The sequence below is a fragment of the Candidatus Taylorbacteria bacterium genome, from assembly GCA_039934295.1.
Taxonomy (GTDB): domain Bacteria; phylum Patescibacteriota; class Minisyncoccia; order Phycocordibacterales; family HO2-43-120; genus HO2-43-120.
The window spans coordinates 56,530-104,818 of the sequence record JBDTMN010000001.1 but is presented as its reverse complement, the minus strand read 5'-3'; the positions used below and the strand labels follow the sequence as shown (position 1 = coordinate 104,818).

General features: G+C 44.2%; 40 protein-coding genes, 1 tRNA gene and 1 other RNA gene (1 of these 42 cut by a window edge). 23 read left to right on the top strand and 19 right to left on the bottom strand.

Annotated features, from left to right (window positions below; all coding sequences use genetic code 11):
* Positions 1–1,010, top strand: a 1,010-nt coding sequence (locus tag ABI430_00540) for a hypothetical protein (GenBank protein MEO8637373.1), incomplete at its 5' end; no start/stop codon positions are given.
* A 134-nt stretch (positions 1,011–1,144) separates the two neighbouring features.
* On the opposite strand, the gene ABI430_00535 is transcribed toward ABI430_00540, so the two are convergent.
* Positions 1,145–2,158 (bottom strand): rod shape-determining protein, encoded by a 1,014-nt coding sequence (locus ABI430_00535; protein ID MEO8637372.1) that lies wholly within the window; start codon positions 2,156–2,158, stop codon positions 1,145–1,147.
* A 604-nt stretch (positions 2,159–2,762) separates the two neighbouring features.
* Between ABI430_00535 and ABI430_00530 the strand changes: the two genes are divergently transcribed.
* The 6 genes from ABI430_00530 to ABI430_00505 all read left to right on the top strand — a co-directional run bounded on the left by ABI430_00530 (position 2,763) and on the right by ABI430_00505 (position 8,730).
* Positions 2,763–2,960 (top strand): hypothetical protein, encoded by a 198-nt coding sequence (locus tag ABI430_00530; protein MEO8637371.1) that lies wholly within the window; start codon positions 2,763–2,765, stop codon positions 2,958–2,960.
* A 162-nt stretch (positions 2,961–3,122) separates the two neighbouring features.
* Entirely contained in the window at positions 3,123–3,320 is a 198-nt protein-coding gene (locus ABI430_00525) for a hypothetical protein (GenBank protein ID MEO8637370.1), read from the top strand.
* A 466-nt stretch (positions 3,321–3,786) separates the two neighbouring features.
* Complete coding sequence (locus ABI430_00520) at positions 3,787–5,301, top strand: UDP-N-acetylglucosamine 1-carboxyvinyltransferase (protein MEO8637369.1); 1,515 nt, start codon at positions 3,787–3,789, stop codon at positions 5,299–5,301.
* Between the two features lie 4 nt (positions 5,302–5,305).
* Positions 5,306–7,192 (top strand): hypothetical protein, encoded by a 1,887-nt coding sequence (locus ABI430_00515; GenBank protein ID MEO8637368.1) that lies wholly within the window; start codon positions 5,306–5,308, stop codon positions 7,190–7,192.
* Positions 7,193–7,306: 114 nt separating this feature from the next.
* Positions 7,307–7,867, top strand: a complete 561-nt coding sequence (gene def, locus ABI430_00510) for a peptide deformylase (GenBank protein ID MEO8637367.1) — start codon at positions 7,307–7,309, stop codon at positions 7,865–7,867.
* Complete coding sequence (locus tag ABI430_00505; protein MEO8637366.1) at positions 7,864–8,730, top strand: methionyl-tRNA formyltransferase; 867 nt, start codon at positions 7,864–7,866, stop codon at positions 8,728–8,730. The genes def and ABI430_00505 overlap by 4 nt, the downstream gene beginning before the upstream one ends.
* Here ABI430_00505 and ABI430_00500 read toward each other — a convergent pair.
* The 3 genes from ABI430_00500 to ABI430_00490 all read right to left on the bottom strand — a co-directional run bounded on the left by ABI430_00500 (position 8,727) and on the right by ABI430_00490 (position 9,593).
* Positions 8,727–8,912: a hypothetical protein gene (locus ABI430_00500; GenBank protein MEO8637365.1), complete on the bottom strand. Its 186-nt coding sequence runs from the start codon at positions 8,910–8,912 to the stop codon at positions 8,727–8,729. The two genes, ABI430_00505 and ABI430_00500, sit on opposite strands and share 4 nt — an antisense overlap.
* Before the next feature lies 1 nt (position 8,913).
* On the bottom strand, positions 8,914–9,297 hold the full coding sequence (raiA, locus tag ABI430_00495; GenBank protein MEO8637364.1) for a ribosome-associated translation inhibitor RaiA: 384 nt from the start codon (positions 9,295–9,297) through the stop codon (positions 8,914–8,916).
* Positions 9,298–9,362: 65 nt separating this feature from the next.
* Positions 9,363–9,593: a DUF167 domain-containing protein gene (locus ABI430_00490; protein ID MEO8637363.1), complete on the bottom strand. Its 231-nt coding sequence runs from the start codon at positions 9,591–9,593 to the stop codon at positions 9,363–9,365.
* Between the two features lie 59 nt (positions 9,594–9,652).
* Between ABI430_00490 and ABI430_00485 the strand changes: the two genes are divergently transcribed.
* Together ABI430_00485 and ABI430_00480 are read left to right on the top strand one after the other, a co-directional pair.
* Complete coding sequence (locus tag ABI430_00485) at positions 9,653–10,027, top strand: YggT family protein (protein MEO8637362.1); 375 nt, start codon at positions 9,653–9,655, stop codon at positions 10,025–10,027.
* A 34-nt stretch (positions 10,028–10,061) separates the two neighbouring features.
* Positions 10,062–11,426, top strand: coding sequence for a phosphomannomutase/phosphoglucomutase (locus ABI430_00480; protein MEO8637361.1), 1,365 nt, complete (start codon positions 10,062–10,064; stop codon positions 11,424–11,426).
* Positions 11,427–11,520: 94 nt separating this feature from the next.
* Here ABI430_00480 and ddlA read toward each other — a convergent pair whose 3' ends face one another.
* From ddlA to ABI430_00465, 3 genes are all read right to left on the bottom strand, one after another.
* The gene (gene ddlA / locus ABI430_00475; protein ID MEO8637360.1) at positions 11,521–12,603 is read right to left on the bottom strand and encodes a D-alanine--D-alanine ligase; all 1,083 of its coding nucleotides are present in this window, start codon (positions 12,601–12,603) and stop codon (positions 11,521–11,523) included.
* Between the two features lie 79 nt (positions 12,604–12,682).
* Positions 12,683–13,161, bottom strand: an RNA gene (gene rnpB, locus ABI430_00470) — RNase P RNA component class A.
* Between the two features lie 101 nt (positions 13,162–13,262).
* Entirely contained in the window at positions 13,263–13,808 is a 546-nt protein-coding gene (locus ABI430_00465; protein MEO8637359.1) for an NYN domain-containing protein, read from the bottom strand.
* A gap of 188 nt (positions 13,809–13,996) precedes the next feature.
* Here ABI430_00465 and ABI430_00460 point away from each other — a divergent pair, with 188 nt between their 5' ends.
* On the top strand, positions 13,997–14,752 hold the full coding sequence (locus ABI430_00460; protein MEO8637358.1) for an IMP cyclohydrolase: 756 nt from the start codon (positions 13,997–13,999) through the stop codon (positions 14,750–14,752).
* 95 nt (positions 14,753–14,847) lie between these two features.
* Here the strand turns inward: ABI430_00460 and ABI430_00455 are convergent, their stop codons facing one another.
* The 7 genes from ABI430_00455 to ABI430_00425 form a co-directional block, all read right to left on the bottom strand.
* Positions 14,848–15,459 (bottom strand): non-canonical purine NTP pyrophosphatase, encoded by a 612-nt coding sequence (locus ABI430_00455; GenBank protein ID MEO8637357.1) that lies wholly within the window; start codon positions 15,457–15,459, stop codon positions 14,848–14,850.
* A gap of 73 nt (positions 15,460–15,532) precedes the next feature.
* Positions 15,533–16,570, bottom strand: a complete 1,038-nt coding sequence (locus tag ABI430_00450; protein MEO8637356.1) for a ribonucleotide-diphosphate reductase subunit beta — start codon at positions 16,568–16,570, stop codon at positions 15,533–15,535.
* Positions 16,571–16,646: 76 nt separating this feature from the next.
* Positions 16,647–17,024: a hypothetical protein gene (locus tag ABI430_00445; GenBank protein MEO8637355.1), complete on the bottom strand. Its 378-nt coding sequence runs from the start codon at positions 17,022–17,024 to the stop codon at positions 16,647–16,649.
* A 291-nt stretch (positions 17,025–17,315) separates the two neighbouring features.
* Complete coding sequence (locus ABI430_00440; protein MEO8637354.1) at positions 17,316–20,120, bottom strand: ribonucleoside-diphosphate reductase subunit alpha; 2,805 nt, start codon at positions 20,118–20,120, stop codon at positions 17,316–17,318.
* 420 nt (positions 20,121–20,540) lie between these two features.
* Complete coding sequence (locus ABI430_00435; GenBank protein MEO8637353.1) at positions 20,541–21,035, bottom strand: DUF192 domain-containing protein; 495 nt, start codon at positions 21,033–21,035, stop codon at positions 20,541–20,543.
* Positions 21,036–21,429: 394 nt separating this feature from the next.
* Positions 21,430–22,047, bottom strand: coding sequence for a hypothetical protein (locus ABI430_00430; protein MEO8637352.1), 618 nt, complete (start codon positions 22,045–22,047; stop codon positions 21,430–21,432).
* Between the two features lie 248 nt (positions 22,048–22,295).
* Positions 22,296–22,856 carry an L-threonylcarbamoyladenylate synthase gene (locus ABI430_00425; protein MEO8637351.1) on the bottom strand — a complete coding sequence of 187 codons (561 nt, stop codon included), beginning with the start codon at positions 22,854–22,856 and terminating at the stop codon, positions 22,296–22,298.
* 296 nt (positions 22,857–23,152) lie between these two features.
* Between ABI430_00425 and ABI430_00420 the strand changes: the two genes are divergently transcribed.
* Positions 23,153–23,239 (top strand) — tRNA-Ser (locus ABI430_00420).
* Between the two features lie 71 nt (positions 23,240–23,310).
* Here ABI430_00420 and ABI430_00415 read toward each other — a convergent pair.
* The gene (locus ABI430_00415) at positions 23,311–24,279 is read right to left on the bottom strand and encodes a phosphotransferase (protein MEO8637350.1); all 969 of its coding nucleotides are present in this window, start codon (positions 24,277–24,279) and stop codon (positions 23,311–23,313) included.
* A gap of 130 nt (positions 24,280–24,409) precedes the next feature.
* Here ABI430_00415 and ABI430_00410 point away from each other — a divergent pair, with 130 nt between their 5' ends.
* Both ABI430_00410 and ABI430_00405 read left to right on the top strand, forming a co-directional pair.
* Positions 24,410–24,907, top strand: coding sequence for a hypothetical protein (locus tag ABI430_00410; protein ID MEO8637349.1), 498 nt, complete (start codon positions 24,410–24,412; stop codon positions 24,905–24,907).
* Between the two features lie 195 nt (positions 24,908–25,102).
* On the top strand, positions 25,103–26,965 hold the full coding sequence (locus tag ABI430_00405; protein ID MEO8637348.1) for a transglycosylase domain-containing protein: 1,863 nt from the start codon (positions 25,103–25,105) through the stop codon (positions 26,963–26,965).
* Here ABI430_00405 and ABI430_00400 read toward each other — a convergent pair.
* The 4 genes from ABI430_00400 to ABI430_00385 all read right to left on the bottom strand — a co-directional run bounded on the left by ABI430_00400 (position 26,948) and on the right by ABI430_00385 (position 36,344).
* Positions 26,948–33,220, bottom strand: a complete 6,273-nt coding sequence (locus ABI430_00400) for an alpha-2-macroglobulin family protein (GenBank protein ID MEO8637347.1) — start codon at positions 33,218–33,220, stop codon at positions 26,948–26,950. The two genes, ABI430_00405 and ABI430_00400, sit on opposite strands and share 18 nt — an antisense overlap.
* 5 nt (positions 33,221–33,225) lie before the next feature.
* Positions 33,226–34,164, bottom strand: coding sequence for an endolytic transglycosylase MltG (gene mltG, locus ABI430_00395; protein ID MEO8637346.1), 939 nt, complete (start codon positions 34,162–34,164; stop codon positions 33,226–33,228).
* A 241-nt stretch (positions 34,165–34,405) separates the two neighbouring features.
* Positions 34,406–35,167: a hypothetical protein gene (locus tag ABI430_00390; GenBank protein MEO8637345.1), complete on the bottom strand. Its 762-nt coding sequence runs from the start codon at positions 35,165–35,167 to the stop codon at positions 34,406–34,408.
* Positions 35,168–35,384: 217 nt separating this feature from the next.
* The gene (locus ABI430_00385; GenBank protein ID MEO8637344.1) at positions 35,385–36,344 is read right to left on the bottom strand and encodes a hypothetical protein; all 960 of its coding nucleotides are present in this window, start codon (positions 36,342–36,344) and stop codon (positions 35,385–35,387) included.
* A gap of 240 nt (positions 36,345–36,584) precedes the next feature.
* On the opposite strand from ABI430_00385, the gene ABI430_00380 reads away from it, so the two are divergent.
* The 10 genes from ABI430_00380 to ABI430_00335 all read left to right on the top strand — a co-directional run.
* Positions 36,585–37,502, top strand: coding sequence for a hypothetical protein (locus ABI430_00380; GenBank protein ID MEO8637343.1), 918 nt, complete (start codon positions 36,585–36,587; stop codon positions 37,500–37,502).
* A gap of 57 nt (positions 37,503–37,559) precedes the next feature.
* Positions 37,560–38,123 (top strand): hypothetical protein, encoded by a 564-nt coding sequence (locus tag ABI430_00375; protein ID MEO8637342.1) that lies wholly within the window; start codon positions 37,560–37,562, stop codon positions 38,121–38,123.
* A 55-nt stretch (positions 38,124–38,178) separates the two neighbouring features.
* A complete protein-coding gene (locus ABI430_00370; protein MEO8637341.1) occupies positions 38,179–39,042 on the top strand; it encodes a hypothetical protein in 864 nt (287 codons plus the stop codon).
* A gap of 845 nt (positions 39,043–39,887) precedes the next feature.
* Positions 39,888–40,850 carry a hypothetical protein gene (locus ABI430_00365; GenBank protein ID MEO8637340.1) on the top strand — a complete coding sequence of 321 codons (963 nt, stop codon included), beginning with the start codon at positions 39,888–39,890 and terminating at the stop codon, positions 40,848–40,850.
* Positions 40,851–40,929: 79 nt separating this feature from the next.
* The gene (locus tag ABI430_00360; GenBank protein MEO8637339.1) at positions 40,930–41,796 is read left to right on the top strand and encodes a hypothetical protein; all 867 of its coding nucleotides are present in this window, start codon (positions 40,930–40,932) and stop codon (positions 41,794–41,796) included.
* Positions 41,797–41,899: 103 nt separating this feature from the next.
* Positions 41,900–43,267, top strand: a complete 1,368-nt coding sequence (locus ABI430_00355; GenBank protein MEO8637338.1) for a peptidoglycan DD-metalloendopeptidase family protein — start codon at positions 41,900–41,902, stop codon at positions 43,265–43,267.
* A gap of 95 nt (positions 43,268–43,362) precedes the next feature.
* The gene (locus ABI430_00350) at positions 43,363–43,764 is read left to right on the top strand and encodes a response regulator (protein MEO8637337.1); all 402 of its coding nucleotides are present in this window, start codon (positions 43,363–43,365) and stop codon (positions 43,762–43,764) included.
* A 552-nt stretch (positions 43,765–44,316) separates the two neighbouring features.
* Positions 44,317–45,660, top strand: coding sequence for a hypothetical protein (locus ABI430_00345; GenBank protein ID MEO8637336.1), 1,344 nt, complete (start codon positions 44,317–44,319; stop codon positions 45,658–45,660).
* A gap of 56 nt (positions 45,661–45,716) precedes the next feature.
* A complete protein-coding gene (locus ABI430_00340; GenBank protein ID MEO8637335.1) occupies positions 45,717–46,310 on the top strand; it encodes a PAS domain-containing protein in 594 nt (197 codons plus the stop codon).
* A gap of 20 nt (positions 46,311–46,330) precedes the next feature.
* Positions 46,331–48,289, top strand: partial view of an ATP-binding protein gene (locus ABI430_00335; protein ID MEO8637334.1) — the 5' portion only. It continues 264 nt past the right edge of the window; the window shows 1,959 of its 2,223 coding nt (coding positions 1–1,959); the start codon lies at positions 46,331–46,333; the stop codon falls past the right edge of the window.

Sequence of the window (48,289 nt, the reverse complement as noted above, 5' to 3'; positions counted from 1 at the left end):
TAAAGTTGGTTGAGAAGTTTCCATCCATCCTCAGCTTTTCAATGGAGGAAAACATCAAACCTAAACTCGTTGATCTCGAGAATGCAGGATTTTCAAATCCCGTCACTTTAATTGAGAAGAATCCGAATATCCTCGGCTATTCATTTGATGAAAGCATCAAACCTAAACTCGCTGACCTCAAGAATGCTGGGTTTGAAAATCCTGTAAAGTTGGTTGAGAAGTTTCCATCCATCCTCAGCTTTTCAATGGAGGAAAACATAAAACCTAAACTCGTTGACCTCAAGAATGCGGGGTTTGTTGATCCCATCGCTCTAATTGAGAAGAATCCGCAAATCCTCGGCAATTCATTTGATGAAAGCATCAAACCTAAACTCGCTGACCTCAAGATTGCGGGATTTGAAAATCCTGTAAAGTTGGTTGAGAAGTTTCCGCAAATCCTCAGCTTGTCAATGGAGGAAAACACCATACCTAAACTCTCTGACCTCAAGAATGCGGGGTTTGTTGATCCCGTCGCTCTAATTGAGAAGTCTCCATCCATCCTCGGCTTATCAATGGAGGAAAACATCAAGCCAAAGCTTGAACTCGCGCAAATAGTAATTGATACTTATGGAATTACGACATATAAAGCACCTGAGATATTTGAGACATTCCCTCAGCTATTTGGATTGAAAAGAGTAAAGATGGAGATTGTTGCAAGAGTGTTGAGAGATAAAGTTGAAGCACCAAAAGACTTGACACCGAAGCAATTGGCTAGAATATTTATCCGTCCAATCGAAGATATTGTTCTTTCATATCCTACAAGCGGAGACAAAAAGATGTTCTTGAATGAGTTAGTAAAAAAAGTAAAGGAAAGTAGTAAAAATAAGGATAAAAATGCAAAAAGACAAAAGATTGAAGCTTTGCTAGAGAGAGATGCGAATGGCAAAGTAATCCTCGGCGACCCGCTTACCAATATCGTGCTTAAATACTTGAGAGATTATCCGGAAAAGAAAGGAGGAAAAAAGATTTAAAAAAATAAATGTAATCTCTTCTCTTACCACTTGCGATAATACTTTTCTATTTGCTCTTTAAAACACTCGGAGTCGATATGTTTAACTTCGATGTTAACCCACTTCTTACGTTACAAGTTACACGTTACACTTCTTTATCTCTTGGCGATTATGCTCTTCTTATACGTCTCAAGATGTTCGAGCGCGATGCCCGTACCCTTGGCGACACAGTAGAGGGCATCTTTGGCGAGCGTCGCTTTGACACCTGTCCTTCGGAAGACCAACTCGGGCATATTGCGAAGCTGGGAGGACCCGCCTGTCATGATGATTCCAAAATCAATAATGTCCGCGGAAAGCTCGGGCGGAGTTTCCTGAAGAACGTCCTTGATGGCTTTTATCATGTCGCGAAGCTCCTTCGCAATCGCTTTTACAATTTCATTCGTTTTGACCTCCGCGGTTCGAGGTAGCCCTGTGACAAAATCGCGACCCTTTATTACCATGGAGAGCTCTTCTTCGAGAGGCACCGCCGAGCCAATCTGAATTTTAATGTCTTCAGCCATTTTATCTCCAATCGCGAGATTGAATGTTTTTTTTACGTAGTCCGCGATGGCGGAGTCAATCCTGTTTCCCGCGCACTTAACCGACATGGAAGCAACTATCCCACCCAAAGATATAACCGCGACGTCAGTCGTTCCTCCGCCGATATCCACAATCATGTTGCCCTTCGCTTCGTGAATCGGAATCCCGGCGCCGATTGCCGCCAAAATCGGCTCCTTGACCACATACGCATTTTTCGCCCCGGCTTTAATTGCCGCTTCTACTACCGCCCTTCTTTCAGTTGAAGTGACCCCCGCAGGAACCGAAACCATCACTTCGGGCTTCCAAATGTTCCAGGGACCGAGCGCCTTTTTAATGTAGTAGCGGAGCATTGCCTCTGTCACGCGATAATCGGCAATCACTCCATCTTTCATGGGCCGATAGGCGGTAATGTTGTCAGGAGTCTTGCCTATCATTTGTTTTGCCTCGAGCCCCACGGCAAGAATCCTGTTGTCTAGCTCCGAAACAGCTACAACAGAAGGTTCATTCAAGACAATGCCCTTCCCAGGCAAAAAAACGAGCGTGTTCGCCGTTCCAAGATCAATCCCGAGTTTTTTTGAAAAAAAGCGCATAAATAAGAAGCGTTTAGTTACGGAAGCGTTTAGCGTTTAGGTAAAATAGCTGATTAAAACTAAGTATAGCTAGATTTGATTTTTTTACCACCAACCATTGACATTACTCCCTCATATGCTATAGTATAGCCTGTCTCATCAACCAAAACACGGTCGACCAAAAAAAATGAACATAGCGCATATTAAGGCCCACGAAGGAAAAAACTACAACGTAACGATTTTTCTTCGGTCTGGGCACAAATTCTACGGAGAAGTAACCAAAGTGGACAATTCTACTATCACCATCTGCAGCGGGCCAAGTCTGGGTGGAATCCTCAACACAGTTGATGCAGAGGAGGTCGTAGCCATTTCTGAGCCCCGGAGGTCGTAGCTATTTCTGTGCCCCGGTAGCAGTTCAACAGCCACCATGCAGCCGCTATCTCGACAGATGAGCGGTTTTTTTATGAGTAATTTTTGACTTTTATTTTTGACTTTCCACTCCCGCCCGTACCGAAACGGCACGTTCGGGCGGGTTACACCTTTTCTTTCAGAGTATTGACCATATAAAACTCTTATGCTATACTATAGCCCGTCTCATCAACCAAAACACGGTCGACTCAAAAAAATGCAAACAACTGAAATAAAGAAGCACGAAGGACAAACGTACAACGTTACCCTTCTACTTCGGTCCGGAGTCAAACTCGTCGGAAGGGTGGAGAAAGTAGACAACGGTCTTGTCACTATCGACGAGGGATTGAGTAATGCTCGAATCGTCACCATAATTGAAGCGGGAGAAGTCGCAGCCATTTCTTACCCAAGATAATCCAGCTTCTCTACCACCATGAAGCCGCTCTTTCAACAGATGAGCGGTTTTTTTATGAGTAAATTTTGACTTTCACTTTTGATTTTCCTCCGCGTATTGACTCCAGTAATATATGGTGCTATTGTCGAATCGGTTAGTTACGAACCTCAAACCAAAAACACTATGCAATCAGCACTGAAAACCTTCGTGGGAAAGACCGAAAAAAAAATAACGATTCATTTCTACGGCGGACACCATTTCACCGGATACGTTACGCAATATGACAGCAACGGAATAGTGACGTTCAAACATGAACCTGGACCGAATGGAGAAACTACGGCACATTTCGAGGCAAAGGGTGTGGTCTTGATCGACTCATAAAGCCATTCTCAATCAAATGAAGCCGCTCTCCCGACAGATGAGCGGTTTTTTTATGAATAAATTTTGACTATCACTTTTGACTTTCACCTCCCGCCCGTACCGAAGCACCCGCACTCGATTCCCGCATCAAGTGTTTTTTTATTATCAATATTACTCCCAAACCTCCATCATCTTATTTACGCCTTGGAAATTATCACTTAATTTTTTACTGTATTCCCGCTTTCGCGGGTGAGGAACGAACACTTGGAGTTCCGCCCTCGGCCGACCGGCACGGGCTAGGCAAGACCTTGAACATTCAGTTTCTGAATTTGAAAGGTGTACAATCCCCGTAGGGGATGACAGAAAATATAATCCTGGATCCCCGCCTCCGCGGGGATGACACAAAACATAGTCGCTTTGCTCTTTGTTTTGTGTCACTTTTCACTTTTTACTTGGCTTCGTATCTCATATATGCTATACTCTATAAATGAAGAAAACACCGCTAGCGCCGATTGCAAAACTCATTCGCGAGTCAAGGGTTGCGAAGAGCATTACCCAAAAAGAGTTCGCCAAAAAACTCCGCACGACGCAAAGCGCCGTGGCGCGCATTGAGCGCGGTGAGCAGAATCTTTCAACTGAAATGCTCATTAAAATTAGCGATACGTTGGGCCGTGATATTATCCGCATTGCGGACAGCAATTTATCTATCGAAATTGAAGGAGGAAGGAAACTCAAGGGCGAAGTAACTATCAAGAACTCGAAAAACGGAGCGGTAGCGGTCATCTGCGCCGCGCTCCTTAATAGCAACACGAGCACGCTCAAAAATGTCCCTAGAATCGAAGAAGTTGCGAGACTCATTGAGGTTCTAGAGAGCATCGGAGTCCATGTTGCGTGGAGAGATAGTGACCTTGTGATTACTCCTCCGTCACGGCTCAAAATGGATACAATAGACAGAACGGCCGCCCTAAAAACGAGATGCATTATTCTGTTAATCGGCCCTCTCATCCATCTTAAAAAAAGATTCTCGATTCCCCAGGCGGGCGGATGTGAGCTTGGCTTGCGAACGGTGAGACCTCATTTTTTCGCGATGGAGAAGCTCGGAGTGAGCATTAAAGCGAAAGAGAAGGAGTATGAAGTGAGCCACAAAGGTCTGGTTCCAAATGAAATCGTTCTCTACGAATCGGGCGACACGGTCACCGAAAATGCCATCATGGTAGCATCTCGCATTCCCGGAGTGACGACGATAAAAATGGCGTCAGCCAACTATCAGGTTCAGGAGCTCTGCTTTTTCCTTGAAAAGCTGGGTGTAAAAATTGACGGTGTCGGCACCACCACGCTCGTCGTCCACGGAAAAGAGAAAATTGACGAGCCGGTAACATACTATTTGAGCGAGGACCCGATTGAATCGATGTTTTTCATATCTGCGGCTATCATGACTGATTCGGCGATTACCATAAAGCGCTCCCCGATTGATTTCCTCGAGCTTGAACTTTTGAAATTGGAGAAAATGGGCTTCAAATTTTCAAAATCGGCAAAGTATAAATCGCAGAATGGCAAAACAAATTTGGTGGACATCAAAACATTCCCCTCGAAGCTAACCGCCCTCGAAGAAAAAATCGAGCCCCGCCCCTACCCCGGCCTCAACATGGACAATCTTCCTTTTTTTGCGGTCATTGCAACGAAAGCCAAGGGGGTTACAATGATTCATGATTGGCCTTACGAAAAGCGCGCCATTTATTACAAGGAGCTCGACAAGCTCGGAGCTGACACAATCCTCCTCGACCCGCACCGAGTCTACATAACGGGACCCACCGAGCTTCAGGCAAACGACATCGTCTCCCCTCCCGCCCTTCGCCCCGCAGCCATCATTTTGGCCGGAATGTTGGGAGCAAAAGGCACTTCCACGCTTCGCAATATTTATTCAATCAACCGGGGCTACGAAGACCTTGTGAGACGACTGAACGCCCTCGGAGCGAGAATTTCGATACTTAGAGATTTGTAAAAATATGCAAATCATAGAGGTGATACCAATTTCACGGGGAATAGGAAAGGAAACGCTCACTTATTTTACGAGCGATGATATCTCTTTGGGAGCCGTGATAGAAGTGCCGCTGCGAAAAAAAATCGTGCCGGCAATCGTCATATCGAAAAACGATGCAAGCGAGCACAGGACTGAACTTCGCCAAGCGGAATTCCAATTAAAAAAAATAACGAAACGCAAGGGTCATTTTTTCTTTCTTCCCGAATTCATGGAAAGCGCGAATGAGGCAGCGCGATATTTCGCGGCAACAACCGGGTCCGTGCTCGCCTCGCTTATTTCTGCACGACTCCTAGCGGAACTCGAGAAAATAAAAATCGAGCCACAGGAGCCAGTTCTCGGAGAGAAAATTCATCAAAAGTACATTCTTCAGGCCGGAGACGAGGAGAGATTTGTAAACTACAAGAGTTTTATTCGGGGAGAATTTGCCAAGAAATCGTCTGTTTTTTTCTGCCTACCGAGCGTTCACGATATAAAGAAAACGGTGGGAAAATTGGAAAAAGGCATTGAGGAATACACATTTGTCTTGCATGGCTCTCTTAGTGAAAACGAACTGCGCTCGACTCTTGCGAAACTGACTAAAGAAAAGCATCCGGTTCTCATCCTAGGCACAGGCTCATATTTATCTTATCCGCGGGCTGATTTGGGAGCGATTATAGTCGACCGTGAAAATTCTTCGGGATACAAGACCTTCTCCCGCCCCTATCTTGACTTCAGAGTATTCGCGGAAATGTTCGCAAAAAAAATAAAAGCAAAGTTCGTGGTCGGAGATATCTTTATCGACATCGCCACGCTTTTTAGATACAAAAACGGAGAATTCCAGGAGCTTTCCCCGGTCAAATTCCGCTCTTTGACTTCTGCGGAAGAAAGAATGGTGGACATGAGAGTGTATAAAGCTTCTACAAAAAATTTCACTCTGGTAAGCGAGGAACTGCGGAATCTGATTCAAGCGAATAAAACCAATAATGAAAACCTGTTCATTTTTGCCGCTCGCAAAGGACTCTCCCCGACCACCGTCTGCGGTGATTGCGGAGAAACAATCACCTGCAACAAATGCTCCGCGAACATGGTGCTTCATGGAAGCCAGAAAGGCAATTTCTTTCTGTGCCACAGATGCGGAGAGAGAAGAGACCCAGAAGAGGTGTGCAAAGTCTGCCAGGGATGGAAACTTGTCACCCTTGGCGCAGGCATAGACAGTGTGGGGGAAGAGATAAGGGCGCTCTATGGAGATGTGAAAATATTTATCATGGATAAGGACAAGGTTACTACTCACGGCAATGCGGAAAAAATGATGAATCAATTCTTTGCCTCGCCGGGAAGCATACTTCTTGGAACCGAGCTCGCGCTTCTCTATCTGGATCGCCCCATAGAAAATTCGGCAATCGCAAGTCTTGACGCTCTTTTCTCGCTCCCGGATTTCCGGATAAACGAAAAAATCATGTCGATTCTGCTCACGCTCCGATCCGTAACTCATAAGCAAATTGTGATTCAAACGCGAAACCCGGATCAAAAAGTATTCGAATATGGGATGAAAGGCAATCTGTTCGAATTTTACCGCGATGAAATCGGGAAAAGAGAGCAATTCAACTATCCCCCTTTTTCAATTCTGGTGAAGATTTCCCTCGAGGGACAGAAAAGCGAAATCGTCCGAAAAATGAGCGAAGCAAAAGCAACTCTTTCAAATTATAACATCGACATATTCCCTTCATTCATCAAAGGTCTCGCCGGCAAGTCAATTATGCACGGGCTTTTACGGGTTTCGCCCCGCACATGGCCCGATTCCGAGCTCCTTTTGAAACTCACCGCCCTCTCGCCAGAATTTACCGTGAAAGTTGACCCAGAGAGTCTCCTCTAGTCGCACAGCATGTAACAGGTAACTTGTAACATCGGAAAATCCAAAAATTTTCATATTCGATTGTGCTTTGCGCTGCACGTTACAAGTTACACGTTTTATTATAGTATTAGCTTCATGAAAAAAATCGTCCAAAAAGATGAAAAAGTCCTTCGGCAAATAGCGAAGGAAATCCCGGAAGATGAGATTGTAAGCCCTAAAATAAGAAAAGTTATCGAGGAAATGAAAGAAGCGCTTCACAAGGAGGCCGACGGAGTGGGGCTGGCCGCCCCACAGCTTGGATACTCGCTTCGATTATTCATTATTGATCCCAACCTATCGGAAAAAATAAGAAGAAGGAGCAATCCTGATTCTCTTTCCCCACCGGCGACGAAAAAAGTCGTCAAAAGCGAAAATGAAGTTTTTATTAATCCTGTCATCGTAAAGCTCTCGAAAGAAAAGGTGATGGTTGATGAAGGCTGTCTCTCCGTCCGTCCGCTCTTCGGAAAAATTGAGAGGAGCGCGAGAGCCAAAATACGGGCATATGATGAAAATGGAAAACTGTTTGAAAGAGGCGCGAGCGGTCTCCTAGCCCAAATCTTCCAACATGAAATCGATCACTTAAACGGAATTCTTTTTATCGATAAAGCGGTGGATGTGAAAGAACTAACGGACGAAGAAATATCGATTAACAAATGAACACACTTTCCATAAAATTCATTTTTTTCGGCACGCCCCGTCGAGGAGCGAAAATACTCGAGATTCTAAAAGGTGGGGGGCTTATCCCTTCACTTATAGTTACCGCGCCCGATATGCCGAAAGGACGCGGTCTTAAACTCTCTCCATCCGAAGTAAAACAATGGGCGATAGAAAATGAAATCCCGTTTCTGCAACCCTCAAACTTGGAAGACGCTTCGTTCAGAGAATCAATTTCCAAAAAAAAGTACCAGTTGGGAGTTGTCGTCTCGTATGGAAAAATGATGCCCAATTGGCTACTTGATTTACCCCAAAATGGCTCGCTGAATCTGCATTTTTCCCTACTTCCGAAATATCGGGGGGCGATTCCGGCAGAAGCGGCAATCCTAAATGGAGACACTGAAACGGGAGTATCCGTTGTTCTCATGGACGAAAAACTCGACCACGGACCGATAGTAGGACTTACGACTTATCCCATGCCCGACCCCCTTCCTACGAGTTTCGAGCTTGTCGAGGCGCTCTCCCTGATTGGAGGAAAACTCCTTCTTGAGGTCATTCCTGATTTTGTGGCGGGGAAAATTCAGCCGAGAGAACAGGAGCACGTCAACGCGAGCTACACCAAAAAAATAAGAAAGGAGGACGGCCTCATTGATTTGGGCGAGAACCCATTGACGAATTGGAGAAAAATCCAGGCGTATAGAGAATGGCCGAAGCCCTACTTTTTTTCGCAAAAAAAAGGCCAACAAATAAGAGTAATTATTCGGGACGCAAAATTCGAAAATGGAAAACTTGAAATCCTTAAAGTCACCCCGGAAGGCAGGAAAGAAATATCTTACTCTGATTGGAAAAAGCAGTCCCCCCTCTAATAACTAAGACCCGCTTCCTGAAGTTCGTTGCTTCTCCCCGACGCCCATTTTTCCCCTAGGTTGTCCGCAGTATACGATAAATAAATGATACCGGCAGTAATGAGCGTACAGCCTATAAGCACCGTTATTGAAACCCATCTTTCCGCTAACTGCCTCGGATTCCACGATATTTGAATTCGCATATTATTTTTTCTTAAAACGACTAAAACCTTTTATAATATTTTTTATCGCTTGCCCTCCTTTTCTTATCATATGTATCGTCTTTCTCTTGTTTACGCTCAATTCGCGATGCATTTCATCTTTGAGAAAATCGATGGCCGCGTAAAGGTCAAAGTTTGATGCCTCGGCGCGGAAATATGCCTTGCCAACTCGCAAGTTCACTTCGGCCCGAAACAATTCCTCCCCATCCTTGTGATGATTGGTAGTTTTTTCAATCTCGACATCGGCAAGGGCGCTCGTGTCATCGGGCTTTATCATTCTTTCCAGTGACCCGATTTTTTTCTCCACATACTCCTTGATGGCAGGAGTGAGGGAGGTGTTGGTGGCTTTTATTTGTATCCTTAGCACAAAATTTTAAGTAAGTAGTAATTCTTTCTATCTAACTGTGTCATCTGATTGTATCATCTCTCTATCTATTCTGAAACATCATCCACTGAGAGAATTTTAGAAGGCGACCGATGCCCGCTAATGATTCGCACCTTATTCGGAGGCACTTTGAATTTTTTGGAAATGATTTCAATAATTCTCTTGTTTGCCAAATTCCTGATTGGCATCTCTTTCACGCAAATCTCAAAGTGAGTCATCGATTTCTCTATAATCTTTTCCCGTGTAACACCCGCTTGCGCCCGGACTTTTATATACATGTTATTTAAGAGTAACCTATGGTAAGATAGTAGGGAAATTATTAACTTTAATTATCTTTATGTCTACTATTGTAAACTCGGATAGCAAAAATGTGAAGCCCATCTATAAGGGCACGCAGATTGTGTGGTATATTCTCTATCTTATAGAAATTATTCTTATGTTTCGACTGATTTTGAAGTTGATTGGCGCCAACCCCGCCGGATTTACCAACTTCGTCTATTCGATTTCTTACCCTTTGGCGCTCCCCTTCCTCTACGTCGTTCATTCCCCCGAAGTTTTGGGCTCCGTATTTGAATGGACAACACTTCTTGCCATGCTTGTGTATTGGGTCGTTGCGGTAGCTATCGTCAAACTCTTCCTTATCGGAAAACCGGTTTCAAATGTCGAGGCGGAGGTGAAGTTGGAGCAACAAGACGAAAAAGTGAACTCGTAGAACCTATAGGTTCTAATCGAGAAGGTAAAAGCACATGCCTATAAATCCTGCAATTTTTAAGGCCTACGATATTCGAGGTATTTATCCTTCTGAAATCAACGAGGAGGCAGTTTACTTGATTGCAAAAGCCTACGTCAAGCATTTTCATGTCAAAAATGTAGTGGTGGCAGAAGATGTTCGAACCAGTTCAAAATCCCTAAAAGAATCACTGGTCAAAGGCCTCACCGAAAACGGCGTGCGGGTAACAGATATCGGTCGCGCGGGAACAGATATGATGTACTTCGCGGTGGTAAAACTTGAGAGTGACGGAGGAATCATAGTTTCTGCTTCACATAATCCAAAAGAATACAACGGCCTCAAGCTGGTATTAAAGAACAGCTACCCGATAAGTTCTGACAGCGGAATTTTTGATTTACGAGACCTCATTCTACACAATTCGGACATAGATGTGAGAGGCAAATCCGGAACGCTTGATTCATATGCTATTCTTCCTTCGTATATCGAACATATAAAAACTTTCGTCAATTTCAGCGGACTCGAGCCAATGAAAGTTGTCGCGAACGGCAACTTTGGCATGGCGGGCATGGTGGCAGAAGAGCTTGTGAAAGGCTCCCCAATCGAGCTCGTCCTCCTTAATGAAAAACCGGATGGAGAATTTCCTAAGGGTCCGCCCGACCCGCTTCGAGAGGAAAATCGAAGCGAAACGATTGCACTTATAAGAAAAACCGGCGCGGATTTTGGCGTGGCGTGGGATGCCGATGCTGACCGCTGTTTCTTTTTTGACGAAAATGGAGAATTTATTCATGCGTACTACATTACCGCATTGTTGGCAAAAATCCTGCTTAGAGCCGTGAATGTGTCGGGTCAAAAGGTAATTTCCGACCCCCGTCTCATTTGGGCAATCAAAGAAGAAGTCGAGAAATCGGGCGGTATTTTTCTCACGAATAAAGTCGGGCATACGTTTATCAAGGAGAGGATGAGGAAAGAAAATGCACTCTTCGCGGGAGAAAACAGCGCTCACTATTATTTCAAAGATAACTTTTACTGCGACAACGGCATGATTCCCTTCTTACTTATCCTTGAAGAGCTCTCCTCGACAGGGAAAAAGTTGGGGGAACTCGTGAGACCATACAAAGAAAAATATCACACCCCGGGCGAACTTAATTTTAAGGTAAAAGACGTAAAGCTCGTCCTAGAATCTGTCAGAAAATTTTACGACACACAAAAAGGAAAATTTGAAGAAATCGATGGAATTTCATTCGAATTCCCCTCGTGGCGCTTTAACCTCCGCGGTTCAAACACAGAGCCACTCATACGTCTCAATATCGAATCCACAGATAAAAAAACGCTTGACGAAAAAATCGCCGAGCTCACCCAACTAATCGATAGTGAAAAATAAACATATTTGTTCATTATTTTTAAGCTGTAGCTTAAAAATAATGAACATGAGAACTATTCTCTTATTCGTGAGAATAGGAGAATAGATGAAACAACTAATATGAAGTCTTAAGTTTTTGCTCTTTTTTGAATCGTTCGATGGCAAGAGTAATGAGGCGATCAATGAGGTTGCTATAGGAAATTCCAGACACTTCGAAGAGCTTCGGGTACATGCTGATGCTCGTGAAGCCGGGAATGGTGTTGATTTCGTTTACCAAAATATCTCCGTTCTTTATAAAACAATCCACTCGTCCCAGACCCTCGCAGGAAAGAGCTTTGAAGGTTTTAATAGCAATTGTCTGAATTCTTTTTGCGGTTACCTTGTCCAGCTTTGCGGGAATTTCAATTACTGCCCCATTCTCGTCAATATATTTCGCTTCGTAAGAATAGAAATCATCTGTAAGTACAACTTCTCCAGGCACCGACGCAATCGGTTTTTCATTTCCCAAAACCGCGCATTCAATTTCCCTGCCCTCGATATTCTGCTCTATCAAAATTTTCAAATCAAAATCAAAAGCGGTTTTTATTGCTTTCTTAAATTCATTTTCGTTTCTCACTTTTGAAACTCCGACCGAAGAGCCCATGTTTGCTGGCTTCACAAACATCGGTAGTCCGAGCTCATATTTAACTTTTTTGAAATCAATTTTGTCTCCCGTTTTAAATGTAAGGAACTTCCCAATCGGAATCCCAGCATCTCGAAGTAATCTTTTCATAACATCTTTATCCATTCCCACTGCAGAGCCGAGCACCCCCGCGCCTACAAACGGAACATTCGCGAGCTTTAAAAGTCCCTGCACTGTGCCGTCCTCTCCAAACGGCCCATGAAGAATGGGGAAAACAACGTCCACAGATATTTCATTTTGCAGGTTTGTGTAACCCGTCAATTTCCCAGAGCCTTCATTAACAAGAGCGACGCTGTCCGAGTTACTCACCTCGCCGGACTCCAGACTTTTTCGGTGAAGCAATGCTTTCGAATCTGCACTCATATGCCACCTGCCCTTCTTATCAATCCCAATCAAAACCGGCTCGTACTTGCTCTTGTCCATTGCCTCAAGCACATTCCTTGCCGAGCGCACCGATACTTCATGCTCGGCGGATTTTCCTCCAAACAATATTCCAACTTTAATCTTCTTTTTCATATTAAAATAGTATAGTCCATTTAAGAAATTTACCAAACAAAAGCGACAAGACAAATCCGCCTTTAGGGCGGATTGTGTCATGTACTTTATATCTATAAGCCGAATTCTGTACCGATTTTGCTCACCGTAGGTGTTGCAAAATCGAGTACCTCGCCGAAGTCCCTGACGAAGGCGGGTATCGACCGCCTACGCTAAGCTCTGGCGTGACTCAATTTTGTATCCACCTATGGTGAACAAAATTGGCGATAGTTATTTATCTCCGATGAGTGTTGCCACTCACCTCTAGCGGCACTCCGAGCACCATTTCTGATGCTCGGCACGGCCTTGCACAGAAGTAAGGATTTAGCCGTTGCAACTCTTATATTGCTATAAGAACTCGCCCAGCACTTTTTGAAAATGCTGGGCGCCTCATGCCTTTCGGCATTCGGCGTCTCTGTTCGCACCTCGTAGGTTACCCTAGACGGGCGTTACCCGCTACCCTTTTACCCTTCTTACGAAGAGTCTGTGTTCGGACTTTCCTCATCCGCCTGAGGCGGACGCAACTATCTGATATAAAGCATTATAATTATACCACATGCTAGCAATATGGCAATATCCTGTATGCATTCTTCAAATGAAAATGTCCTGCGCATGGGCATGCGCAGGACATCAAAAATGAACTAAGGTAGCGGTATCGGATTCCACAAAGGACTCGAAAAATGGGCGTCATATTTGCCGGTTTCACCATTCTTCGTAACATCCAACAGCTCATTCAACGGCACAACTTTGTGAGCATGATTTTGAAGTCTCTTATTCATATTGGTCCCGGAGACCAAAACGTATCGGCCGTTTGCCCTCAGCTTGTCTATGATAGCGATGAAATCATGGTCACTGGCGATAATCATGACTGCCTCTGACAAAGCATTGCTCACGAGTAAGTACTCGATGCGCGCAATAAGCGCCGTGTCTGCAATACAATTGCTCCAATGCATGCTACATCTAAAGGCAGCGGCCACTTCGCATACTTTAGTCTGGAATCCAGGGGGAATTACCTCACGTGGCCTTTTGTAACAGGCAAAGAATTGCGTTGATGAAATGGTAAACCCACAGTCGCACAACGCATCAGTAAGCCCATTCGCAATGAATTTGATCTTTGAAGGAAAGTCTCTATAGCCTTCGATCCTCCCCACGCCTTCCAAGTCAACGAACACGTCTATTTTTTTCATAAATTCAAACTTCGAAATGATCACCGTTGTAAGACCAGGAACCATAATACCACTTCTTATAATAATTGTCAACCTCGCTCACTTTGGCATGGGTAGTTGATTATTTATTGACTTGCATTTCGAATCTTCATAGAATGCCTGAAGAAAGCAACTTTGGGAGTCAAACCAACCCAAGAGAAAAACAAAATATGAACGACATACTGACATCGTTGACATTGCGGGCAGAGCGAAACCTGAATTCGTTGAGAGCAAATAGCTATCCCGGCCGGGGACTCATAATCGGCCCTGACGACACTGGGAACTATCTGGAAGAGATATACTGGATGTCGGGACGAAGTGAGGAAAGCAGAAATCGCATTTTTTGCGCCGATGGAGAACGAGGTCACCTGTTTACAGCCCCCGCGGACCTTAAAAAGATGGCGGGCAAGGACACTACGAACATCATCTACAGCGCTATGCGTGATGACGGCGTGAACTTCGTCGTGAGCAATGGACATCAGACTGACGCGGTGATGAATGGGATTAATTGCGAAAATCCATTATCGAAAATTCTGCGAAACTGGCAATACGAAGCGGATCCGCCAAATGACACACCGCGCATCACGGGAGTTTGCTCACTCAAAATGAATCCGCGATTCGAGTTGTCGATTTTAAGAAAATCCATAGCGGACAGCTCTTGTGAACGTTTTTTCTTCGAGTACGACAATATTCCTGACGGCTTTGGCTACTGCATCACCACCTACGCGGGAGACGGAAATCCTCTCCCCGCATTCGAAGGCGAGCCTATTTTGATGTCGCTTTCAGGCAATCAGGGAACGATTCTCGATCGATTCTGGGGGGCGTTGAACGAGGATAACAGGGTGGCAATCGCGGTGAAGCAAATCGAGATTGCCACCGGCAAGGCAAGATTTCACATCAGGAACAAATACCCCAAGCTCGGGTAAATCGTAGGACCATTCTCCGAGGGAATGGTCTTTTTTTATTCTCTTATTCTATATCCTCTATTCGTGAGAAATAAGAGAATAGGTAGAAAAACAATTTACGACAAAACCTTCGTGAGAGCATCGATAACTGGCTGCATTTCTATAAGCTCTTCTTCGGGAGAATGCTGAATAGCTGGCTTCCCCGTCGTCTTTGAGATATAAAGCGCGCGTAAAGGCATTTGAATATGAGGCTTCCCGAATTCCTGGTCGGTCAAGATTATTTCTCTTCGTGAGGTAGCTTTCTTTACTTTTCCATTTGGGTGGATGACAACAAATGCTTCTACCCATGCTGCATCAACTTTGCCCCCATACTTTGTCACTATACCCTTCCAAAATTCTAACATTTCCTTTGAAATCTCCTCTTTTGACATTTTGTTTTCTTCTTTTCCTTTCAGTGCGTGTCTTTTTGGAGCGTCAATAAAACCCTTCCCTTCCACATAAAAACCTGTGTCATTTGCAAGAATCGACATATCTACTTTGCCAAAATACGCGCGAACTTTAAGCTCGGCGTTTTCTTCTAGCGTTTTTCCCTTTTCCTCGACTTTAATCTCCGAGAGACCAACATCTTTTGGTGTAAACAACTCAACTTGAAAGCCCGGACTTTTCAAAAGCCTTCTGAATCGTTGAATTTTACCTTCGTTGTTAGTCGCGAGAAATACTTTTTTCATAGGACTTACGTGTGCACTAAAATCTAGATTCCCGCTTTCGCGGGAATGACAACAGAGACCGGATGCAATGAGACTACTTAATGAGTGTCCCCTGTTCCGCTCCCGCATCTCCGTCCTTTTTTGGAGTTGTGGTATGCGCGTGGGAGTCCACCTCGTAGCTCGTGTTTTGAGATTCAAAAAAGTTGACGAGTTCAAAAACGTCGGTGGCCGTGGACATCCACTTGGCGGGATTCGTGACGTTGTAAGCCTTCTCGAGTCCGAGCTCTTCGAGCCTACGGTCGGCAACATACTGAACATACTGGTTCACATAGTCGGCGTTTAATCCCAAAATTCCGTTCGGAAAGAGGTCTTTGTTGTACGCAACTTCGAGATTCACCCCTTCTATCACGATTTTTCTGATTTCGTTCGCAAAATCTTCGGTCAGAAGCTCGGAGTTTTCTTCCAGGACCGCGTGTACCAAGTTGATTCCGAATTGCAAATGCAGACTCTCATCCCGAAGCACCCAGGTAATCATCGAACCGAAATTGCGAAGCTGGTTGCGCTGTCGAAATGAAAGCGCGACCATAAAACCCGAATAAAACCACGTGCCTTCCATAACAATGTTTGTCGCGACCAAGTTTCGAATAAAATCTTTCTTGCCCTCCACCGTTTCAATATCGAGAGTGTCCTCGGTCATGCGCTTCAAATATTTATTTACGAAATCCTCCTTTGCCCGCATTGATGGAACGTTTAGGTGAATACCGAACACTTTTTCCCTGTCAAATGGAAATGTTTCAATCACATACTCAAACGCGACGCAGTGGTTCGCCTCTTCCCACATTTGCTTGGCAAGATAAAGATGACACTCCGGAGATTTCAAATACTGGTAAACGCCCAAAGCGAGCGAGCGATTGACGATGAGCTCGGTGGGGTTGAAGAACGCCATCAGGAATTTCACCGCATGCCTCTCGTCCTCAGTCATCTTTTCCCAATCTTCCAAATCCTCCTTGAGAGCGATTTCGTGCGGAAACCATGTGTTTCGGACAGCCTGATTATACAGGTCATAAGCCCACTTGTATTTCAAGGGATGCAGGTTTGTATCTTCTGGCGATGCTTTTCCGATTAAGGGCACGGGAGTAGGTGTTATTTAATAAGTTTTTAGGTTGATAAGTTTAAGATTATAAAATACGGGAGCATAAAAAATAATTTTACTTTTTTGCTTTTTCTAAAACGCCGACACGCACGTCGAGGGCGCGGAGATCTTTTTTGTCGGCCTTGTTTACCAGGAGCATTTTTACTTCGGTCATGTCGAGAGAAAGTCTATCAACTTTTCCAGAAAGTGTTCCGACATCGTCAGAAAGTTTATCTACTCTTCCAGTAAGTACTCCAACCTTTCCAGTAAGTGTTCCGACATCGTCAGAAAGTTTAATGACCGTTTCGCGTGTCGACATTGTTAATTCGACGACTCCGTCAAGTTTTTCTTGAAAAATTTCACTCTGTGCTCCGACATACCTCTTCATATCTTCGTGATGCAATTTCAGAAGACCTGCAATATTTTCAGATTTTTTTTGGGGAGTTTTTTTCATAAAGTTCGATTCGTAATTAAATACATTTTGAGACGAGTTCGAGGCGCAAATGAATTTTTTGACTAAGCTGTAGTTAACCTACTGCGCGGGAGAAAAATTCGTTTGCAACGAAGAAATCGGCCAAAATTTAGTTAATTACTGACAGGAATCGCACTGTGCGAGCTCTGCAGGGTCAACTGGGCAGACAAAGGGTTTTTCCCTTTTTGAAACAGGGGCTGTTTCCTCTTGATGTGTTTGGTCCATATTTTTATGAATTAGTTAATTCCTTCTATTAAATACAATAATTGAATTCTACTGACATCCCTCACATTGCGCAAGTTCAGACGGGTCGACTGGGCAAACTTTTGGCATCTCTCCCGAATTTTGAGAAGAATTTTCAGCTGGAAGATTCGAAACTGCAGGAGTAGATGCGTTTGAATGTTGCCCCGGGGAAGACCCGACACTTTCCTCATTTTCGTCACCCGCACTTCTTTCTCTCGAGACAGTCTCTACCACGAGAGAAGAAAGCGACGCGAAACCCTTGGACGTGGCCTTTATTTCAAAAGATTTGATTGGAGCGCTTGCGGGAGGAGGGTTAGAAACGGAATCTTTTTTTGACTCCGCTTTCGTCTCCGAAGATTGCACTACGGGAGAAGGCAAATCCACCGGTAGAGATTTCTGAAGCGGCTGCGCGAAAGGGGCGATTTCCGGTTTTGTAGAAATGGAAATAAGAGACCTCACTGCGGCAAAGCCCTTCTTGCCCAATTTTTCGGTCTTATTGACTTTGATTGTCGACTGCTCGGCAGTGTGGCGAGGCTTCATGTGGAGGTAGTAGGTGGTCTTGAGCCCCTTCTCCCAGGCCGCCGTGTATATTTTCATTGTTTCCTCAATATCCCTTGTGGCAAGATACATATTCCGAGACAAAGCCTGGTCCACCCACTTCTGGGCTCGCGAAGCAACTTCGATAAAAGAATGAGGCGAAGTGGTAAATGAAGTTTTGTAAATATTTTTGATATGCTCCGGAATTTCGTCAATTTCTGAAATGTCCCCCTGGTTCTCGATGATGGTGTCTTTGACCTTCTCCCAGATACCCATGTTTTTGAGGTCCTTCACTAGGTTGTGATTGATGTCCATGTATTTTCCCGAAATTTTATTGCGCGAGAACACCTGCGCGAAACGAGGGTCAATGCCCGGAGTAGTGCCCGCCACGAGTCCGATGTTCGCGTTCGGAGCAACAGCCATTAAAGTCGCGTTCCGCATTCCCTGCAATACTTTTCCACGGAGAATATCCCAGTTCAATCCTTTGTGCTTGCTCCCTTTCGAAATAGAGAGAGTTATTCCCCGATCCGCTTCAAGTCGTGAAAGCGTGTCAATCGGAACTAAGCCTTGCGACCAGCCAGAGCCCGCAAAATGTTTATAGCTCCCCCGCTCTTTTGCCAAGCTCGCGCTTTCATCAATCGCCATGTAGCTTATAAATTCAAAAATCCTGTCTGCAAAATCCCACGCATACTCCGAATCGTACGAGAGGCCGAGCTTTTCGATGGCGTCCGAAAATCCCATGACTCCGAGACCAATTGCCCTATTTTCTTTGTCCGACTTTTCCGCCTCGGGAATCGGGAGCTTGTTGATGTCAATTAGGTTATCGAGCTGGCGCACCGCGAGCCGGACTGATTCTTCAAGTTTGCCCCAGTTGACTTCCTTGTTATTCACGTGCGCGGAGAGGTTCAAAGATGCGAGGTTGCAGACGGCCACATTATCCTTGTCTTGAGGCAAACAGATTTCAGTGCAGAGATTCGACATGTGGATAGTACCGGTGTTGTTGTTCAAAGCGCGCACATTAATCGGGTCTTTCCAGGTGAGCCATGGATGAGAGGTAGACTGAAGGGCAACTAGAATTTGTCGAAATTGCTCTGCCGCTGGCACTTTTTTATATGTCCGAAGCATTCCCGCGTCCGCCATTTCACAATATTCTTGATAGCGAAGACTGAAAGCTTTCCCGTAAAGCTCGTTTAGGTCCGCAGTCTCCGCCGGATCGAACATGTACCACTCGTGCCCATCGCGCACCCGCTTCATAAATTCGTCGGAGAGAAAAACTGCTGTGTTCGCAGTCCTCATTCGCATGTAATCGTCACCTGCGTTGTGCTTCCAATCGATAAATTCAGGGAAATCAAAGTGCCAGTTCTCCATATAGAAACAAAGAGCGCCTTTTTTCTTGCCTCCACGCTGGATTGCCCGAATGGCGGTGTCGATGACCTTTGCAAAAGGGGTTGGCCCCGTCGAGACTCCGCCAAAATTTGATTTCAAAGGCGAACCGGTCGCTCGAAGCTTGGTGAGCGACGCTCCGATGCCTCCGGAACCTTTGGAAAGGAGCATGACATCGGAGACAGATTTGGCGATGTGCTCCATGTTGTCGTGAATTTCCAAAAGAAAACAATTTGAGAGCGCGGAGCGGATAGTGCCGGCGCAAACGTTGGTCGAACCGCCCGCGATATATTCGAGCTTCGACATTTTATTATAGAATCGCTTCGCCCATTCGGTGGGATTTTTTTCGTTGTAGGAAAGCCCCATTGCGATGCGCATAAAAAGGTACTGCGGAGCTTCGATGGTATTTTGTTTTACATCTTTGATCGAGTAGCGGTTCAAAAGACCATCGAGCCCTGCGTAGGTAAAAAGTTCGTCGCGTTCAAGCTCGAGAGCTCGGGCAAGTTCCTCCAAATTATACTTTGCTACCATATCGGGATGAAGGCGATTTTCCTTCACTCCGTTTTTTACATACTCGATAAAACTTTCGCGGTGCTTTTTCTCCAAATCGAGCGAATCGTCTTTGTCGTAGTCGCCGACTACTTTTCGGTACACGGTTTTTAAAAGGAGGCGGGTTGCCACGCGGTCGTATTCAATATCTTCTTTGATGTTCTGGACTGCGGCATTGATAGTGGCCTGGTCCATCTCGTCGGTGCTGATGCCATCATAGAGCGTAAGACGGGTTTCTGTGGCGATTTGGGTTACCATCCCGACAGGATTCGAGAGCCCCGCACAGGCCCTTTCGATAGATCGGTTAATCTTGTCGGCGTTGAAAGACACGCGAGTTCCGTCCCGCTTTGTGATTGATATGCTCATAATGCTAAATGTGGCTAATTAAATTGGGGCCTCGAAATCTCATCTAACTTTTGAAAGAAAGAGTGAAGAAAACTTCGAGCATAAAAAATCTGTTCCTCACGAGAGGGTCTAAAAACTGAACAATCTCTTTCTGATTTAAAAAAACGGCAGAGATGAACTTACGTGCCTTGAAATCTGGTCAAAAAAATCAGAAATCATTCCGCGATAAGTTCTCTATCAGTATACTCTAAAATTGTAAATAAAAAAATGGGGCGACAAGCAAATTACGCATCAAAAAATAAAAAGAAAAAAATGTCCACGGCTCCGAAAAAATATCCTCTCAAATATAGCTAATCACGCGCATTTTTTTAAAAAAATATGAAAAAAGAAAATTTCCATTTAGCTTTTTGAGGAAATGTTCTCAGTTTGAAATTACTTTTACTAAATTTCAAGCGCGTCGCCGATTTTAATTCCGTTTCGTCTTACAAATCCGGAATTCACTTCCAATACGTAGTAAGATTTTTCTTTCGGTGCGAACGAGTTTGGAAAAGACTGGGGTGTGGCATCTTCCACAATGTCCGTGATTTTGAAATTTGAATCGAGCCAAAGAATATCTATCGAAAATTTCATATCTTTCATCCAGATATAGTTAAAATCCGGATGTTCAAAAACAAAAAAGAGTCCCTGGTCTTTGGGGAGCGATGCTCTTCCGGAAAGACCGAGAGTCCTTTCATACCCTGTGACAGCTTCTTGAAGAATAATGGGCGTCGAGCCAATTTTTGCCAATAGGAATGGCTTTGACGCAAAGCTTTTCACTTGATTTTCAAGAGATTCCCCATTCGCATCCATCGAAAAAATATTGCTCTCTTTCAAAATCAAAGACGCGCTCCAGAGGATAACAATGATGAGTAGTATTGAAAATAAAAACTTTTTCATGTCTACAGTTTATCATAAATCCACAAAAATGACCTTTTTTACAAAATGTAATCCTTGATTCCTAAGCGCAAATCGGAGACAAAAAGTATCTCTCGGATAACGCGTGATGAGGACTCAAGATTTACGATTGATGATGTAGGATTAAGAATTGGAGACTAAAGATTAAGGATACAAGATATAGGATCTAGGATTTAGGATTTAGGATTAGGGATTAGGGATTATGGACTCCGGACTAAAGATTAAGGATACAGGATTTAGATTAAGGATTTATTTCGTTTTTTAAGATATTTTTTGTGCTTCCAATAGCAACTTGAAGTACGCGATAGCGTGATTAAAGTTGCATAACAGTTGGCTGTAAAGCTAGCGTGATAGTCAAATTATGAATTACTATTTGCTAATGAATGCCGAAATATCTTTTAAACTTTCTGTCATTTTCAATCTGCTCAACAATCATGTAGAGAAGTGACTCGCCCACACCATAATGTGCTTTTATTAAAGCGACAAGCTCGTTGCACGGATAAGGATAAATGTATGCGCTTTTCTGAATCTGAAGAAGTCCGATTTTTTGTAAAAGACTTCGAAGCTCATCTCGCGTTCCCTTTCTTTTCTCCTTAATATCAAAAATAACAACCCTCCATTTTTTATCCCATTTCTTCGGTATCTTGATTTTAAATTTCTTCAGTTCAATTGCCGCAAAGAGGGCTTCCCCTTTCTTCGAGAGACGGAGAGTCGGACCATTTTCGGTTTCAGACTGTAAGAGTATCCCTTGCTCAATCAACCTGTGTCGAGCGCGTGATAGAGCAGTTAATTTTCTATGACGCATTTTTTTATCAAGATTTCCAATTTTGAGAATTTGAAAAATATTTGGAGCAAGCGCCACTAACGCTAGAGCCGCTGCCGCTCCCACGGAAGCAATCACCGCACTTTGAATTTTAGAAAGTCGAACGTCTTTTCTGATTCGATCTTCCAAATCAGAGAGACTCTCTGACACCTTTTCGGAATGTATAACCATATTTTGATGAGTAGTAGATAGCCTTAGGCAAGCCTGCAGGACCCTACTTTAAGCTTTGCGTTAAACAATGAACCAATTAACCTGTATACTTTAACCACGCTATAGCGTGCTTAAAGTATACACCTCGATACATTTTTATTGCAATTTTATGTAGAAAACGGGATAAATTTATTCAGACTTCAATCAGCTGGGGTCAGGCTTTGGTCAGGCTTTGGTCAGGCTTTGGTCAGGCTTTGGTCAGGCTTTGGTCAGGCTCGGATTACTTTTATAGCTCCGTTTTTTATTGAAATCAAAGACGATGCTTTGCCGAAAAGCTTCCGCCCTTCGAAATAGAAATCCACGCTGTCGCCAAAATATTTTTTCGCTTCTGAAATATTGCGGGCAGGCTCCGAAGCTTCCGGGTTTGCGGAGGGAGCAACCAACGGCCCTACATCGGCCAAGAATTTTCTTAGGGCGGGAATGTTTGGCACTCGGAAAGCAATCGAGCCTTCTCCCCTATCGAGGTATCTCCATTTTACTCCAAAAACGGGAAGAATGACACTGGTGGGTCCCGGCCAAACAGTTCTTAAAATTTTTTTAGTGCTCTCGTCTACACTAATTCCAAATTTTTTCAGTTCTGTCGCGCTTGAAATCAAAACAATAAGCGGTTTCCGGCTCTGTCTTTTTTTGAGAGCATAAATTCTCTCCACCGCCTCCTCTTGAAGCGCGCTTCCCACAAGACCATAGAGAGTGTCGGTAGGAATCACTCCCACCCCGCCTTTTTTAATAATTTTTTTTATTTCTCGGTCAAACTCTTTTGAAGTAATCATCGTTATCTCATTCTATCCCGTCTTACCCATATTGCCAATTTCTGTTAGGATGTTGAGGTATTTAGGATGGTTCGCATGGTGTGAGATGCGAATACATGGAGCATCGCAAGACTCTGAACGTTTTGTTTCAAAATGTGAAGAGTGTACAGCTCCTGTAAGGAGATAGTGCGCAAAATTTGACTTTGTGTTTATCTATATTACGGCTGAGGAATGCCAGAGCGGTTAAATAGCTACAATGTTCCCGATTTACCTAAGAACAAAGTGATTAGTAGTAAATCGCAATCCAGATTCAAGGCGGAGACGTCGCATAGTGGCCTAGTGCGCTCGCTTGGAAAGCGAGTAAGGAATAAAATCCTTCGCGAGTTCAAATCTCGCCGTCTCCGCCTTGAATCGGGAGAAAGGTGGCAAGGGAGAAATTCCTTCAAGAGTTCAAATCTCTCACCCTCCGCAGGTATTAAACTTGTTGCAATCCTGCTATTTCAATCTTATGAATTTCCTTTTCCAACCTAAGAATATCTTCGAAATCTGACATTGCAGTTGTGTCCTCCCATAAGAGCAAGCGTATCATTCCTATTGCATAGTTACGAAAAAAAATGGCGTGAGGAAGAACCTCGTATTCTTCTTTGTTAAGAGGACGTAATTTCTCATATTCCTTTAAATAGTATCTCATAGCTTCTAATCCTTGATCATTTAAAATATTCCAAAGGGTAAAACCTAGACAGACAATTACTGGGGAATATTGAACGTCTTCAAAATCAACAATCCCATTTATTTTATTGTCTTTTGTTATTACATTTCCGTCGAAATCTATATCTAAATGGTTGTAGCCGTGCGGAAGTTTAGGACTAAGTAGGTAACGATACGATTTTACCCTTTCGATAAAGTCTACTATTTTCTTGTCCTTGCTAATAGGATGATTGTGAATCTTTCCAGCTAGTTCATCGTGTAAATCTTCCCACAATTTCTTAGGCTGTTTTTTTGTTTGGGCATAATTTATTCCTAGCAGATGCATTTTAGCTTGAAGAGTAGCCAGTTCCGACATCAGTTCAAGAGAAGGATGTGGAGTGATGCTTTCCCCTTCTATAAATTCCGAAAGAATACTCTGCCATCGTTTTCCCTCTATCTCCGTAATGGTAAGCTCGTCGCCTAAATTATTCGGATAAATCAAAGGAATTGGGATACCTTGCGCTCTTAAGTAATCTTGAAACTGTATTTCAAAGATAATATCGCTATCATCTTTTCTATCAACTGCATAAATTCTCAAAACGTATTTCGTATCTTGTGTTTCTATAATCAAAGAAGTGTTCGATATTCCTTCGCTCACAGTTTTAAAAGTATAATCGAAAATAGCAAATGATTTCAGAATTTGCGAAATAGTATCTTTAGTAACTGAAATTTGATTTTTGGGGTCTAGTTTTTTCACTGTGTCATTATATCAAAGGGATTAGAAAATGTTGATGTAAAACTATGCTACACTCCTTGAAATGAAGGCAAAAAAGCGTCATTTGTTGGTGAAAATTGTGCTCGGTTTATTTGTAGTATAATTAAGACATATGAAAAACTCACTAAACGATTTTATTGTCCCAGTTCTCCTTGTGGCTATTGCATTGACGGTAATAGGCTGGAGTGTATATATCTATAAAAACAGAACGGAAATGCCTTTCGTTTCCAATACCTCTAAAGAATTACTGATTGTTCAAGACCGTGGAGGTTTATGTCAATACGGAGGGTGTTTCTCGACAATCATAATCAGTAAGGACGGAACATTTGCCACAGAAGATGGTAGCGGTAGTAAAAAGAGTGGTAATTTGGGTGCTAGTGAAGTAAAAAATTTACAGAATCTAATTGAAAATAGTAATTACAAAACATTACGAAAAACGCCTTTTACCGATATCTGTCCAACAGCTTATGACGGTTCAGAATTTACTTATAAATTTCAAACATCGCACGGCGATGAGATAATCGGAAGTTGTACGACAAAAATTGATTCTTCCAATCCTTTATTTCAGGAAGTTCAGAAAATTCTAAATTCTATCTATTCCTATAATTAAGGGAGCAATCCCCGCCGTTTTATATGTTTCCTCAAAACGGCGGGGATTTGCGTGCGCAAAATTTGACATGAAATTTAAAAAGGAATTCCGCGAACTCATTTTCGGACAAAACTTGTTTTTTTAATGTTGAAACGATTTCGGCATTTTTACTATGTTGGTAAATAGCGCACTCCAAACTATGCTACACTCCTTGAAATGAAGTCAAAAAAGCTTCGTTTGTTGGTGAAAATTGTGCTCGGTTTGCTCGCGATAATACTCATCGGCTTGTGGTCGGCGAATCGTAGCTTGGATAGTCTTTACCAAAAAGCGCAGTCGCAAATCGTGCTTGACCGCAATGGAGAAATAATCTCGATTAGGCCGAATAGTAAAAATTATCTCGCACTCTACGCCACCAGCACCCCGGAAAGGGTGGCGAGTCTGCTCCTCTCAAAAGAAGACCGCTTTTTCTACATGCATCCCGGATTAAATCCGGTGAGCATTATCGAAGCTGTCTTCGGCAAACTCGGTCTAGGCAATCGGCGCGGCTCCAGCACCCTCAATCAACAACTTGTCAAACTCCTGCTTGAACAAGAAACCGACCGGAACCTGCCTAACAAATTGTCTGAAGCGTGGGACGCCTTTGCATTTAATTTATTCCACAGGAAGTACGAAACCCTGCTTGCATATCTCAACACCGTTTATTTCGGCAACCAGTTGCAGGGATTCCAAACTGCAAGCCGGGGCTACTTTGAGAAAAACCCCGAAAACTTGAGCGACGAAGAAATTCTCCAACTCCTCACATCTTTAGGGAACCCGAGCTTCAATAATCCCCTTCTCGGCAACAATGTTGAAACGGCACGAGCTCTTGCGAAAGAACTCGGTATATCGGTAATCGATGAAAATTTTGTGAGTCCAGAAAAAGCGGGGAAGAATGTAAGCACCTTCTTAAACCAGCCAAACTTCTTTGAAATCGAGTCGTTCATTACGAAACAAAATGAGGACGCAAAAAAAATCGCACTCACGATTGACCAGCCACTCTCCAATAAAATTAGAGAAATTGTGAGAAGCAATATGCCCTCGCTATACAATCGAGATGCTCACAATGTGGGGGTTGTGGTGCTGTCCCTTCACAATAACGAAATCTTGAGTCTCACTGGAAGCCCAGACCCAAAATCAGAGAGGTTTGGCCAGCAAATCAATATGCTCCTTAAATCTCGCCAAGTTGCCTCGACCATTAAGCCCTTGGTTTATGTAAACGCCTTCGCTCGAGGACTTCGACCATATACACTCATTAACGACAAAGAATACCGCTACGTTACCGCCGACGGAAGGACTCTCTATCCTAAAAATTATGACGGCAAATATCACGGCATTGTTACCGCAAGTTACGCCTTAGCAAATAGCATCAACGTGCCGGCAATTAAAACTCTGGAATTTTTTGGCGTCAATCGTTTTGCTGATTTTCTCCGCAGGGTTGGATATTCACAACCAAACATTGTGGATGAGCATCAGCTAGGCACCGCGCTCGGCACAATTCCAATGACCTTAATTGAGCTCACTCATTTCTACACCATTTTCGGCAATGAAGGCAACATTGTTCCGCTTCACTTATTCAAAGACGCCACGCTAAATCAGAAAGTGTTTGTGGGCAAAACCATAGAGGTCATTGACCCGCCTTACATTCAACTAATCAATAAAATTTTAAGCGACCGCTACCTCGGCATTGACCAATTCGGCTACACGAGCGACCTGAATTTGCCCGTCCAAAACTATGCACTCAAAACAGGTACCTCTGATGATTTTCGTGATAGCTGGGTCATAGGATATACGCCCGACTTTATTGTTGGTGTCTGGGTTGGTAATGCCGACAATACTTCGACTAAACAACTCTCCGGCCAGAGTGGTGCGGGAGAGATTTGGAGTCGGGTCATGCAACTCATGCTCGCAACTAATTATTACAAGCAAAGCACATTCAATTTCAATAAAATTGTTCCCGTTACTATTGAGGGCAACGAAAGTTTCGGCCTCCCGGGTGATGATGTTTCGAAGTCGAGAAATCTTTTACTGAATAGTGAATAGCGACGCTCCGGTGCGGCCGAAGTTCTCCGGGTTATACATTTCGGAAACTTGCGCAGGCAGTTGCAGATACGTCCCCGGAATCAAGGCTCGGACAAAATAATCAAACTCGTAAGTGCCAGGCGAAAGTTCGTCCATAAAGAGAGCGGCTCGGTCGTCGCGAAGTTCCTGATGATTGGGCATAAGCCTAGGATTTTTGACCTCTTGCGAAACGTCCTTCAAGGTTTGGTCTTCGGTTGCGAGACTGGTGTCCACAATTTCAGTACCTGCGGGAATAAAATCTTCGAGCACCACCTGACGCCTCGTTACCGGCACGGTAATCTCCAAATGCTCCCGCACCACCTCGCCAATCGCGGCATTTGAGACCGGCTTCTCGGACGCCGTGTCAGAAAGAGTGTAGAAATTGCGCTTCACCGCTATGCCCTCATCCCGAGGGGGTAAAGTACCCGCCGGCAAGTAATACTTGAAAGCGAGGTCATAATAAATGTTGCCCTTGTTGTTAGCACTCGCACTCGACTTCCCAAACGAAACGGTGTTCAAGCCTCCAAAATTAAATTCGCTTAACGGCAAGAATTTAGTAACCTGCGTCATGATTGTTTCTGGAGTAAAAGCAAACTGGTCAATCACTTTGTCATTGACACGACGCTCCAGAGTAAATGTTGACTTGGTTTCCTCCTGCCAGTTCAAATAATTTGTGATTGCAGTTATGGCATCGAGCGTGTATTGCGTCGAGCCCCATGCTCCATCTCTCTCGCGAGAGGCCGTGAGCCATCGCAGGAGGTTCGGCAATTCGACACCTTTATCGCGCTCAAGGGTAAGAAGCGAAATGTATCGAGCAGTGTTGCTCACAGCGTTGTCATTTGCAAAACCAAAATAATTTCCGGAACCGTCGAGAAAGGCGCCTCGCGAATCAATCACGAGCCTGTTAGCAAGCATTTTGTCAATCTGCGAGGCGAAGGATGGGAAGAGCTGGTATCGGCGCAATAAGAGTCCCATATTCAAAAGCCGACCGCTGTCAATTTTTTTATCTTTAAGAGACTGCTCTATCTCGCGAGAAAGATCCTGACTGATTCCCACATTATTTCTAAATTCTGCCCGAGTAAAGAGCGCTTCGGCAAGCGCGACAATATCACCAGAATCAAAACGCGCAACATTTTTTGGATCCCTATAGTATGTATACAAATATGTGGCGGCCTTACTCCATGCATCAGCGTTTACCGAGTAGCCTGCACTGCTAAGTGTCGAAAATGTATTGACTGCTTCCAAGGTGGCGGAGTAGCTCGACTGCCTGTCGCCCGCCCACAAGTCAAAACCACCATCTGAATTTTGCCGAGCATAGATAGACTTGAGCCCCTCGTTTACTAATTCATCGAGGGAGTACTCTCTATCATTGTAGGTAATCGTCGGCGCTTTAGCGGATGTTACATTTGGAAGCGCAATCGCCTGCTTGTAGAGCGCCACCCCTCGTATGCGACTTGCGATTTGCTCGGTGCATCCATAGGGATAGTCAACAAGGAATTTCACCGCCTCCGGCAAAAATATCGCCAAGGTCGCCGAGCTCCGCATCGTTACCCCACCAACGCCTGCACGTACCGAATCGGGAACGTAAATCACTTCCGTTTGAGAGGTTTCGGTTTGCCCCGCGGTGGCTGTAACCTCGTAGGACGAATCCGAATGGACGGGAAAACTGTCGTCAACGATATCGGAGAGACCGGAGCCATTCGCGTTTATTGAGTAATTGATTTTCGTTATTGAGCTGTCGGAAGGCAACTTCATCGGCCAATACAGCGTCATCGAAGCGCCAGCTTTAAGTGACAGAGATTTTGACGCGACCGAACCCGGCATAAGCGTGAGCGCGGGCGCGCTTACGCTTACTGTGCCAGAAAAGTCTTTCTCGCTTTGATTGAAAATCGTGGCTCCGAGAGAAAATTGGTCGCCGACAACGACGAACCTCGGCCTCAACTGATCCACCATGAGCAGTTTATTGGTGGTAAATTCGTTATAAGCCACTCCCACCTTGCTGTCCCCGGTCATTGCCACCGCCTCTCCTTGCCACGTGGTGAGATTGTCCGGCAAAGTAAATTTGACGACAGCATGTCCCGCATTGTCGGTCACAATATTTGACTTCCAGAACGCGACTTCCTTGAAGACGCCTCTGCGCTTCTCGCCGGTTGAACTACTACCGCTCCCGCTTCCGCCCTTTCCGCCTTCATCCAGTTTAATTTGCTTCAGCAGATTTTTGAAATTTGAATATGTTTGCACCGTAAGTGGCACATGACCGTAAAATTCGGAGAGCGGGTCTTTCTTGGGATTACCGCGGAGTGCCAAAACGCTCATGTCCACAACTGCAAGCGACGTCTCTGCCACCACCCCGCGACCACTCTCATCGGTGGCATTCAATGCAAGGGTAACAGGGTCTCCGGGGTTATATGATTTTTTATCGCTCTCAATCGAGAGATTAATTTTCTTTTGCCCGCTCGCGACCGTAAAGCTCTGACTGCCGAAGCGCACGGTGCGACCGGGGGCGTACGCCACCACGCTTACGTACACATTTGGATAATAGTTGCCGACGACCGGAAATTGATAACGGGTAAGCGAGCCTACAATATCAATGACTTGGTACTCGAATATCTTGCCTCGCTCAATGGTAACCAGTGCCTTGGCAGACCCTTCCGGCATCTTAATCAAAATCTCTCCGGTGTCCCCGAGCTTAAGGTCCTCTTTATCCGTCACTAGCTCAAGACTGGTTTCATCGTCATTTCCACGCACCGAGACATTTCCCCCGCCATAGAGATAAAACCAGGAGCGACTGCCTACCGCCCTACCACTTGAAGCCCTGACCTCTGCCTCATACTCTCCTTCGCCCGTAATCGTGAGATTCAAACTCGCGTCGCCATTGCCGTCGGTGCTCGGATATTCAGTCTTCACAAGCTCGCGCATGCGCTCCCAGGAGTAATCAAACTCCCCCAAACCGCGATCACGCTTGGTCGAGACCCAATTGACGCGGTACACGTCAACCTTAATTTTGCCAAACGAAGTGACTTCTCCATTTGATTTGACTGACTTCAATTTAAGCGTCACCGGCGCGCCCGAAGCCACGAAGGACTCGTCAATTTTACTGCCGAGATACACCGGTGCCGCGTGCAGAACGAAAGACGCTTGAGAGCCGATGCTGTGACCCTGCTGATTCTCAACCGTGGCGTCAACAATAATAATTTTGCTGGTTGCATTCCCTTCCGAGGAAATACTCTTGAGGTCGGGCTTGAGCGTGGCAACGCCTTCATCGTCTAGTGTCGCCGTGCCACTTCCAATATATTTGTCGCCGTAATAAAAACTGTCGCCGTTAACATCATCCGACAAATTGTTAAAATTGAAATATTCTTTTGTGTACTTATCGAAGTAATAGTATTGGCTCAACGTTCGGTACTTCACCGACGCCACGGAGAGAGGCACCCCGAAATAATACTCGGCTTTGATATTCACTTCAGGCTGTTCTCCCATTAATAGTTCGTCGCTCTTCGTTTTCATAGTCACTTTGAAGGCGGCCGGAGCATAATTTAAAACCTCGAAATAGCTACACTGATTGGCGACACATGCCCGATACGAGCCGAGCGCAACCGAAGGGTCAAGAACAAAACTCGTGTTGATTGAGCCGAAGCCCTTTGTGGTCAGATTTTCAGTTTTAATTATCGTATCCGCCGAGTCATACACATTCAAGGTGAGACTCTGCCCCACAGGTGCTTCGTAAAAGCCGTCATACCCGAGACGGTAATACCCTTTGAGATTAATTTCCTGCCCCGGCCGATACAGAGGCTTATCGGTATAGAGATAGAGATGCTTAATATTTGCCGCGGACTGCGCGTAATTGAGCCGATTATTGTCTCCGGAAATAATACTGCTGTCAGCTCCGTAAAAGGCAATCGCCACATCAGCACCTATAACCGGAGTAAGAAATGCGACGCCTTCCGTGTTGGTGACGGCACTCCCTACAACCGCGCCTTTGCGATAGAGATTTACCGTTGCTCCGGCAATCGGAATGCGTGTTCCCGCATCTATCACCCAATACATATTTTGCAAACTCCCCAGTTGGTCACCCCTCAAAGTAAGGGATTCGTATTCATTTTGAGCGAGCGGAGTAATACTCTTCTCGGTAACTATCAAATTGGTGACAGAGACAAAGTTGCGGGTAGGAAATCGCTCGCCTTCACTATCCGATTTTTTTAAGAGCGGACTGTCGAGAGAGACGACAAAATTCCCGACCGGATTGGGATAAAAATCTTTGATGTCGAGGGTGAATGAAACCTTCCCCGATGTCTCGGTAGGAAGTGGAATTGTCTTGCTCACGCTTTGCTCACACGAAGGGAGTGCGGCATCTCTCGAAGCATTTTGGGCCTGAAAATAAGAGAGAGCGCTCAATTTGCAAACAGTTGCGGTTACTTCCCGGAGATATTTGGCGGCATAGGTTAGTTTAGTCTTCTCGGGAGTGGTTACGGCTTCAAAATCTTGAAAGCTTTGCAAATCATAATCTTCCGCGCGAATCGCCCGACTAGTAAAAGAATACGCGCCATCAGCTACTCCACCAAAGACATCTACAAAATGAGTTTTGAGATTGTAAATCTGGCTCGGAAGAAGCGCGCCGGAAAGCGAAGTTTGAAATTGTCCAACCGCACAGTCCGAGCTCGCCTGGTTCGACAAAAAGTATGAGCCTCCCCATCCCTGATCGCTAACCTCGGGGGTGGACTCGATAGCGGGCTTATCGTCGGCGGGTTTTGCAAGCGGATTATTGGAGCAGACGCTCACGCTTCCTAAACTATCTTTACTACCCACTTTGAAGATTACGAGTGGCGGAAAAACAGTAAGGTCAATGTGCTCCGCGCGGGAAAGCAATGCTCCACTTCGCGAAGTGATGTTGTTAAGCGCGACTTGAATTTTATCCCCCGGCTTACTACTGTTACTCTTGAAGGACACTATTACTTGCGACTGGTCCGCCACCTTCACGCATTCGAGAGCGTCAGTCTGACACTTCTCTCCATATACCACGTTTGCAACTTGCGCACCTTGAATCTGGCTTTTGCCGAGGTCAATGTCCTCATAAAAATTGAGAATCAAAGTGCCGGTCGGGTCAAATCGCGCAACACTCGACTCGAAAGTTCGTGGCGAAGAAACTTGAATTTCCTTAATAATATCGTCAACGGAATAAGAAAATGTTTGCGATTCAGTAAGGGCGATATCGCCTCCAGACGCAGGATACGCTTTATTTATAGCAACTTGGTAGTTGCGCCCTGGCTCCCAATTTCTGGCTCCCGCCGGATAGAGCGCGATTGTAGTCTCGTCTTCCCGACTCGCGCCCTGTTTGGCGTCAGTGCTCAAAACTTGTCCAAACTTTGCGGTAAAAGGAATTCTTTTCTCTCCGTCACTGATGGAAATCTCTTGAGCGGTTTTCGCAAGGTCAACCGGCTGATTGAAGCGAATGAGAAACGGTTGATTGTAACCGCGAACCGCCGACGCCTGATAATCCTGCGCCCCAGAATAATAACCCAAGTGATACGTGCTAAAAGTAGAATCACGAGGCTTAACAGGTATGCCCTCCATCGAGACGAGACCGCTTCCTACGCTTACAGTATAGTGAGCCGAGGAAATAAGGGCGTCGGTGGGAATAAATTGCAACGTGTTCGTGCTAATCCATTTGAAACGACCGGGGGTGGCCGGCTTCACGGAAATCGGAGGAGTGTCCGAGACAAATTGGTCGAGACGACCGAGCGGAACCATGGGACGATTGAAGACAACGCTAATCTTAGTGTTAGGCAAAACTTCGTCGTCGCCTGCAGGCAGTATTGCAAGCACTTCAGGATCAGCGACCACGAAAAAATCGGAGCGCAATATTTGTCCGCCGATATTCACCGCGACCGCGTAATGCTTATTCGTATCAAGTGCGCGAGCGGGCTGAAAGTAAAGTGTCTGAATTTTCTCCGCGGCATTGGCTACTGGGACAAAAGAACCGTTTCTCTCTTTCAACCATTCCCCTTTTATCGCCGGGTCGAAACTCACACTCTGTGAGAGACTCGCAAAATCGGTAGTTGTGGCATTCGGAATCTGAACCATAATCGCCGCCGAGCGAGAAACTTTCTCGGGCACAAGGCGATATGCCGCTTCATAGTTTTGAGGGGGATGAAAAATCGGAGATGAGCGCAAGTAGAAAAAGCCCCCGACGACAATAACGAGCGCCAGTGCCACAAAAATCAATCTTTTTCTGTTCATGAAAATCACTCCAGATATTTTGCTTTATTTATAAGATGTTCTCCTAAAGTATGACTGTAGATTGTATGCCCATCCAAGGCGCTCAAGTAGTACCAGAAAGGGCTCTCTGTGGGATCGAGAGCGGCTTCCAAACTGGCAAGACTTGGATTGCAAATGGGGCCAAAAGGCAAACCCACGAATTCATACGTATTATACTCAAGTTTTGTCTGGCGAGTCAAGAAATAATTGCCGGTGCTGTCAACCTGAAGGGGTAGTTTGTAGTCGAGGCGTTTCCAAAGAATTCCTGCAACCATTTTCTTGTCCTCTGGCGTTTTAACTTCTTTTTCCAAAATTGAAGCCATGATCACAACCTCCTCGAGACTGCGTTTCTGAGACTTCCCCGTGAGGTCTGGAGAAAAGTGAAGGTGAAAATTATCCGTCATGGTCTTCACTATTTTTTCAGTTGACTCTCCGCTTTCAAACAAATATGTATCGGGATACAGATACCCCTCCAAGCCGACCTTGCTTTCGCTTGGCATGGTGAGGCGCAAAAATTCATCCGATTTGGCTACGCCTGCGCGACTTAATAACCTTGCAATATCATTTACGGTAAACCCGGGAATAACGGTAATCGCAACTGGCGCAGTCTTGCCCCTAACCAATAATTCCGCGATACCGCTTTCATCCTCCCCCGCGGGAATTAAATATTTCCCCGCCTTAATCTCCCTGAACTTGCCCGACAATAAAAGGGGGAAAACGAACCGTGCCCGTCCGTAAATCAATCGCGCCTGCTTCAAATTGTTCGCCACTTGAAAAACGGAGTCCCCGCGATTGACCGTGAAATACGTTTGAGGTTGAGGAGCTACTTCATGAGGCCAGAAAATAAAAGCACCCACAATCGTTGCGAATACAAATCCGCCTATGACAAGCGAGCGTTTATTCAAACATTTATCCAGATTTTTCATCAAATAAAAAAATTAACGATGTCAATTCCAGCTTCCGGCTTCACTGAAATTCCATCAGCAACCCCATAGTAGCACAAAGATAGTTTAGCGCTTAACTCATTCTTGTAACCTGTTTATTCCACCATTCGCGCGAATGGTGGAATGATATTCTACCTAAACTGAGTGAGTTATGAACGATCAAGATTTCTGACAATCTAATAAAAAAGCGTGACATGTTTTCATGCTACGCTTGAGCCGAAGATCACCGATACTTTAAGGCGTGACTTAGAATATTTCGCCCTGCAACGAGGAACATCGTGCTTCCATGGTCGGCACCGGGGTAGACGGTACAATGCAAGCGCCCACCTATACTTTCCTGCTGTTTCTTGAATGAATCAGCCAATTCAATACCATGATGGTATCGTATCAACATGTCATTCGTGCCGAGACAAATGTTGACATCAAATTTCGGTAACCCTGCAATAGAGCGTATCGGACTGAACGAGGATACTTTCTCCTCATACTCCTCCGCATTCCGAAGCCCTGACCTTTTAACAATGTGGCCGGTGAGGATACTATCCCATGCCGATATTCCCAGCCGTCCGCCCCCGACAAGCGAAACTATTTTTTGGAGCGATAGTCCGGCTTGACTGGCCAATCGAACCCCAAAGACATTCCCGAGACTGATTCCGAGTATCTTTATGGCATGTCCCCGTTGGTCTCTTGCGACCTCCATCGGTCCAACCGCCTCTGAATAAATTTCATTCAATCCATGAAGCGTCTCAAGCGGGTCCTGCTTTATCAAGTTGAACGAGGAAATCGTGTAAACATAAACTGTGCCTTCTCTTGGAAGTAGCCCCTTCCTCAAGTATAAATTTTTGCTGACAATGCTCGGGACGAAACAGAACCAGCTCGTCGGTTTTTCATCATAAAGAATGATCTCTGGCTTCCAACTTTTGGGCGGTTTGAAATAACCCTTCCTGCATTTTCGAAATGCATAAAATCTGTCAATGATGCCGAACATCTTTACCTCCTCTTTTGAATTGTTAACTGATGAAAAACTATCAGATTAGTCAAATTAAGTCTAGGTATCTCGCATCTATTCCCTTATTCCACCATTCGCCCGAATGGTGGAATGATAATACTTATACTTAAGTAGCTACGTACAAAAAAATAAAAAAAACCGAGGAACGTTTGTTCATCGGTTTGTTGGTCTGTTGGGTATGCCGTATGGACTCTTACTATAGAATCGTCTGAACCCATTGAAACAGGGCGACCTTCTCCTCATCTCCCTGATTATGGGACGCAATAAATTCAAGGCCGATAGCCATCAAGTATTGAGCGAAGAGGGACTGGGCAGTCTCAATGCCAGCACCACTAGCGTCAAGGGACAGGTCGAGCTCTCTGAGAGCGCGAGAATCAATCGCGGTTACTGCTTCCCGCGCCGAAACGGCTTTTGGGCACCTCTCTAGAATCCGCCCAATCGCCATTTTGAATTTCCCGCCTGATGCCTTGTCATTGACCAACGTCTCAAGACCATGCATTTGGCATTCTTCAAGAATATACTCGCGCGATGCAGGGTCATGGAATTTCGTATCTTCGCGAACCGGATGGAGGTATCCATGACCAAGTTCGTGGTAAAGGAATCCGGCAAATACTGCCGGCGGATGATCAACCGCGTGCATCATCATACCCCAGTCGCTCCTCCAATAGATTGAAAACGGAGCGTCCATTTGCGATACGCGATCTTTTGCGATAAAGGTCAATTCCGGCGCTTTGCCGATGAGTTTTATTTCCACATCGCTCATTACGGCAACTGAACTGCGCCCGTCAATCGCTAAAGTGACATAAAACGTCTGGAAGTGCCTACTTACCTCTTCGGCAAACGGTGAGACTGATTGATATCGATTGATGACTTCGTGCACGAGAGAGAGTCTATTGCTCACAATCTCGTGCAGTGCCCCCTGTTCCCTCGAACCTGGCACCCTCTCGAGCCACCAGTGGTCAACGTTGTTCGCTTTCTCTTCAAAATAGCGCACCTTGAGAAGACGCAGGTTGTCATCCGGAGTTTTTGCTGTTCGGTAATCAACGGGACCATTTATAAACACCGCGAAGAGAGCTGTAAGAACGCCAAAGAGTGCGAGCATTATGATGGTTTTGGCTCCTAACTTTGTCGGTTGTTTCTTTTTCTTCTTTTTCACAAAGACCTTTCGTTTCTGGTTAAATCCGCAAATCAATTCGGTAAAACTATAATAATGTATACACTATTTATAGCTTCTTGTCAAATAGCACAGGTAATGCGCCCGTAGCTTACGACTACATGAAGTTCACAGATGGCTCATGGAGTTCAAAGAAAAAACTAGCTGAAAAAGAAAAAAGGTGGTTGATGAGGTGAGGGTTTAGTGGGATAATAATCATTATTAATAATTTAACTTTTAAATATGGAAAATCAAACATCTCAACAAATGCAACCACCTGAAATGCCTCCATCTGCTCCGCAAACAATTCCCCCCGAGCCAGCACATATAGGGAAAATATGGAAAATTATCGGTATAATTTTAGGAAGTGTTATCGTAGTATTCTCACTTTTAGCTTGGTTGGGTTCATATTTAATAAAACGAGATGAAAATTTATCAAATACTTCTGAAAGTAGTACTCAAACTAATCAATCAAATATGAGTACACTTAAAACAAAAAAAATAAATTTTCCAACTGCAACTTATAAAGAATTTGCGTTCAGTGATAATACTGATAGTCTGGATCCAAAAATTGCAGCTCCTAATGTTACAGAATACGGCACTCCACATTTAACAATAGTAGAGAAGAATGACGGCTATGCCACAGTCAATGCAAATTTACTTGCTGCTAAAATGAATGTTCCATTGGGTTGGGAAAGTATGGGAGGGTTTGATCCGTTAGATAAAATTTTCTTTTATCCTAAATACGGCGATTCTGCCGATGGCCACTTGCCTTTAACTTTTATTGCATTAAAAATCCTCGATAGTTCTGGACTTGGCGTTTCTGATTTTAATTCTGTTATGCAGAAAATTGATGGTTTTATGGAAGAATCTGCAGCCAATGACCCCGCATTTAAGAGCAGAGTTTCATATACTGACCAGGCTAATAAAACATTTGCTTTTGAGGTCAGAGGAGCAACGCATGCTGTTTCAGGAAAACCACAGGGAATTTTGGATATTTATATGCAGGATCCAAATCCCGGTTCGACATTATGGGCAGATTTACAACTAAGCGTACCCGATGAACAATTTGAAAAATACAAAGGCTTAGATGGTTTAATTTACAATGATTTGCAAATAAATTGGACTGACTTGGAACAAATCGTAGCTCAATCCAGATAGGATGATGAAGGAAAGAGGGTGGTTGATGCTATAATAATTTAGTGAGATAAAAATACAATGAAATTTAATGTACCGACAAAAATTTACTATGCAATAGTCGCAGTTGCTCTTATCTTCTTGGGTCTTTTGTATCTCTGGACCAATGGTTTTAATGAACGAGCTTTTTTTAATCAGTCAGGCAGTAAGGATTGGATCACATATACCAACACGCAATATGGTTTTGAGTTGAAACATCCAGCAACTTTTGTTTTAAAGGAATCAAAAACTGGCTTAAATCTTGATTTCAATGAAAAATGTCGTCAAGTGCGTGAAGAGAAATTATTTCCTACTGGTTGCCCGGGTGTGCAGGTTTTTGTTCACAAGACAGGTAAATATTCTATGGGCAGTGATGACAACCCTATTGCAATCTTGAGCAACGGGATTGAATGGAAAAAGATAACTACAGAGGACGCAGAAATAATGGCGTTTATGGCATTAGCTCAAACATATGAAAATGGGCTGTGGTATGAGATTTCTGTCGGATCAAATTTAGCCGACAAGGAAAAGAGCGAAGGTATTTTGGAAGGAATATTATCGACATTTACGTTTGTAACTACTACGACACAAGTGAAATCGCAGTAAGGTAGCTCGTGGTATAATTTATTTAATGAAGAAATCAAGTATTTAATTATTCTCAATGAAATCACCCAAAATGTACATTGTTCTAGCTATTATAGTTCTCGCGGGAATTGGAATCTACTTCTTTTCATCGAACAAGGAGGACATTCGTGTATCTCAAGAACCGCTCGACCAGGCGGCTGCCCTCCGCTATGTCATGGCATGGTCGGATAAAGTCCACGGCAAACCTGAAGAATTGACCAAAAGTGAAAACGGTGATTTTTATGGCACACTAGATACGTCAATAGCATTTGAGTATCTCCAGGATCAGCATATGTTGATAGCTCGAGCTGTCGTAGATCCGTTCGGGGCTCTACTCCTAAAGAGGGAAGATATTATGAAGGAGTTACATGCCATAGAACAATATGATCCGCAATCGGTTTATAATGCGAAATTCGAATTATTATTGGGAAAATGGCAACTCCGACAAGAACCGTCACTTTATCTGCGATTGGAATTTATTGATCAATCTCTCTCAAAACAAGAGTTTTTGACGAAAATGAGGGAGCTTAGGGATACAGCATTTGTATGGAACCAAACATATTTTGGCGAGGTGGTGGATGGGGCAAATTTTGTCTCAAAAGGCCAGAATATGGCATTGAAGTATATGGATATTATCAAAAAAATATGTTTCGAAAAGGGCGCGAATACGTACAATGTTATTTATGACGGTAAAACCAATGATATCAAATATTTCGAAGTTCCAGCCAGGGTTAAAATAGGTGATTTTCAGTATTTATATGACACGTCGGGAAAGGAGGTTTTGAAGGTTAAAGAAGATACACTTGGTAAATCAGAGGCAGATGAAAATTATAAAAAATTCATGACTCTCACCCAAGATTTGTATAGATATTCAATGCTTTTGCCCGAGTCTCAGCCATAACAACATGAAGACTAAAATGTATATCATCATTGCCCTCGTAATCAATCGCGCGATATGACAGAATTTTTTTTAACAACTTTCTCATTTTTTGCAGTATGTCTTTTTACTATTACCTTGATCAAGGGGAGGATGTTGTATCAGCCTTTGATATTAGATGAAATATATCGCATCAAAGGGGTTGGTGCGAGGATTTTTTCCGGTCTCATCGTATTATTTTTCGTAATCAGTCTCTGCTTCTTTGTTCCTGAAAATATATTGATATACGGAAACTTGTTTTACACGAATGCTATTTCTTTTATTATTGGACTATGTCTGGCGATCTTGATATTCCGTAGAGGTGAGAGAGCTGACCTTACTACAATTAATCGACAGTATAGAAAAATTGATAGGTTGTATGGGAAGAATTTTATCCTTGTTATTTTAGCTACTTGTCTTTTGTTGACGGTATTTTATTGGTTGACGCTTAATATTTAAAAAAATATGAAAAACAAATTATCAACATATGAAAGAAGACTGGGAATCCCGTTTATTATATTAAGCATCCTTCCTATACCTATGTTGAGTTCAGGCATGAGTCTGCTCATTGTTCTTTTCATCCTGACACCTTTTGGCTATTCATGTACAGATGGAGCATATTGCACTTTATTCTTTGCAGACACTATTGTTGGAGTTCTTGCAATATCTTTTGTCTCGTTCGCGCTCTTTATCGCTTTCTCACCACCAGCGGAGGAACAACGGTCTTGTAATTATTGGCGCTGGGTTCGAGTGGTGTTGTACCTTATTGTAATATATATAAATTTTTTCTTGAATTAAGAGGTGTATGATGCTGTGATATACTATTTCTTATGAAATCCCACAAAATTATGATCACACTTATCGCACTACTAATTATTATTGCTGCCATAGGCTGGATTTCCACTCGTCCTAGTTTAGGAAATCCGAAGGTAATATCCGTGGAGACTTACACCGCCCCCGATGGTGGTTTTTCCTTCCAGTATCCGGAGTTTGAGGGGTGGAAATCTTCAATACCAAGTGATGGAAATATTTATTTTAGTGTACCCTTTGAGAGTGTTGTCGCACCATCGATTAAGATTTCCAGAAATTATCAATCATCACCTATCGCATTACCTGACAGATTGCCGACAAATCCTAATGGAATTACTTACACAAATTACGATGTAAAGATTGGATATTTGTCATTTATTGGAAGTTCAATATCAACTCCACAGTCAAAAACTGAAGTTGTTGAGATATCAGTTCCTCTTCCTTCACCATATGATGAACAAAATAGCTACTCCGCCAAGAAAATGGCGGATATGATAATCAAGACGTTTGTGTTCAAAAAATCCAAAGTAATCGAAACTCGAGATTCCTCCTGTTCGAACATGACAGGATTTACCTTCCGATACCCAATCTTTTTCGGCTGGGAAGTTATGTCAGTTGAAGATCATCAGACAAAGAACAAACGTGGATATGAATGCGTCATTACGCTAAATTCCCCCAATAAAGAACTAATTTCAGGAACCAGGCCTACCATAGTGGTATCAAAATATCCATATTCAGAAAATGATTTTGAAATACCTTCTTACGCACTTTCAAATCCCAATCCAAACAAAATACCGTATACGTATATGAAAGAGGAAACGTCCGGTGCAGATATTGCCCCAAACCACTTTGCGTATGCGGTATTTTTTGGGGAAAATAATAAATTTTTTGTCGATGTCGACGGTCTTTCAGAAAAAACAGGTTTTCCAGTAGACGAGTTTTTCACGACAGTCATTGCAACATTCAAGATAACTAAAGAATGATAAGGTTACGATTTTTTGTGTACTGACATATTATGGTATAATTTATTTAATGAAGAAATCAAGTATTTAATTATTCTCAATGAAATCACCCAAAATGTACATTGTTCTAGCTATTATAGTTCTCGCGGGAATTGGAATCTACTTCTTTTCATCGAACAAGGAGGACATTCGTGTATCTCAAGAACCGCTCGACCAGGCGGCTGCCCTCCGCTATGTCATGGCATGGTCGGATAAAGTCCACGGCAAACCTGAAGAATTGACCAAAAGTGAAAACGGTGATTTTTATGGCACACTAGATACGTCAATAGCATTTGAGTATCTCCAGGATCAGCATATGTTGATAGCTCGAGCTGTCGTAGATCCGTTCGGGGCTCTACTCCTAAAGAGGGAAGATATTATGAAGGAGTTACATGCCATAGAACAATATGATCCGCAATCGGTTTATAATGCGAAATTCGAATTATTATTGGGAAAATGGCAACTCCGACAAGAACCGTCACTTTATTTGCGACTGGAAATTATCGATCAATCTCTCTCGAAACAAGAATTTTTAACGAAAATGAAAGAGCTTGGGGATACGGCTTTTGAATGGAACAGAGTATATTTTAATAGGGTGGTAGATGGGTTGAATATGATTTCAAAAGGTAAGGACAAGACGTCGAAGTATATGGAGATAATCAAAAAAATATGTCTTGAAAACGACGCAAATACGTACGGTGTTTTCTATGAAGGAGACTATGATATGAAATATTTTCAAGTCCCAGACCGGTTATTAGGTCTCACGGGCGGTTTCTTTTATCTATATGACACTACAGGAAAGGAGATTGTGAAAGTTAAAGACGGTACGATTGGTAGCTTAAAGACAGACGAAAATTATAAAAAATTCATGACTCTCACCCAAGATTTGTATAGATATTCAATGCTTTTGCCCGAGTCTCAGCCATAACAACATGAAGACTAAAATGCCCGCCAACTCTCTAAAATCCAAGAAGATGATATAATAAATTGAATCAATGTATATGCATGAGTTATTTTTAATAAAAAATTTTATGAAGCATATCTCAATTCTCGTCATCATCGCCATTGCATTTCCCCTCTTCGTGAACCCGGAGAATGTCCAAGCTGAGACCGGAAACAAAATCCATAACTACTGGAGGACGCAGTTGGCTAACACAGTCGAAGGCTCTGGGCTCGATGCTCCCGTCAATGAAGCGGAGATAACCAATTGGATTGACCAGTCTGCGTCCACCAGATCGTCCGTAAAATCTCTTGGTGGCACGCGTGTTGAAAGCCTGCCAATTCCCGTCCTTTTTGGCATTGACCGCTCTGACTTTTATCCAGATTTTGGTGATTCACGAGGCGGAGGAACCAGAACTCATGAAGGTCAGGACCTCATATCAAAGACCGGAGTGCCTATTGTCACTCCCACTGACGCGGTAGTTTCGAGCGTGGGCTTCGGAACAAGCGCCGGAAATTATGTCTACACCTCAAACCAAGGAGGAGAAACGTTCGTATATATGCACATGGACCAGCCGTCGCGCCTTAAACGCGGAAACAAAATATCCCGAGGAGACCTTATCGGCTTCGTCGGCGCGACCGGAAACGCGAACGGCGGATTATCTCACCTGCACTTTGAAATACGCAAAAATGGTGCGACCGACCCGTATCCACGGCTCACCGGCTCATTCACCCCGCAGGAAAAAATTGACTTTCTAAATGCCATACTAGAGGATAGTCCGGATCCTGAAGCTTTATCAAATCTCCTTGCTGGTTATTTTGCCGATGAGTTTCGGTCTATCATAGCCCAGGGAGTGACCGTGCCCCCTGAAATAATGATAGCCATGACCAACAGGCCATTTGCCGGCGCCACTGTCGCGCAAGGTGCCTCCGGCGACCTTGTCTTGGGCTCGAGCGGACCCGGCGTAAAAACGCTCCAGACATATCTTATCCAGGCAAACAAGGGTCCGGCGGCAGGAGTCTTGGCAGGCGCAGGCGCCACAAGCTACTTCGGTCAGTTGACTAAAAATGCTTTGATCGAGTTTCAGCTTGCAACAAACATATCGCCAGCCCAAGGAATTTACAGCACGAATACAAAATCTTACGTATCGCAAAACCCTCTCTCAACAACCGCCACCACAATCCCTGCAGTCCCTGCTTCCCCTTCCGCAACACCCACGCTTCGCGACCTTTCCCTAGGCTCAAGCGGAGTTGATGTTGTCGAACTTCAGAAATTCCTCATCCTCATGAATCAGGGACCGGGGGCATACGCTTTGGCGGGAGCGGGAGCGACCGGCTATTTCGGACCGATGACACAGAGGGCGCTCGCCGAATATCAGACTGCGGTTTCCATCTCCCCGGCCTCCGGAAACTTTGGACCCATCACCCGCGCATTCATAAAAAACCTTCCGGTTTTATAGTTTGAAGCGATTCAGCCTTTCGGACTGATGAATTAAACCCAGCGATGTTCGGGAAGTAGCTCGCTTTGCATTCAATTCGTGATACAATAATTGAAATGAAAACTGACGAGAAAAAAAATATCGTCCTCATCGTCGAAGACGAAGTCAAGATGCTCGCCGCGTTGTCCGAAAAATTTGAGCGAGAAGGGTTTGCAGTCGAAGGCGCTCAAGACGGAAAAATCGGACTTGAACGCGCCCTCTCGATAAAACCCGATATTATCGTTCTGGATATTCTTATGCCCGTCAAAGATGGGCTCACAATGCTGAAAGAATTGCGCATGGCAAATGAGTGGGGCAAGACTGTGCCTGTTGTTATCCTTACCAACTTAAGCGCCGACAATCCCGAGACTATTCGCACGGTCGCCGAAACAGAGCCATCCTATTACCTCGTGAAAACAGACTGGACGATTAACCAAGTTGTGGAGAAGGTGCGTGAACAGCTTACTCGCCATGAGTAGACTCCCCTCGCCTTCGTCACGGACTAAAGATGGGGTAAACGGTTTATATATGATAACAACACGCCTCGTAAGCGCGAACAGAATCGGCGATAGAGCTCCCAAAGTAACAGCGTTTTTTTTATTGATATTGTTTTCAGCGATGTTTTTTTCTTTGAGCCTTACCGCCTTCGCTGACACCAACAGCACAGATGGACCGCGAGACACGAACTGCTTTCTTGGGGATACAACATGTAGCGCCTCAACGACTGCGACAACAACAGAGCAAGGACGCCCCCCGGTTCTTTTTGATATTAATATCAACCCTCTTTTGCTAACCTCGGAATCGGTCTACGGATATTCGTCATTGTTCATTGCGCTATTTATTGTCTTACTGTTACTTATCTTTTCCGTCGGGCAACTCTATAGTAGTAAAATACATTTCAGCAATTTCAAGCGACGACAAAATACCCCTAGTGGTTCGCCAACCTCTCACGCATCCGCCTCTCCCGCATTAACGCCCCCTGATTTGACGTTGCCAAACTCGACAAACAATGAGCTCCCCAAAAAAAATTCATGAATAAATTATCCATAATCAGGAGAGCGGAACGCGCTTTGACGGCGGTTGTTTGCATCTGCGCGCTTGCCTCATTTTTTACTTACCCGTCTGCGTTTGCCGCAGAAGAAATCGCGGGTAACACTGTAGTGAGTATTGTGAGCGTCGCCGCGGGCGATTCACTTCCCATATCCGTGAAGCTGATTCCCTTCGGTCCAATTCGTCGCGTTGATGCGGGAATAACGTACAAAATCTTTAGTGCTGATGGAGCTTTAATTTATATTGAGCAAGAACAAGCTTCTATTAATACAAATGCCAGCTTTATAAGACAGGTGGGAATTCCGGCGAACACAAAACCTGGGAAATACCGAATAGAGAGTGATGTTACATTCGCAAATCAGGCAAGACCTGCTGTGTCAAGCTTCTATTTTAACGTAGAACTGAAGGCCTTCGGCATTTCCAAAGAAAATATCTTGGTTGGACCGGCAATCGCCTTCCTCGAACCGACTTCGGAAGTGATAACCATCACTTCCGCGACAAATCCGGGCTCCCAAACATCACCCGCTATTGGAGAAATACCTTCGAATTCCACGACTTCGCTTATTGTCCAAAATCCCCTTTTGAGCAATGCGGGAGAAAATGAGCAACTGATTCTTTTCGACGTTCTCTTGAATCCTGTACTGGACACCGATGTCGATAGACGAGTTGCGGCGGGCGAATCGCTTCCCATATCTGTAAAGCTGACTAATTTCGGCTCGACCCGCCGAGCTGACGTGCAGATAACATACAGAATTGTGAACGCAGAAAACATTATCATTTATTCCGAACACGAGACAATCGCGGTTGATACGAGCGCGAGTTTTGTAAAACAAATTCAAATCCCGAGTGACACTCCTTCCGGCACGTATCGAGCGGAAAGTGAGATTCAATATCCATTTCAAGAAAGTCCCGCGTCGGGAAGCTTTGAGTTTAAGGTTGAACGTAAGCTATTCGGCATTTTCCAGAGCGACCTTTTGTTATTTGGCAGTCTCGCACTTTTGCTAAGCATTCTCACATTTATGGCAAGCCGAGTGTTCATGCGAGCCCGCGCAGGAAGAGAACCACTTCACAGCTATGCTGATAAGCCACAGAAGGAGCGCATCTACTATGAGATGGTGAGCGACACTATTTCGCAAATGCGACGTCACGCTGGTGATGACGCGCTTGAGATAGCATGCGACATTCCTGGCCTTAAGATTGAGAAGGAAACGGGAAAGGTGCTCACACTTCTAGGAGACCCCGCGGATATCATGGCGAGCTTGGTAGCGCATTATGAGTCACGGCTCGGCAAGCGAGTCAGTCTCGTTCTCCGGAAAAGCAAATGAGTTTTTTGAACATTTTCATCAATTATTAGTTATTTATCATTAGTAATAAAAAAATCATGAAAACAAATGATTCGACCAAGGTAGAGAAACAAGCAAGCAAAGATACAAGGGAAGATGCTTTGCATTATATGAAGACATTAGTGGATGTATCCAGAGAGTCCTTTTTAATTCTGGACTCCGATTTAAAAGTGATTTCGGGAAACCAGGTGTTCTACGACAATTTTAAGGTCGCGCCGGAAGATACCGTGAACAAATTTATTTACGATTTGGGCAATGGCCAATGGGATATTCCGGAACTGAAAAAATTATTGGAGCACATCTTGCCAAGCAAAAAGACCGTCAGGGATTATGAAGTGGAACATATTTTTCCCACAATTGGGGAAAAAACAATGCGACTCAATGCGAGACAGATAGACTCGGTGCAGTTGATTATTCTCGCCATAGAAGATATCACGGAAAAATTTCAGCTTGAAAAGAAAGTGGCCGAGTATACCAAAGATTTGGAGGTCAAAGTCGCCGAACGAACTGCCGAGCTTGCAACACGATTGCAAGAGTTGGAAAAGCTCAACAAGAGCATGGTCGGGCGTGAGCTAAAAATGGTTGAACTTAAAAAGGAGAATGCCGATTTAAAGAAAAAGGCCGGAATCTAAAAAAATGTCATGCGTAAAAAATGACGGAAACAGCCCCTACAATTTCTGAAATACGCTTGAAAAGTGCCTCAAGGATATTTGCTGTAATTCCAATTGTGATTGGAGTTTTTGTGCTAGTGGGCTGGGCATTTGATAACGCTATATTAAAAAGTGTTCTGCCCGGGCTTGTCGCCATGAAAGCCAATACCGCCGTCGTCTTTATTCTTATAGGATTGGCGCTATTCCTATTGAATAAGAAAAACGGGGAAAAGTCCTCCGCCTCGCGCATTCTCTTATATACGACCCTCATTCTCTCTTTATTGACTCTCCTCGAATACCTGCTCCACGCAAACTTCGGCATCGACCAGTTGCTTTTTACGGAACCATCGGGAACCATCGGCACCGTATATCCGGGACGAATGGCTCCAATCACTACGATTATTTTCTCCCTGCTCGCGATTGCAATTCTGATTGGTGAATCTGGAAAAAATGTCGGAAAATCCCAGCTACTTATACTCGGAGCACTCCTTTTGTCGACTATGTCAGCTATTGGCTATGCATACGGGAGTCAGCCCCTGTATGAGATTGTCGGGCTCACCCAGATTGCGCTCCATACTGCCGTGGCTTTCATCTTCGCCTCTCTAAGCGCTCTTTTCTTGTACCCGAACCGCGGTCTAATTAAAAATATTACAAATAATAGTTCGGGCGGAGTGATGGCTCGTCGCTCTCTCACCGCTTTTGTTATTTTCCTTCCGCTTATCGGCTGGCTTCGCCTCCTCGGACAGCGCGCCGGATACTATGACTTGGAATTCGGATTGTCTCTCATGGTGATCATAAGCATAGGAGTTTTATCATTTATCATTTTTTATAACGCGAGATTAATCGATGCCGTGAACGCGGAAAGCCTGGAAGTTGAAAAAAGGACAGAAGAATATTATCACTTCCTGGAGAAGACCGCCGAGAAGCGCACGGCGGAGCTCTGGATAAAGCTTAAAGAATTGGAGGATAGCAGGAAAGCCTCCTTAAACGTCCTTGAAGATTTGGAGTTCTCAAAAGCCTCACTCGAGCATGAAAAAGCGACAGACGAAGCGTTATTGGAGAGCATCGGAGACGGCGTGATTGCAACCAACCCAACCAAAGAAGGAAGGATAACGCTTATGAATAAGGCAGCTGAACTCATGCTTGGCTTGAATACAAAGGAGTCGCTTGGCAAGCCATTCACCGACATTGTCACTATAATGGACGAACGAGGAAACATAGTTCCGAAGGAAAAACGACCCGTATCTATCGCGCTTCTGGGCGAGGTCATAACCACTTCTCTTTCTGATAATCAATATTATTATGTCCGAAAAGACGGCACCAGATTCCCCGTGGCAATTACACTTACCCCTGTAAAGCTCGGTGGCAAGATCGTCGGAACCGTCGAAGTATTCCGCGATATCACCAAAGAGAAAAAAATTGACCAGGCAAAAACTGAATTCATATCGCTTGCTTCGCATCAGTTGCGCACACCGCTCGCGACCATGAAGTGGTATGGTGACATGCTGATTGCCGGCGACGTAGGAGTGATGCATAAAAAACAACTGCAATATGCGAAGGAAATATATAGCGGAAATCAGCGGATGATAGATCTCGTCAATGCCCTCTTGAATGTGTCTCGCATCGAAATGGGAACATTCACCGTTGAAGCTGTCCCTTCTGATGTGAAAAAAATTACAAATAACGTCCTTTCCGATTTTGCCTCACAACTATCTCGTAAAAAAGTGGAGATCGAAAGCGACTATGATGCAACACTGCCTCTTGTCTCACTTGACGAAAAATTGTTGCGTGTGATACTCCAGAACCTCATTTCAAACAGTATTAAATATTCCCCCGAGAAAACGCGAATACAGGTTTCAGTACACAAAAAAGACGGCGCGGTCCTTTTCCGCGTTTCCGACGCCGGATGTGGCATTCCCCCCAAAGACCAGGATAAGATATTTTCAAAATTATTCCGAGCC

Coding starts and splice junctions, on each gene's coding strand:
- ABI430_00525 (MEO8637370.1), top strand. CDS start 3,123: ATGCAATCAGCACTGAAAACCTTCGTGGGAAAGACCGAAAAAAAAATA.
- ABI430_00460 (MEO8637358.1), top strand. CDS start 13,997: ATGAACGACATACTGACATCGTTGACATTGCGGGCAGAGCGAAACCTG.
- ABI430_00375 (MEO8637342.1), top strand. CDS start 37,560: ATGAAATTTAATGTACCGACAAAAATTTACTATGCAATAGTCGCAGTT.
- ABI430_00380 (MEO8637343.1), top strand. CDS start 36,585: ATGGAAAATCAAACATCTCAACAAATGCAACCACCTGAAATGCCTCCA.
- ABI430_00360 (MEO8637339.1), top strand. CDS start 40,930: ATGAAATCACCCAAAATGTACATTGTTCTAGCTATTATAGTTCTCGCG.
- ABI430_00485 (MEO8637362.1), top strand. CDS start 9,653: ATGTCTACTATTGTAAACTCGGATAGCAAAAATGTGAAGCCCATCTAT.
- ABI430_00350 (MEO8637337.1), top strand. CDS start 43,363: ATGAAAACTGACGAGAAAAAAAATATCGTCCTCATCGTCGAAGACGAA.
- ABI430_00480 (MEO8637361.1), top strand. CDS start 10,062: ATGCCTATAAATCCTGCAATTTTTAAGGCCTACGATATTCGAGGTATT.
- ABI430_00425 (MEO8637351.1), bottom strand. CDS start 22,856: ATGATTACTTCAAAAGAGTTTGACCGAGAAATAAAAAAAATTATTAAA.
- ABI430_00455 (MEO8637357.1), bottom strand. CDS start 15,459: ATGAAAAAAGTATTTCTCGCGACTAACAACGAAGGTAAAATTCAACGA.
- mltG (MEO8637346.1), bottom strand. CDS start 34,164: ATGAAAAATCTGGATAAATGTTTGAATAAACGCTCGCTTGTCATAGGC.
- ABI430_00345 (MEO8637336.1), top strand. CDS start 44,317: ATGAATAAATTATCCATAATCAGGAGAGCGGAACGCGCTTTGACGGCG.
- ABI430_00535 (MEO8637372.1), bottom strand. CDS start 2,158: ATGCGCTTTTTTTCAAAAAAACTCGGGATTGATCTTGGAACGGCGAAC.
- ABI430_00500 (MEO8637365.1), bottom strand. CDS start 8,912: ATGCGAATTCAAATATCGTGGAATCCGAGGCAGTTAGCGGAAAGATGG.
- ABI430_00465 (MEO8637359.1), bottom strand. CDS start 13,808: ATGAAAAAAATAGACGTGTTCGTTGACTTGGAAGGCGTGGGGAGGATC.
- ABI430_00340 (MEO8637335.1), top strand. CDS start 45,717: ATGAAAACAAATGATTCGACCAAGGTAGAGAAACAAGCAAGCAAAGAT.
- def (MEO8637367.1), top strand. CDS start 7,307: ATGAAAAAAATCGTCCAAAAAGATGAAAAAGTCCTTCGGCAAATAGCG.
- ABI430_00435 (MEO8637353.1), bottom strand. CDS start 21,035: ATGAAAAAGTTTTTATTTTCAATACTACTCATCATTGTTATCCTCTGG.
- ABI430_00370 (MEO8637341.1), top strand. CDS start 38,179: ATGAAATCACCCAAAATGTACATTGTTCTAGCTATTATAGTTCTCGCG.
- ABI430_00410 (MEO8637349.1), top strand. CDS start 24,410: ATGAAAAACTCACTAAACGATTTTATTGTCCCAGTTCTCCTTGTGGCT.
- ABI430_00520 (MEO8637369.1), top strand. CDS start 3,787: ATGAAGAAAACACCGCTAGCGCCGATTGCAAAACTCATTCGCGAGTCA.
- ddlA (MEO8637360.1), bottom strand. CDS start 12,603: ATGAAAAAGAAGATTAAAGTTGGAATATTGTTTGGAGGAAAATCCGCC.
- ABI430_00445 (MEO8637355.1), bottom strand. CDS start 17,024: ATGAAAAAAACTCCCCAAAAAAAATCTGAAAATATTGCAGGTCTTCTG.
- ABI430_00505 (MEO8637366.1), top strand. CDS start 7,864: ATGAACACACTTTCCATAAAATTCATTTTTTTCGGCACGCCCCGTCGA.
- ABI430_00515 (MEO8637368.1), top strand. CDS start 5,306: ATGCAAATCATAGAGGTGATACCAATTTCACGGGGAATAGGAAAGGAA.
- ABI430_00440 (MEO8637354.1), bottom strand. CDS start 20,120: ATGAGCATATCAATCACAAAGCGGGACGGAACTCGCGTGTCTTTCAAC.
- ABI430_00530 (MEO8637371.1), top strand. CDS start 2,763: ATGCAAACAACTGAAATAAAGAAGCACGAAGGACAAACGTACAACGTT.
- ABI430_00400 (MEO8637347.1), bottom strand. CDS start 33,220: ATGAACAGAAAAAGATTGATTTTTGTGGCACTGGCGCTCGTTATTGTC.
- ABI430_00365 (MEO8637340.1), top strand. CDS start 39,888: ATGAAATCCCACAAAATTATGATCACACTTATCGCACTACTAATTATT.
- ABI430_00355 (MEO8637338.1), top strand. CDS start 41,900: ATGAAGCATATCTCAATTCTCGTCATCATCGCCATTGCATTTCCCCTC.
- ABI430_00405 (MEO8637348.1), top strand. CDS start 25,103: ATGAAGTCAAAAAAGCTTCGTTTGTTGGTGAAAATTGTGCTCGGTTTG.
- ABI430_00430 (MEO8637352.1), bottom strand. CDS start 22,047: ATGGTTATACATTCCGAAAAGGTGTCAGAGAGTCTCTCTGATTTGGAA.
- ABI430_00490 (MEO8637363.1), bottom strand. CDS start 9,593: ATGTATATAAAAGTCCGGGCGCAAGCGGGTGTTACACGGGAAAAGATT.
- ABI430_00390 (MEO8637345.1), bottom strand. CDS start 35,167: ATGTTCGGCATCATTGACAGATTTTATGCATTTCGAAAATGCAGGAAG.